This window comes from Marinobacter sediminum, from assembly GCF_016820575.1.
Taxonomy (GTDB): domain Bacteria; phylum Pseudomonadota; class Gammaproteobacteria; order Pseudomonadales; family Oleiphilaceae; genus Marinobacter; species Marinobacter sediminum.
In genome coordinates this window covers 1-55,815 of the sequence record NZ_JAEMQH010000002.1, presented here as the reverse complement: position 1 = coordinate 55,815, position 55,815 = coordinate 1, and the positions used below count along the sequence as shown (strand labels likewise).

The 55,815-nt window shown below is 58.6% G+C and carries 56 protein-coding genes; 29 read left to right on the top strand and 27 right to left on the bottom strand.

From position 1 onward, the window contains the following. Positions 1–144: 144 nt before the first annotated feature. Both FGO67_RS07075 and FGO67_RS07070 read left to right on the top strand, forming a co-directional pair. Entirely contained in the window at positions 145–1,734 is a 1,590-nt protein-coding gene (locus FGO67_RS07075; protein ID WP_203300050.1) for an ATP-binding protein, read from the top strand. After that, on the top strand, positions 1,731–2,432 hold the full coding sequence (locus tag FGO67_RS07070) for a response regulator (RefSeq protein WP_203300049.1): 702 nt from the start codon (positions 1,731–1,733) through the stop codon (positions 2,430–2,432). The genes FGO67_RS07075 and FGO67_RS07070 overlap by 4 nt, the downstream gene beginning before the upstream one ends. Here the strand turns inward: FGO67_RS07070 and mtgA are convergent. After that, positions 2,408–3,109, bottom strand: a complete 702-nt coding sequence (gene mtgA, locus FGO67_RS07065; protein WP_203300048.1) for a monofunctional biosynthetic peptidoglycan transglycosylase — start codon at positions 3,107–3,109, stop codon at positions 2,408–2,410. The two genes, FGO67_RS07070 and mtgA, sit on opposite strands and share 25 nt — an antisense overlap. Positions 3,110–3,265: 156 nt before the next feature. Here mtgA and FGO67_RS07060 point away from each other — a divergent pair, with 156 nt between their 5' ends. Beyond that, positions 3,266–3,781 (top strand): DUF2244 domain-containing protein, encoded by a 516-nt coding sequence (locus tag FGO67_RS07060; RefSeq protein WP_238942297.1) that lies wholly within the window; start codon positions 3,266–3,268, stop codon positions 3,779–3,781. Here FGO67_RS07060 and FGO67_RS07055 read toward each other — a convergent pair. Beyond that, entirely contained in the window at positions 3,778–4,680 is a 903-nt protein-coding gene (locus FGO67_RS07055; RefSeq protein ID WP_203300047.1) for an alpha/beta hydrolase, read from the bottom strand. The genes FGO67_RS07060 and FGO67_RS07055 overlap by 4 nt on opposite strands. 122 nt (positions 4,681–4,802) lie before the next feature. On the opposite strand from FGO67_RS07055, the gene FGO67_RS07050 reads away from it, so the two are divergent. Then, complete coding sequence (locus tag FGO67_RS07050; RefSeq protein WP_203300046.1) at positions 4,803–5,846, top strand: GlxA family transcriptional regulator; 1,044 nt, start codon at positions 4,803–4,805, stop codon at positions 5,844–5,846. Here FGO67_RS07050 and FGO67_RS07045 read toward each other — a convergent pair. Both FGO67_RS07045 and FGO67_RS07040 read right to left on the bottom strand, forming a co-directional pair. Further along, positions 5,840–6,625, bottom strand: coding sequence for a substrate-binding periplasmic protein (locus tag FGO67_RS07045; protein ID WP_203300045.1), 786 nt, complete (start codon positions 6,623–6,625; stop codon positions 5,840–5,842). The two genes, FGO67_RS07050 and FGO67_RS07045, sit on opposite strands and share 7 nt — an antisense overlap. 137 nt (positions 6,626–6,762) lie before the next feature. Next, positions 6,763–7,665, bottom strand: coding sequence for a diacylglycerol/lipid kinase family protein (locus FGO67_RS07040; RefSeq protein WP_203300044.1), 903 nt, complete (start codon positions 7,663–7,665; stop codon positions 6,763–6,765). A gap of 251 nt (positions 7,666–7,916) precedes the next feature. Between FGO67_RS07040 and FGO67_RS07035 the strand changes: the two genes are divergently transcribed. After that, entirely contained in the window at positions 7,917–8,807 is an 891-nt protein-coding gene (locus FGO67_RS07035) for a haloalkane dehalogenase (protein WP_203300043.1), read from the top strand. Between the two features lie 7 nt (positions 8,808–8,814). Here FGO67_RS07035 and rarD read toward each other — a convergent pair whose 3' ends face one another. From rarD to FGO67_RS07010, 5 genes are all read right to left on the bottom strand, one after another. Next, positions 8,815–9,705: an EamA family transporter RarD gene (gene rarD / locus FGO67_RS07030; RefSeq protein ID WP_203300042.1), complete on the bottom strand. Its 891-nt coding sequence runs from the start codon at positions 9,703–9,705 to the stop codon at positions 8,815–8,817. Continuing rightward, the gene (locus FGO67_RS07025; RefSeq protein WP_203300041.1) at positions 9,702–10,589 is read right to left on the bottom strand and encodes a DMT family transporter; all 888 of its coding nucleotides are present in this window, start codon (positions 10,587–10,589) and stop codon (positions 9,702–9,704) included. Before FGO67_RS07025 ends, rarD begins: the two co-directional genes overlap by 4 nt. A gap of 117 nt (positions 10,590–10,706) precedes the next feature. Continuing rightward, positions 10,707–12,902, bottom strand: a complete 2,196-nt coding sequence (locus tag FGO67_RS07020; RefSeq protein ID WP_203300040.1) for a hypothetical protein — start codon at positions 12,900–12,902, stop codon at positions 10,707–10,709. Then, complete coding sequence (locus FGO67_RS07015) at positions 12,903–13,634, bottom strand: TVP38/TMEM64 family protein (protein WP_203300039.1); 732 nt, start codon at positions 13,632–13,634, stop codon at positions 12,903–12,905. It abuts the gene before it with no gap. 64 nt (positions 13,635–13,698) lie between these two features. Then, complete coding sequence (locus tag FGO67_RS07010) at positions 13,699–13,935, bottom strand: TIGR02647 family protein (RefSeq protein WP_203300038.1); 237 nt, start codon at positions 13,933–13,935, stop codon at positions 13,699–13,701. Between the two features lie 66 nt (positions 13,936–14,001). Here FGO67_RS07010 and FGO67_RS07005 point away from each other — a divergent pair, with 66 nt between their 5' ends. The 4 genes from FGO67_RS07005 (at position 14,002) to FGO67_RS06990 (ending at position 17,119) form a co-directional block, all read left to right on the top strand. Further along, on the top strand, positions 14,002–14,718 hold the full coding sequence (locus FGO67_RS07005; RefSeq protein WP_203300037.1) for a pseudouridine synthase: 717 nt from the start codon (positions 14,002–14,004) through the stop codon (positions 14,716–14,718). Between the two features lie 98 nt (positions 14,719–14,816). Then, positions 14,817–16,157 (top strand): dicarboxylate/amino acid:cation symporter, encoded by a 1,341-nt coding sequence (locus FGO67_RS07000; RefSeq protein ID WP_203300036.1) that lies wholly within the window; start codon positions 14,817–14,819, stop codon positions 16,155–16,157. Positions 16,158–16,218: 61 nt separating this feature from the next. Further along, entirely contained in the window at positions 16,219–16,863 is a 645-nt protein-coding gene (locus FGO67_RS06995; RefSeq protein ID WP_203300035.1) for a DsbA family oxidoreductase, read from the top strand. Between the two features lie 82 nt (positions 16,864–16,945). Beyond that, a complete protein-coding gene (locus FGO67_RS06990; RefSeq protein ID WP_203300034.1) occupies positions 16,946–17,119 on the top strand; it encodes a DUF1328 domain-containing protein in 174 nt (57 codons plus the stop codon). Between the two features lie 43 nt (positions 17,120–17,162). Here FGO67_RS06990 and FGO67_RS06985 read toward each other — a convergent pair whose 3' ends face one another. Both FGO67_RS06985 and FGO67_RS06980 read right to left on the bottom strand, forming a co-directional pair. Next, the gene (locus tag FGO67_RS06985) at positions 17,163–18,725 is read right to left on the bottom strand and encodes a BCCT family transporter (RefSeq protein WP_203300033.1); all 1,563 of its coding nucleotides are present in this window, start codon (positions 18,723–18,725) and stop codon (positions 17,163–17,165) included. Positions 18,726–18,817: 92 nt separating this feature from the next. Then, the gene (locus FGO67_RS06980; RefSeq protein WP_203300032.1) at positions 18,818–19,357 is read right to left on the bottom strand and encodes a shikimate kinase; all 540 of its coding nucleotides are present in this window, start codon (positions 19,355–19,357) and stop codon (positions 18,818–18,820) included. 87 nt (positions 19,358–19,444) lie between these two features. On the opposite strand from FGO67_RS06980, the gene FGO67_RS06975 reads away from it, so the two are divergent. After that, a complete protein-coding gene (locus tag FGO67_RS06975; RefSeq protein WP_203300031.1) occupies positions 19,445–19,891 on the top strand; it encodes a YHS domain-containing (seleno)protein in 447 nt (148 codons plus the stop codon). A gap of 109 nt (positions 19,892–20,000) precedes the next feature. After that, on the top strand, positions 20,001–20,705 hold the full coding sequence (locus FGO67_RS06970) for a lytic transglycosylase domain-containing protein (RefSeq protein ID WP_203300030.1): 705 nt from the start codon (positions 20,001–20,003) through the stop codon (positions 20,703–20,705). A gap of 4 nt (positions 20,706–20,709) precedes the next feature. On the opposite strand, the gene FGO67_RS06965 is transcribed toward FGO67_RS06970, so the two are convergent. Together FGO67_RS06965 and FGO67_RS06960 are read right to left on the bottom strand one after the other, a co-directional pair. Beyond that, positions 20,710–21,342 (bottom strand): LysE family translocator, encoded by a 633-nt coding sequence (locus FGO67_RS06965; protein WP_338039540.1) that lies wholly within the window; start codon positions 21,340–21,342, stop codon positions 20,710–20,712. Between the two features lie 84 nt (positions 21,343–21,426). Further along, positions 21,427–22,122 (bottom strand): Crp/Fnr family transcriptional regulator, encoded by a 696-nt coding sequence (locus FGO67_RS06960; protein WP_203300028.1) that lies wholly within the window; start codon positions 22,120–22,122, stop codon positions 21,427–21,429. A 135-nt stretch (positions 22,123–22,257) separates the two neighbouring features. Between FGO67_RS06960 and FGO67_RS06955 the strand changes: the two genes are divergently transcribed. From FGO67_RS06955 to FGO67_RS06910, 10 genes are all read left to right on the top strand, one after another. Further along, complete coding sequence (locus FGO67_RS06955) at positions 22,258–23,028, top strand: class II aldolase/adducin family protein (protein WP_203300027.1); 771 nt, start codon at positions 22,258–22,260, stop codon at positions 23,026–23,028. A gap of 12 nt (positions 23,029–23,040) precedes the next feature. After that, positions 23,041–23,625 carry an HD domain-containing protein gene (locus tag FGO67_RS06950; protein WP_203300026.1) on the top strand — a complete coding sequence of 195 codons (585 nt, stop codon included), beginning with the start codon at positions 23,041–23,043 and terminating at the stop codon, positions 23,623–23,625. A gap of 208 nt (positions 23,626–23,833) precedes the next feature. Further along, positions 23,834–24,733, top strand: a complete 900-nt coding sequence (locus FGO67_RS06945; protein ID WP_203300025.1) for a LysR family transcriptional regulator — start codon at positions 23,834–23,836, stop codon at positions 24,731–24,733. 101 nt (positions 24,734–24,834) lie between these two features. Continuing rightward, complete coding sequence (locus FGO67_RS06940) at positions 24,835–25,650, top strand: putative hydro-lyase (RefSeq protein ID WP_203300024.1); 816 nt, start codon at positions 24,835–24,837, stop codon at positions 25,648–25,650. A gap of 53 nt (positions 25,651–25,703) precedes the next feature. Continuing rightward, a complete protein-coding gene (locus FGO67_RS06935) occupies positions 25,704–26,669 on the top strand; it encodes a TRAP transporter substrate-binding protein (protein ID WP_203300023.1) in 966 nt (321 codons plus the stop codon). 66 nt (positions 26,670–26,735) lie between these two features. After that, on the top strand, positions 26,736–27,254 hold the full coding sequence (locus tag FGO67_RS06930) for a TRAP transporter small permease (RefSeq protein ID WP_203300022.1): 519 nt from the start codon (positions 26,736–26,738) through the stop codon (positions 27,252–27,254). Further along, positions 27,254–28,561, top strand: a complete 1,308-nt coding sequence (locus FGO67_RS06925) for a TRAP transporter large permease (RefSeq protein ID WP_203300021.1) — start codon at positions 27,254–27,256, stop codon at positions 28,559–28,561. The genes FGO67_RS06930 and FGO67_RS06925 overlap by 1 nt, the downstream gene beginning before the upstream one ends. Positions 28,562–28,592: 31 nt before the next feature. Next, positions 28,593–29,327 carry a 5-oxoprolinase subunit PxpA gene (locus tag FGO67_RS06920; protein ID WP_203300020.1) on the top strand — a complete coding sequence of 245 codons (735 nt, stop codon included), beginning with the start codon at positions 28,593–28,595 and terminating at the stop codon, positions 29,325–29,327. Next, complete coding sequence (gene pxpB / locus FGO67_RS06915; RefSeq protein WP_203300019.1) at positions 29,324–30,016, top strand: 5-oxoprolinase subunit PxpB; 693 nt, start codon at positions 29,324–29,326, stop codon at positions 30,014–30,016. The genes FGO67_RS06920 and pxpB overlap by 4 nt, the downstream gene beginning before the upstream one ends. 16 nt (positions 30,017–30,032) lie before the next feature. Then, positions 30,033–30,947, top strand: a complete 915-nt coding sequence (locus tag FGO67_RS06910; RefSeq protein WP_238942296.1) for a 5-oxoprolinase subunit C family protein — start codon at positions 30,033–30,035, stop codon at positions 30,945–30,947. Positions 30,948–30,972: 25 nt separating this feature from the next. On the opposite strand, the gene putA is transcribed toward FGO67_RS06910, so the two are convergent. Further along, positions 30,973–34,602: a bifunctional proline dehydrogenase/L-glutamate gamma-semialdehyde dehydrogenase PutA gene (gene putA, locus FGO67_RS06905; RefSeq protein WP_203300017.1), complete on the bottom strand. Its 3,630-nt coding sequence runs from the start codon at positions 34,600–34,602 to the stop codon at positions 30,973–30,975. 395 nt (positions 34,603–34,997) lie between these two features. Here putA and FGO67_RS06900 point away from each other — a divergent pair, with 395 nt between their 5' ends. After that, positions 34,998–35,450: an Lrp/AsnC ligand binding domain-containing protein gene (locus FGO67_RS06900; protein ID WP_041339584.1), complete on the top strand. Its 453-nt coding sequence runs from the start codon at positions 34,998–35,000 to the stop codon at positions 35,448–35,450. Here the strand turns inward: FGO67_RS06900 and FGO67_RS06895 are convergent. The 9 genes from FGO67_RS06895 to FGO67_RS06855 all read right to left on the bottom strand — a co-directional run bounded on the left by FGO67_RS06895 (position 35,431) and on the right by FGO67_RS06855 (position 42,700). Then, positions 35,431–36,312, bottom strand: coding sequence for a hypothetical protein (locus FGO67_RS06895; protein WP_203300016.1), 882 nt, complete (start codon positions 36,310–36,312; stop codon positions 35,431–35,433). The two genes, FGO67_RS06900 and FGO67_RS06895, sit on opposite strands and share 20 nt — an antisense overlap. After that, positions 36,309–36,800, bottom strand: a complete 492-nt coding sequence (locus FGO67_RS06890; RefSeq protein ID WP_203300015.1) for an acyl-CoA thioesterase — start codon at positions 36,798–36,800, stop codon at positions 36,309–36,311. The genes FGO67_RS06895 and FGO67_RS06890 overlap by 4 nt, the downstream gene beginning before the upstream one ends. 97 nt (positions 36,801–36,897) lie before the next feature. Beyond that, the gene (locus tag FGO67_RS06885; protein WP_203300014.1) at positions 36,898–38,211 is read right to left on the bottom strand and encodes a short-chain fatty acid transporter; all 1,314 of its coding nucleotides are present in this window, start codon (positions 38,209–38,211) and stop codon (positions 36,898–36,900) included. Between the two features lie 141 nt (positions 38,212–38,352). Then, positions 38,353–38,721: a thiol-disulfide oxidoreductase DCC family protein gene (locus FGO67_RS06880; RefSeq protein WP_203300013.1), complete on the bottom strand. Its 369-nt coding sequence runs from the start codon at positions 38,719–38,721 to the stop codon at positions 38,353–38,355. Positions 38,722–38,740: 19 nt separating this feature from the next. Further along, positions 38,741–39,307, bottom strand: a complete 567-nt coding sequence (efpL, locus tag FGO67_RS06875; RefSeq protein ID WP_203300012.1) for an elongation factor P-like protein EfpL — start codon at positions 39,305–39,307, stop codon at positions 38,741–38,743. 132 nt (positions 39,308–39,439) lie between these two features. Further along, a complete protein-coding gene (locus FGO67_RS06870; RefSeq protein ID WP_203300011.1) occupies positions 39,440–40,120 on the bottom strand; it encodes a hypothetical protein in 681 nt (226 codons plus the stop codon). After that, positions 40,117–40,605 carry a hypothetical protein gene (locus FGO67_RS06865; RefSeq protein WP_203300010.1) on the bottom strand — a complete coding sequence of 163 codons (489 nt, stop codon included), beginning with the start codon at positions 40,603–40,605 and terminating at the stop codon, positions 40,117–40,119. Before FGO67_RS06865 ends, FGO67_RS06870 begins: the two co-directional genes overlap by 4 nt. 105 nt (positions 40,606–40,710) lie before the next feature. Then, positions 40,711–41,742, bottom strand: a complete 1,032-nt coding sequence (locus FGO67_RS06860) for a threonine aldolase family protein (RefSeq protein ID WP_203300009.1) — start codon at positions 41,740–41,742, stop codon at positions 40,711–40,713. Between the two features lie 55 nt (positions 41,743–41,797). After that, positions 41,798–42,700, bottom strand: a complete 903-nt coding sequence (locus FGO67_RS06855; protein WP_203300008.1) for a LysR family transcriptional regulator — start codon at positions 42,698–42,700, stop codon at positions 41,798–41,800. Between the two features lie 99 nt (positions 42,701–42,799). Here FGO67_RS06855 and FGO67_RS06850 point away from each other — a divergent pair, with 99 nt between their 5' ends. After that, positions 42,800–43,300: a lactoylglutathione lyase family protein gene (locus FGO67_RS06850; RefSeq protein WP_203300007.1), complete on the top strand. Its 501-nt coding sequence runs from the start codon at positions 42,800–42,802 to the stop codon at positions 43,298–43,300. 167 nt (positions 43,301–43,467) lie between these two features. After that, entirely contained in the window at positions 43,468–44,814 is a 1,347-nt protein-coding gene (gene gdhA, locus FGO67_RS06845) for an NADP-specific glutamate dehydrogenase (RefSeq protein ID WP_203300006.1), read from the top strand. Positions 44,815–44,931: 117 nt separating this feature from the next. On the opposite strand, the gene FGO67_RS06840 is transcribed toward gdhA, so the two are convergent. Beyond that, entirely contained in the window at positions 44,932–45,630 is a 699-nt protein-coding gene (locus tag FGO67_RS06840; RefSeq protein ID WP_203300005.1) for a crotonase/enoyl-CoA hydratase family protein, read from the bottom strand. 342 nt (positions 45,631–45,972) lie between these two features. On the opposite strand from FGO67_RS06840, the gene zapE reads away from it, so the two are divergent. Then, positions 45,973–47,442: a cell division protein ZapE gene (gene zapE / locus FGO67_RS06835; protein WP_238942295.1), complete on the top strand. Its 1,470-nt coding sequence runs from the start codon at positions 45,973–45,975 to the stop codon at positions 47,440–47,442. 421 nt (positions 47,443–47,863) lie between these two features. Here zapE and FGO67_RS06830 read toward each other — a convergent pair whose 3' ends face one another. Next, complete coding sequence (locus tag FGO67_RS06830; RefSeq protein WP_203300003.1) at positions 47,864–48,496, bottom strand: glutathione S-transferase family protein; 633 nt, start codon at positions 48,494–48,496, stop codon at positions 47,864–47,866. Between the two features lie 149 nt (positions 48,497–48,645). On the opposite strand from FGO67_RS06830, the gene FGO67_RS06825 reads away from it, so the two are divergent. From FGO67_RS06825 to FGO67_RS06810, 4 genes are all read left to right on the top strand, one after another. Further along, the gene (locus FGO67_RS06825) at positions 48,646–50,133 is read left to right on the top strand and encodes a M17 family metallopeptidase (RefSeq protein ID WP_203300002.1); all 1,488 of its coding nucleotides are present in this window, start codon (positions 48,646–48,648) and stop codon (positions 50,131–50,133) included. A gap of 126 nt (positions 50,134–50,259) precedes the next feature. Beyond that, entirely contained in the window at positions 50,260–51,267 is a 1,008-nt protein-coding gene (locus tag FGO67_RS06820) for a zinc-dependent alcohol dehydrogenase family protein (protein ID WP_203300001.1), read from the top strand. 432 nt (positions 51,268–51,699) lie between these two features. Further along, a complete protein-coding gene (locus FGO67_RS06815; RefSeq protein ID WP_203300000.1) occupies positions 51,700–52,842 on the top strand; it encodes an esterase/lipase family protein in 1,143 nt (380 codons plus the stop codon). A 105-nt stretch (positions 52,843–52,947) separates the two neighbouring features. Further along, positions 52,948–54,042: a hypothetical protein gene (locus tag FGO67_RS06810; protein WP_203299999.1), complete on the top strand. Its 1,095-nt coding sequence runs from the start codon at positions 52,948–52,950 to the stop codon at positions 54,040–54,042. 150 nt (positions 54,043–54,192) lie between these two features. Here the strand turns inward: FGO67_RS06810 and FGO67_RS06805 are convergent, their stop codons facing one another. After that, positions 54,193–55,158, bottom strand: coding sequence for a zinc-binding metallopeptidase family protein (locus tag FGO67_RS06805; protein ID WP_203299998.1), 966 nt, complete (start codon positions 55,156–55,158; stop codon positions 54,193–54,195). A gap of 45 nt (positions 55,159–55,203) precedes the next feature. Then, the gene (locus FGO67_RS06800; RefSeq protein WP_203299997.1) at positions 55,204–55,587 is read right to left on the bottom strand and encodes a DUF2750 domain-containing protein; all 384 of its coding nucleotides are present in this window, start codon (positions 55,585–55,587) and stop codon (positions 55,204–55,206) included. Positions 55,588–55,815 lie beyond the last annotated feature (228 nt).

Genomic DNA, 55,815 nt, shown 5'->3' with positions numbered 1-55,815 from the left:
CCTATAAAGAACCTAAAGGCTTTTTTGTGCATAAAGTTCACGGGCAAAAACCACGCCGGTGCTTTAACCTGAATCAAAACGACAACAACACTCCGGCAGCATTCCAACAACATCGTGTTTCGAAAAACCAAACTGAAAACCCGAATGATTCTGACCCTCGGCCTGGTCAGCGCCCTGCAGACAGCGCTGATCGGTGTCTTTGCCGGGTACTATCTGAGCGAATCCCTGTACGAGGAAATCGGCCAACGGGCATTGATGGTCGCCAAGACCGTGGCCGCCACGCCGGCAGTGATCGAGGGCGTAGAGCAACGCGACACTGGCAGCCTGAATCGGTTGGCCAACCGGCTGACCGAGACCAACGAGGCCCTGTTTATTGTTATTGGTGACGACCAGGCGGTGCGCCTCGCCCATCCGGATCCGTCACGCCTGGGTTATTCCATGGCGGATGATGACGGTGACACTGGTCGTCAGGCCCTGATCGACGGCCAGGCCTACATTGCCCGCGCCTTCGGCAGTCTCGGCGAATCCATGCGCGGCAAGGCACCGGTGATCAACCCGGCCAGTGGTGACATCGTCGGCATCGTGTCGGTCGGCTACGGCGTCGACCAGGTTGAAACCACCATCCAGCGCTACAATTTCGTGCTCTATGGTGTGGTCGGGGTGATGTTGCTGGTTAGCATCCTCGCCGCCATCATCATCGCCAGTCGCTTCAAACAGGCCATCTTCGGGCTGGAACCGGAGGAAATCGCCCGGCTGTTCCAGGAACGGGATGCCACCCTGCAATCGGTGCGTGAGGGCATCATTGCCATCAATCGTGACGGCATCATCACCACGGTGAACCGCACGGCCCTGAAGACCCTGGGCCTGGAACCGGACATGGCCCTGGCGGGAAAGCCGATCCTTGAAGTGCTGCCGGAAAGCGACTTGATGTCGGTTCTGAAAACCGGGGAGCCGGATTTTGACCGGGAAGTCTGGCTCAGGAACCGTCAGATGATCGTTAACCGACTGCCAGTGCGCGAGGGCGACGACATTACCGGCGTGGTGGCCAGTTTCCGGCTGCGGGACGAGGTGGACCAGGTTAGCCGCCAGCTCACCCGGATACAGCAATACGCCGATACCCTGCGCAGCCAGACCCACGAATACTCCAACAAGCTGCACACCATCGCCGGCCTGATCCAGATTGGCGCCACCGACGAGGCACTCAGCCTGATTGGTAGTGAAGTCAGCGATCACCAGGCACTGATTCAGTTGCTGCTGGAAGCGGTGCCCGATCCGGTCATCGCCGGGTGCCTGCTCGGCAAGTACAACCGGGCCCGGGAAATGGGCCTGGTGCTGAACATTGACCCCGGCAGCCAGATGGCCAACATGCCCGACGACCTTCCCAGGGAGCAGCTGGTAAGCGTGCTTGGCAACCTGATTGATAACGCCCTTGAGGCCACACGCCTGGCGACCGGCGAAGGCGGACAGGTCGCGCTGTCGATGACGGATCTTGGCGACGACCTGATTTTCGAGGTGGAAGATCAGGGCGCCGGCGTCCCGGAGGCGGACCGGGAGCGAATCTTTGAGAAAGGTGTCAGCACCAAAGCCGGCACCGCTCGTGGCTATGGCCTACACCTGGTCAGTCAATTCCTGACTCGGTGGGGTGGCTCGATCACGGTCGAGAATCTCACCACCGGCGGCAGCCGCTTTACTCTGTATCTACCCAAACGAGCCCACGGGGGGACCAGTCATTGACCACCATACGCCTGCTGATCATCGAAGATGACCGTAAAATTGCGGAAATTCAGCGACGTTTTGTTGAACGTCTGGACGACGTCGAGCTCTGCGGCATTGCGCACACGCTGGCCGATGCCCGGGATCTGATCGATGTACTAAGCCCCGACCTGATCCTGCTCGACGTCTACTTTCCCGATGGCAACGGCCTGGACCTGCTGCGGGAACTGCGGGCCTCGGACAGCGCCAGCGATGTCATTCTGATCACCGCCGCCAAAGAAGTGGACACCCTGCGCAGCGCGTTGCGCGGCGGGGTTTTCGACTACATCCTAAAGCCACTGGTGTTTGAACGTCTGGAGGACGCAGTAAACCGCTATCGGGACCACCTGAACCGGTTGTCCGGCCTGGACCAGGTCGCCCAGAAAGAAGTGGATGCGCTGTTACCCCGCAGCGGCGGGGACGAAGGCCATGCGGAAACAGCGGATACCGACAGGCTGCCAAAAGGCATTGATGGCATTACCCTGGACAAAATCCGTGAGGTGCTGACAACCGGAGACGAGTGGAGTGCCGAGGAAGTCGGCGCCGCCATGGGCGCCTCTCGCACCACGGCCCGGCGCTACCTGGAGTTTCTGGTGGGCCGTGGCGAAGCGGCGGCAGAGGTCAGCTACGGCAACGTCGGCCGACCGGAACGGCGCTATTGCAGCGTGTCGCGCAAATAATTCAGGCCCGACAACTGGGCCATCTGGCCGCGAATCCAGGATACCCGCTCCCAGACATACGCCGACGGCGATACCGCACTGAGAGTCTTGGGGTTAGGCAGCACGGCCGCCAGTCGCGCGGCCTGGATCGGCGATAGCTGGCTGGCTGAAACGCCGAAATAACGCCGGCTCGCCGCCTCCACGCCATAAATCCCGGGGCCAAACTCGGCGATATTGAGATAGACCTCCATAATCCGCCGCTTCGGCCACAACCCCTCAATTCCCAGCGCCAGCCCGGCCTCCAGAGCCTTGCGCACAAAGCTTCGGCCATTCCACAGAAACAGGTTCTTGGCGGTCTGCTGGGTGATGGTACTGGCGCCCCGCAGGCCCTCGCCCGCCTGGTACTCGGCCAGCGCCTTACGGATGGCAGCGAAATCCACGCCCCAATGCTCGGGGAACCGCTGATCCTCGCTGGCTACCACCGCCAGTGGCATCCACGGAGAAATCTCCGACAACGGCACCCAGTGCTGATGCAGGGCCTGGTCGGGCTGCGACAGCCGGTGGCCCAGCATGAAACTGGAGGTGGGCGGATTGACGAACCGCAGCAGCACAATCACGGCCAGCAGCAACAGCAGTGTTCCCGCCAGTACCCACGCCAGTTTGCTCAGAGATCTTCGGATGAGGGATTTTCGCGCCACAGATTCGCTACCAGGCCGTGTTGACTATCATTACTATCAGGCCGCCAGTATGTCGTGGTTTGCCCCCCATTTGAATTACCGATCCTTCAGACGCGGGCGATCATCGGAGTGGCACCACCCGTCGTATACCGAGAAGGTCGATTCCATAGGCATTGAATGATGGTCGAGCATCTCAACTCCCAGGACGGCGTTCGGCTTCTGCTGACGCCCAACCGCTCATTGAGCTGGCGTGGCAACGTCCAGATCTGGCTGGCACTGCTGGCTCTCTCCGCGCTGATTGCCACCGGCATGGCGTTAGCCGGCGCCTGGGTTATCGTGCCATTCGCCGGGCTGGAACTCGCTGCCCTGGCCGCCGGCATTTACCTGACCTCCCGGGCCTGCCAACGGCGGGAGGTATTGACCATTGGCGAGAGCAGCATCCACCTGGAAAAAGGCCGCACCCGGAAGCTTTCGGAGTGGACCCTGCCCCGGCCCTACGTGAGAGTTCACCTGGACGCTCCTGTCCACCCGTTTGCGCCACCGAAGCTGGCGCTGATTCATCGCGACACCGAGATCTCGCTGGGCAGTTTTCTCAATGTCGACGATACCGAGAGGCTGGTTCAGCTGCTCGAATCACGGGGTATTGTCATCGAACGAAAAACGCCCGATCCGGAGATCGGGCTGTGGTTCTAGGCCGCTGTTGCCATGAATTGCTGGATCCGTTCCAGCACGCTTGGGTGCCAGAGCAACTTGTTGTGCCCCAGCCCCTGGGTTTGCATCCGTTCAGATCCGGCCCACTGCAAATGAACCTGATCGCTATGACTGGCCGGCACCGACTTGTCATCCCGGTCGATCACCACCAGCCCCCGGGCTGTGATCTTGGGCGCCAGGGCGTCGAATGAGAACTGCTGCCACACTTGTGCCCCGAATGCCTGCTCCATGCGCCGACGATGCTCAGTTACCATGGCCTGCGAGAACCCAAGTTCAGCACCGAATCCGGCAACTACTGAATCGAGATCCTTCGGCGGGGCCAGCAACACCAGCCGCTGGGCCTGGACGCCATCCACCACCGCCCGGGCTGCTGCCAGGCTGCCCAGGGAATGGGCGATGATGGTGTCGATGGGACCAACACTGGCAGCCACCTTGGTGACAGCCTCGGTCATCTCGTACAGGCTCGACCGCCTGCCCTGGGCCCGGCCATGGCCCGGTGCATCAAACACCACCACCCGATAACCGGCACTAACCAGCGGCTTCACGAAAGCCCCAAATTGGATACCGCCGCTCGACCAACCGTGGACCATCAGCACCACCGGGCCATAGCCCCAGCTGTACACCGGAATCGTAACGGCACCGAGCTGAATCTGGCTGTAGCTGTCGGCCTCATCTAGCAGGGACTCGTACCGAATCGGTAACGGCAGCCGTCGCGGCGAGAAGAACAACCCCTCAGCAATATTGCCGGCCGTGTGCGGCGCTACCCGATAAAGCATTTGCAGAGCTTTCCCTACCGCGGCGACACCAGAGTTCCGGGCCGGAACGCGGTCAAGAGGAACACGTGTTGCAGAGCCTGTGTTGGTTGTGAATTGAGCAGTCATGACCCTTCCTCCTTCGCTGTCGGCCGAGGGGCCGACCTGATTGACAGTGTCAGATTACGGCTTGCCAACCCTGCGCCGGAGTGTCATATTTGACACTGCAGATGCCAAAAAGGACATTTGTCATGATCAGAATCGCCATTGTGGCCCTGCCCTTCTGCCACGGCAGTGGTGTTATAGGCGTGATGGATTTCTTTGCTGCCGCCAATTACTGCGACCGCTGGGTCAATCGTGATGAACCCCGGTTCGAGTGCCAGATTGTCACCGTGAATGGCGAGCCGGTACGCTCCTACAGCGGCGTCCCCATCGTGCCGACAGTGAACTGGCAGGACTATCCGGCGGATGTGATCATCATTGGCTCCGCCATGGAAGCGGTACTGGGCGACCGCCATATCGATGCGGCGCTAGACATGTCACGACCGCTCCACCCCTGGTTGCGCGTAGCCGTTGAAAGGGGTGCCATCGTAGCCAGCGTTTGCACCGGCAGTTTTGTGCTGGCGGAAGCCGGATTACTGGAGCAGCATGTGGCCACCACCCACTGGCGGGCAGCACCGGCCTTTCGCCGACGCTATCCTCAGTTACGGCTCGAGAGCGAGCAACTGCTGGTGGATAACGGGCAGATTCTGTGTGCCGGTGGCGCTACCTCGTTCATGGACCTGTGCCTGTATCTGGTTGAACGGCTGGGTTCACCCGCGCTGGCCATAGCTTGCAGCAAGCTGCTGATTCTCGATGCCCGGCGTTCGGAACAGACGCCCTACATGAGCTTTTATGGCAGCCGGGCCCATCAGGACGAGAAAATTGGCGAGGTACAGGGCTGGCTGGAACAGCACTACGCCGACGCCATCGTCATCGACGAGCTGGCGGAGCGCGCACACTTGGGGCCGCGCACCTTCAAGCGCCGGTTCAAGGAAGCCACAGGCGAGACCCCACTGAGCTACCTACAGCATTTGAGGATTGAAGCCGCCAAGCACGGCCTTGAATCGACCCGACGCCAGACCGCCCAGATCATCTGGGACGTCGGTTACGAGGACGCCAGCTCATTCCGGCGACTGTTCAAGCGCAATGTCGGGTGCACCATGGAAGAGTATCGCCGCCGGTTCAGCTATGTGACACCGAAGCGCAGCAAGCCACTCCAGGCTATTTCAGCAGACTCGACAAACACTCACTGATCGTACCGCGCTGCGATAGCCTTCAGTTCCCCATCCGCCCGGGCCGCGTCCAACGCCTGCTGGAGATCAGCGACAACGGCCGGCTCGGTATTTTTGCTGAGTGCCAGGTACATGGGCGTTTCGCGGAATACCAGCACCGGTTTGAGCCCGGTGATGCCATGTTCTTCCTCCGCTACCAGCGGGCCCACAAGGCCGTCGGTAACCCACAGATCGGCTTGCCCCAGCATCAACCGGCGCGTGTTCACATCACCCGACAGACTCATGACGACATTGAACCCCTTATCGGCCAGGAATTCTGACATGACATCGCCTTTATAACCGGCAATCTGAAGATCCCGGGCATCTTCCAGTGAGTTCAGAGCGATGTCAGAGTCGGGCGCGGCAAACAGGGTCCATTTGATGGAAGCCAGAGGACCAACCCATTGGAACAGATCCTCACGCTCATCGGTGCGGGCGGTACAGAACAGCCCGTGATTTTCGCGCCCTTGAACCCAGTCGTAGGCGTAGCTCCAGGCGCGCATTTTCATGACGTAGTCGTAGTCGACCCGGGCCAGCATGGCCTTTACCATATCGCTGCAGATGCCGGTGATGTCTTCCTCGCCGTGGGCAAAGCCCTTGCCCGACGCCGACGCGTTATAAGGAGGATAGTTCTCAGTGAAGATGTACAGCCGTTCTGCCGCTGACGCCACACTGCCCGCGACCATCAAGGCCAAGGCTCCCAGGATGATCTTGAGCTTGTGCAATGAGTTTTGCATAGCCGGGGCTGATTTTCTCGGCATTGTCATTCCTTAATGGCGGTACGGATGAATAAAGTTGGTTTTCCGGCCAGTCGAGTTGGTTCACCTGGCCAGCGCCGGCCATGATCACCTGATTCGCTCGAAAAATCAGTGACAAAACGTATCTGAGGGAAGTCTGTTCAACCGATGACTGTTTCCTCGGGGGCGGCATCGGCGGTACTGACAATGGTCGGTGCAATCACCGACAGGCACTGGGGCTGGCATTCCACCTCAAGGGGCGTTTGCCCCATCACATCGCCATCGGCAGTGATGGTTTTCGGCTTACCGGTGCGGACCGAACAGCGTGCGCCCTTCAGGTGAATAATGGTGCTGGTGCGCTGGGGCGAGCGCTTGTTGAGGCGAACCATCACAAAGGTCAGCAGTAACTGCAGCAACGGCCGTGGTTTGACCGCAATCACATCCAGCTGGCCATCGTTGGCAGAGGCCTCGGGAATCTCATTACCACCGCCAAAGAAGGCGCCGCTGGCAACGGCTATCGACAACCAACGGCCTTTGACCACTCCTTTGTCGCAGCGGATCTCGGCCTTGAACCCCCGGCTGGCACTGACCCGGCGCAACAACCCCAGGCCATAACTGAACCGACCAAAGAGTTTCTTATGAGTGCCCTCGGCTTCCCGCGCAGGCAGCGTTCCGAGGCCAACATGAGCGACATTCAAAAACAGCGTCTGCCCCACTTCGGCCACGTCCACCTGCTGGGTGGTGCCCTCGGCAATGAGCGCGCACAAGCGCTCCGGCTCTTCTGGCAAGCCCAGGTTGCGCGCAAAGTCGTTTGCGGTGCCGGATGGCAGCACCGCCAGGATCGCCTGCCTGCTCCGGCAAAGACGTGCGCCCATGTTCACCGAACCATCGCCCCCGGCCACCATCACCACATCGCCCGCCTGCACCTGATTTCCCCAGACATCGTCATTAAAATCTCGGCATTGCGGTTCCGGGACACCGGCGGCCAACAGCACCTCCAGCCAGAACTCCCGTCCTCGCTCACCGGTGCCGGCTTTGGGATTTGCAATCAGCCAATGGGTCATTCGAACCTGTCCATGTTGCTCTCTGTTCTGCGCGCAAAATGCACGGCAACAAATCTGAACTTACCATACCCCAAGAGCGCCGGAGCCGCCTTACGACATTGGTTAGGGAACGACGACCGTAGGACCGCCCCCGTTGCTTTCGAGGCCAGTGTCGGACTGGCAAATTGACGCCTCCCGAAGGACTCGGCAGACTCTCCGATTAGGCCTTCCGGCCTTCTCCAAGAAGCATAACCAACCACAAGGCGGCTGCCATGGATTTCGTCCGAACTCCCGAGAATCAATTCGACCGTTTGCTGGATTACCCCTTCGAGCCCCACTACGTCGATCTGGACGGGCTGCGCATGCACTACGTCGATGAGGGGCCGGCTGACGCCAAGCCGATTCTGATGATGCACGGCGAACCGTCGTGGTCGTACCTGTACCGCCACATGATCCCGGTTTGTGCCGCCGCCGGCCATCGGGTGCTGGCACCCGACCTGATTGGCTTTGGTAAATCCGACAAGCCCACAGCGATTGACGATTACAGCTACCAGCAGCACATGGATTGGATGCAAAGCTTCATCGACAAACTGGACCTGAACGACATCACCCTGGTCTGCCAGGACTGGGGTTCGCTGTTGGGGTTGCGGCTGGCGGCGGAGAATCCGGACCGATTCCGGGCCATCGTGGTGGGTAATGGCATGCTGCCAACCGGCGATCAGAAGGCACCGTCGGCGTTCAAGATCTGGAAGAATTTCGCCCTACACAGCCCGTGGTTTCCGATTGGCCGGATCATCAACACCGGCTCGTTCCGTAAACTCGGGCCGGACGAGCTACGCGCCTATGACGCACCCTTCCCCGGCAAGAAGTACAAGGCCGGCGCCCGCGCTTTCCCGCGCCTGGTGCCGATGACACCCAATGACCCAGCCACCGAAGCCAACCGCGCTGCGTGGAAGGTGTTGGAGCAGTGGGACAAACCGTTCCTGACCACGTTCAGCAATGGCGATCCCATTACCCGCGGCGGTGACCGCTACATGCAGGATCGAATTCCCGGCGCCAAGGGACAGCCCCATGTCACGCTCAAGGGTGGTCACTTCCTGCAGGAAGACTCGCCAGTGCCCTTTGCCCAGGCCATCAACAGCCTGCTGGCAGGCCTCGCCTGAACCGGGTTCAGTTCTGGCCTGCCGGCACCCGTGGCCGGTAGTGCCAGGACGACCAGCTGTACAGTCCCAGCGCCACCCAGATAACGATGAAGCTGGTCAGTTGCACCTGGCTCAATGGCTCGTCGAAGACCAGCAATGCAATGAAGAACTGCAAGGTGGGATTGATGTACATCAGGAAGCCCACCGTGGACAGTCGCAACCGCCGGGCCGCACCGGCAAACAGCAGCAGCGGGATGGCAGTCACGATGCCGCTGGCCATCAGCAAGGCGCTCACGGATACACTGTCCCCGTAATGGGACACACCGGCGTAGCCCAGCCAGCCAAAGGTCATCAACCCCACCGGTAGCAACAACAAGGTCTCGACAAACAGCCCCGACAAACCATCCAGCAGCACCTGCTTTCGCAGCAGGCCATAGGTACCGAAAGTCAGCGCGAGCACCAGCGTAATCCAGGGCACTTCCCCGAGCATGACCAGCTGGATCAGTATGCCGATGCCAGCAAGAACCACTGCCGCCAGCTGCCACGGCCCCATGCGCTCGCGCAGCACCAGCATACCCAGCGCCACATTCACCAGCGGAGTCAGGAAATAGCCAAGGCTGGCCTGCAACACGTGGCGGGTTTCCACCGAATAGATGTAAATGCCCCAGTTGGCCGCAATCAGCAACGCACAGCCCAGTACCCGCCACAGCTGGCGCGGATTACTAAGGGCAGAACGGACCGCAGGCCAGCGCCGCAAGCCGCTGATCACCAGCGCGAGGAAGACACAGGACCAGACAATCCGGTGCACCAGGATTTCAAACGCCGGCACGCCCTCGAACAGGGCGAAGAAAAGCGGAAAGCAGCCCCAAATGGTATAGGCAGACAGGCCAAACCAGACACCGCGGGTTACATCACTCATACGGCTTTCTTCTGGGTCACCACGAGTGCCACCCCGGTAATGGCGACCAGCCCCCCAACCATCGCCAGGCCACCCAGGCGTTCATCGAACAACAGGTAGGCTTCCAAGGCAGTCACCGGCGGCACCAGATAAAACAGGCTCGCCACCTGCGACGCGGCGCCCTGACGAATCAGCCACATCAACAGTAAAATAGCGCCGATGGACACGCCCAGTACCAGCCAGGCCATGGACAGCTGCAACTGCAAACTCCACTCAACCTCGCGGGATTCCAGCGTGAAAGCGCCGATGGCAAACAGGGTTGCAGCGGCGGCATACTGGATGATGGTACCGGCAACCAGATCGGCGCCGGTGCCGTGGCGTTTCTGATACACCGTGCCCATGGAAATACCCGCCAGCGCCACCAAGGTCCAGGCGAGTGCCCAGGGCGAGATGCCCGATTCAACGCCGGCACCCCCGAACTTCTCGACCAATACCAACGACACGCCGATCAAGCCCAGGGCGAGGCCCAGCCACTGCCGGCCACTGACCGCTTCTTTCAGGAACACCACCGCCGCAGCCGCGGTAACCAGGGGCTGGAGCCCGACAATCAGCGACACGATGCCAGAAGCCATACCGTCCTGAATGGCGTAATACACCCCACCGAGATAACAGCCGTGCACCAGAATACCGGTGACCGCCAGGTGCCCGGCGCCACGCCATCCGGGCCAGCGGGTTTTCATCAACCAGGCCAGGCCGACCAGCAACACCAGGGTCAGCAGCATGCGGATCAGCAGGAGCGTAAAAGGCTCGGCAAATGGCAGACCGTATTTGGCGCCAATGAAGCCCGTGCTCCAGAGCCAGACAAACAGGGCGGGAACAAAAAACGAGAAAAAGAATGAACGCATATGTCGCAGCCGGATTACGTGAATTATTCGGTCACAGTACTCTAGACACCGTACTCTAGAAGTTAGCAGGCAAACAAAACAGATACAGAAAACTGCTTTAGAAACCGGTACAGATGATCAGTGTTTCCAGCCCGGCAACCGCACCTCAATGGTGGGTTCGTCGCGGTGCCAACGGCCCGTCCAGGTCACCTCCGGCGTTGCACCGGGGCGCGGCTGGATTGTGACGGTAACCGTCCCGAACCCGGTCGGTGCCGGCCCGAACCGTATCGGCGCTTCCTGCTCGAGCCAACGTTCGGGCACACCCGCACAGAGAATCAGCCGATCGCCCTCCTCCCGGACGAAACAGTTGCGCACCATTAACACCCACTCGGCGGACGCCCAGACGTGGTGACCATCGCCCATGCAGCCACCGCCAGTGCCCGGATGAATCGCCTCTGGCCACTGCCCGGTTGGTGATGCCAGCTCCGCCACCGCATCCATCAGCGCCAGAAACCGCGAGTCACCGGCGCGCAAAAGCACCTGGGCCACGTGCAGGGTCAGGTAGGCGTTCAGGCCCGAGTGAATCATGTCCTGATAGAAGGCGCCGTTCACGAAACAGTTCTCAAGCAAGAACTCGACGCTGTCCAATAGGCGCGGATCATCTGGTTCGCACAGCTGGGTGGGATAGCCCACGGCCAGCGAACCGATGGCACCGGCATCCAGCCGCCGATAGGGCGAGGCTGGCATGGCCCGGCGCTTGAGCCGCCGCGCGCAGCTGGCCAGACTCCGGTCCACGGTTCGGGAAAACTCCTCAGCACCGGCGGCAAACGCCTCGCTGGCTTCAGGATCGTCTTTGGCCAGCAGTGTGGCAGCGGCTTTCAGGCCGGCGATGCCCCAGAAATCATCCCAGTAATAGAAGTCATTTGGCCCCAGGTGCTCGGCACTGAAACCGGCGGGCAGGAGCCCGGCATGGGGTTTGTCGATATTCCCGCTGACCCGCTTTTTCTGTATCCAGTGCGCGCCCTTGCTGACCGGTTCAAACCAGTCCATGGCCAGTTTACGGCCGGTGATGGCATAGAACCGCTGCATGATCCACAGCACCTCACCGTTGGCATCCCATTCCCCTTCCTGAGAACGGAAATAACCGTTCTTCAACTGCCGTTCCGGAAACTGGCTCAGGGCCCGCTCGGCTCGCTGGGTCATTCCTGCACACAGGAGCGCATGTACGATAAACGCCGCATCGCGAAACCAGAACCGTTTGTAGGTGTAAGGGCCCGGGTAAACGTCATCCGGAGAGTGCAACACCAATGAGCGCAATGCTGCTTCATACAGGAATTGCCAGGTCGGATCCGGGCACTCCAGGCGCGCGTGCCCATCCAATGCTTCAGACCAGGGCTCAGGTGTGTCGCTGGCCGCGTGTTCTTTACCCAAGGGCACCGTGATGGTGAGCGCCGTGGCCTTGCCGGCCCTGACCGGAAACAGTGCCGCCGCAGTCACCAGCCCAACGTCACAGCGGCCTTCGCTCTGATCGGCAATGTCGGCCAGGTGGATGTGGACATCGCCCTGGCGATAATCCGACACATGATGACTTTGCGCCGGTCGGCTGAACAGCACCGAGTGCCGGCCATCCACTTTCCAGGCATCCCGTTGGGGCGACAATTTCACCCGCCGGATAAACGACACACCCTCGGGATTGGCCGGGCGCAGCGACACCACCAGTGACCCCGGCACGTCCGAATGACCCTGCAGCTCCAGCCGACAAACCGGCCGGCCCTGCTCCAGCACCACCTGTGCGCGGCTGATCAGCCGCAAACCGTCCATCTCAGACTCGGTCACCACGCAGGGGGTATCCTCCAATTCGAGCCATTGCCGACTGGTTTTGCAACGTGATGGCAGCAGGCAGCGGCCGTCGTCTGCCAGCAACCAGCCGTCCAGTGACCAGCCATCGTATAACGGCGTCACCAGACCTCTGGGGTCGACCACCGGCAGGTCATCCACATCGGGCAGGCCAATCGCCGTCCAGTTGCGGTTACTCAAGTTGACGTGAGTGATGGAGAAGGCCCGGGGAATGAAGGCCGGGTCATTAGGGTCGAATTGGCGCTCCACCCAGTAAGGCCAGACCCAGTCCAGATTATGCTGGATAACGCGGCTGTTGATCAGGCCACGGGCGTGAAACACCACACCAGCGCGCAACAATTCAATCGGCTCACCCACTTCCGACGGCTGGGCAAAGCTGTGCAACTTGCCCAGCAGCGTGATCGGATCCAGAAAGCCGTGCTGATGCGCCATGCGCTTGACCAGATAGCGCCAAGGTAACCATTTCATCCAGCTCATTCACTTCTCCCTCAGGTCGGTTGCCTGGGCCGCCACCCGATAGCGCGCCAAAGCCCGGCGGGCGAGCCGGTTAAAAAACAGCACTGCTGCCACCGTGCCGACAAAGCCTGCGCCGTAGATGCCCCATTCAAGTGGCGTCCTGGCGGTTTCGCGGGCACCAAGAGTCGACAGGTCCGCCGTCAGCGACCCCAGGTACACGTTGTGCAGCGAAAACGGCATCACGCCAATGAAGGTCCCGGCAACAAAGCCGCCAAAGGAAAAGTTGGTCAGTCCGAACAGGAAATTGGAAAGCTTGCCGGGAAAGAAAGGAATCAGCCGCGTCAGCAGCACGACCTTCCAACCGTGGGGAGCCATCTCACGGCTGACCGCCAGAAGCCCGACGCGGCTCTGGATATAAATGTGGGCCCGTTCACCAAGAAAGTACCGGGCAATCAGAAAGGCGATGGCAGCTCCAAGGGTTGTGCCGACCACCACATAAGTGGTGCCCTCCACCACCCCGAATACAAAGCCCGCGCCGGTGGTAAGCAGCACCCCCGGCAGCAGGAGCACCATCGCCAGTGCCATGATGGCGATGAACATGATCGCCGCCCAGGCACCCTGACGGTCCACCCAGTGCAGCAGATCCAGCACCTGACGATGGATGCCCAGGGCGTAAAGCACACCAACGATGGCAACAACGCTGGTTATACTCAGTGCCATCCAGAGAATGGGAGAGCTCTTGTAGCTGCCCATCGACACCACCTTTGGTTGGCGCAGGCCCGAGCTTTTTAACTCGCGGCCCGTCGCCTGGCTCGGGTCAGCTGCTGAGAATGGATTGGAGTTTCTGGGTCAGATCCACCGCCTCGGCACCCAGGGGCGTCAGGTAGCCGCCGTCCTTCTGGCTGATCAGGCCCCGGGCAAACAGGCTTTCCGCCGCCCTGACGGTTTCCGGGGCTGCCGAATGAGCATGAACCTTGATCCCCTCCTGACTGGAGGTGGACTCAAACTGAGTCAGGAGATTGAGTTCGGCAAGGTGATCAGCGGAGAATGGCATGGCAGTTCCTCGTATTATTGTCGTCAGTTTCTTTTAATCTTTATCTCAGCATAGTCGATTCACACCATGAAGCTTTCCCGAATTCTGAGCAACCAGGACGGCATTAGTCGCAAGCGGGCCAACGCCCTGATCGCCGCGGGCCGGGTGACGGTGGATGGCACGCCATGCCGGAGCTCTGCCCGGGAAGTCGATCGCTTCTCCAGCGTCGCTCTGGATGGTGAAATCATTCAGGCCGCTGACACGCCGCACTATTTGATGCTGCACAAACCGGCGGGTTACCTCAGCGCCACGGTGGACACCGTGCACCCCACTGCCCTGGATCTGATCGCCCCCGCCCTGCGGCCAGAGCTGCACATTGCCGGCCGGCTGGATCGGGCGAGCACCGGTCTGCTTATTCTCACCAATGATGGCCAGTGGTCCCGTCAGCTCACTGAACCCAAGGTCAAGATACCCAAGGTCTATCACGTCATCACCGAGCAGCCAATCAGCGCGGAAACCTCGAAACGGTTTGCCGAGGGACTCTGGTTTGAGTATGAACAGCTCCGCACCTCACCTGCTCAACTGGAGCAACTGGGGCCACGGGAAGCGAGGGTGACTATCTATGAAGGCCGCTACCATCAAATCAAGCGCATGTTCCATGCGGTAGGCAATCGGGTGACCGCACTGCATCGCGAGAGGATGGGGCAACTCATGCTTGAAGCAGACCTGAACCCCGGTGCTTACCGGTCTTTGACCGCACGGGAAATTGACTCAGTCAGACAAACCGGACCCGCCGGATTCTGATAAAGAATTGACCCAGCTCACGGTCACCCAGCTGGGCCTGATGTGTAATGAGTGCTCCAGTGGAAGGACCTCTACTCACAGTCGGACGACGCCCAAACATGGCCGAAAACAACAGCTACTACCCATCCCAGTTGCGCCACCTGAACACCTACCTCTCGGGTCTCGTCAAGGGCCGTCTGTGGCTCAAGGTTTTGATCGGTATGTTCTTGGGGCTCGTCGTGGGGACTCTGCTGGGCCCCTCAGTCGGCCTCGTAGAGCCGGACACCGGCACCCTGATCGGCAACTGGCTGGCGTTTCCCGGGCAGCTGTTCCTGGCCACCATCCAGATGATCGTCATCCCGTTAGTCATAGCCTCAGTCGTTCGCGGCCTGGCCGCCAGCGAGAACCTGGAACAATTGCGTAAACTGGGCCTGCGGGTGACCAGTTTCTTCGTAATAACCACCGCCCTCGCTGCCGCCATAGGCCTCTGGATCGGTGGTCTGATGAACCCCGGTAGTATGATGAAAGGCTTGGCCACCACCGTCCCTGCAACGGACGTCACAACCGGCGCCGCCATGCCCAGTGTCACTGAGCTGCCTCAAACCCTGATCGGTCTCCTACCCGGAAACCCCCTGGATGCCATGGTCGAAGGGCAAATGCTCCAGGTGGTTATCTTCTCCGTCATTGTGGGCATCGCGCTGGTGACCATGGAGCCTAAAAGCTCTCGGCCCATGCTCGACCTGCTGGATTCCCTGCAACAAATCTGTATGACCGTGGTGCGCTGGGCCATGCGTTTGGCGCCCCTTGCTGTCTTCGGTCTGATGGCTCAGCTCACAGCCACGATCGGTTTTACCGCCATGCTGGGCATGGCCTCTTACGTTGCTACGGTCGTTGTCGGTTTGCTGATCATGCTTGGCGTCTATCTGCTCATTCTCAAACTGGTGGCCGGCCAGCCGCCCCTGCGGTTCCTCAAAGACAGTCGCGATGTTTTGCTGCTGGCTTTTTCAACCTCCAGCTCGGCGGCTGTCATGCCGCTATCGATCAAAACCGCTGAAGACAAGCTCGGGGTTCGGCCTTCGGTCTCCCAGTTCGTTATCCCCCTCGGGGCCACCATCAACATGAATGGCACGGCTCTGTATCAAGCGGTTGCCACTATTTTCCTGGCCCAGGTCTACGGCATCGATCTGAGTACCGGCAGCATGGCTCTGGTGGTTGCCATGGCTGTGGGTGCCTCGATTGGCTCCCCGGCAACGCCCGGGGTGGGCATTGTGATTCTGGCGATGGTTCTGCAAACCGTCGGGATCCCCCCCAGCGGCATAGCACTGATCATGGGCGTCGATCGGATTCTCGATATGTGTCGTACCGCCATCAATGTTACCGGAGATCTCGTGACCTGCCGCCTGATGGAGAACTGGTCTGGCAAACGTCTGGATTCCGAGCCAGTAGCTCAAGGTGCCTGATCACGACACCACCGCACATTTTCCGGTAACCTGAGCACACTACATCCGACCGGGAGCCCCCATGACCACACTGCAGATTGATATCGTTTCCGACATTGCCTGTCCCTGGTGCGCCATCGGCTATGCCCGCCTTGAAAAGGCCATGGCCAAACTGAAAGGCGAGCTGGACGTTCATGTCGAGTGGCACGCCTTTGAGCTGAATCCGGATCCAACTGGGGATGGTGAACCTATCCTTCCGGCGCTGGCGCGCAAGTACGGCCGCAGCGAGGAGGAGATGCGAGCCAACCAGGCCCAGATGATGGAGATTGCCAAAGACCTCGGCCTGAACTTCGAGAAGCTGCAGGAGCGTTACACCCGCAATACCTTCGATGGCCACCGGCTGGTGAAGTGGGCCGGTGAGTACGGCAAGCAAACCGAGATGAAGATGGCCCTGTTCGAGGCCTATTTTGGCCGCGCGGAGAACGTGACGGACACAGAGGTCCTCGCGCACTGCGTTACCTCGGTGGGTCTGGACGCAGAGGAAGCCCGTGCCGTACTCAGCTCCGACCGTTATGCCGACGCCGTGCGCGCAGATGAGGCCCAGTACCAACAGGCTGGAGTCTCGGCGGTGCCCGCCTATATCGTGAATCAGAAATACCTGATATCAGGAGCCCAGGAACCCGACACGCTGGTCAGTGCCTTGCGAGAAATTGCGCAGGAGGCCTAGGGGCTGGAATGCCCTGTGCTTACCCTGTGCTAGAGTGAAGAGTGAAGAGTGAAGAGCGAAGACCAAATAAGGAGGAAAGGACATGCTCTATTGGGCGATTGTTTGTCTCATTATTGCGGTAGTCGCGGGCGTGCTGGGATTCGGCGGCATTGCCGGTGCGGCAACGGAGTTCGCACAAATTCTGTTTTTCATCTTTCTCGTGTTGCTGGTGATCTCCGTCGTCGTCAATGTGCTTCGCGGCCGGGGTCCCAAGTAGGGCCCCCAGCCGGAAGTACAATGTCGTACTGAGGACTTAACAGTTACAGCGCGACACCCTGTGACCGGGCCATGGCATAGGCCGCTTTCGGCCCGGTCCACAGCGAAGGCAGGATGATCAGCGACACGGGAATCGCCGTGATCACGATGAACTGCTGCAGTACACCGATCTGCCCCGCCCCCATGTACAGAAGAATCGCGGCCATTAGTGCCATCGCACCACCCCAGAACGCACGTACCAGGTAGTGTGGCTCATCGTGCCCAGCACCCACGGTGGCAATGGCGTAACTCATGGAATCACCCGTAGTGGCAACGAAAATGGTGGTCAGCAACAGGATTGCCGCCGCCATAAGCGTGCCGCCCGGCAATGCCTCAGCTACGGTCAAAGTGGCCACGTCAAAGGAGAAGTTGTTCAGCGCCGAAGTCAGATCAAAGGCGCCGGTAAGCTGGTAATAGATACCCGAGCCACCTAGCAGCGTGAACCAGATCGACGTGGCAATAGGCGCCAGAACGGCAACTGCCAGAATAGTCTGACGAATGCTGCGACCACGGGAAATGCGCGCCACGAAGATCGACATCAGGGGCGTGTAACCGATGAACCAGGCGAAAAAGAACACCGTCCACCATTTCATCCACCAGTCTGGTGCCGTTTCTGAGGTCAGTGTCGACATCGCAAAGAACGACGACACGTACTCGCCCATCGACGCCAGATAAGTGTTGGTCAAGAACAGCGTGGGCCCGAACACGAAGATCACGGCCGCGATAACCAGCGCCAGGATTACGTTGAAACGGCTGAGGATCTGAATACCCTTATGAACCCCAGTAATCGCTGAGGTCATGTAAACACCGGCCAGCAGGGTCAGGATCACGAGCTGAGTGGTGAAGGTATCGGCCACGCCGAACAGTTCATGCAGACCAAAGCTCATCTGAGTTGCCAGGAACCCGATAGGGCCAACAGTGCCTGCCACTACGGCAATGACACACAGGGCGTCGACAACACCACCGAACCAGCCTTGCATGACTCGCTCGCCAAGTACCGGGTAAAGCAGCGTGCGCGGCTGCAGAGGCTTGCCCTTAACGTAGTGGGCATGCGCCAGCACCAGGGCGGTCAGCGAGCCCAGAACGGCCCAGGCGAGAAAGCCCCAATGCATAAACGATTGCGCCATGGCAGGCGCAACAGCTTCAGCGGTACCCGCCTCAGCGGTGGACACCGGCGGCGCGACCACAAAGTGATAGACCGGCTCGCCCGCGGCGAAGAACACACCGCCACCGGCCAGCAGGGTGCAGAGAATCATCGACATCCAGCGGAACGTGCTGATCTCCGGCTTCTCAAGACCACCCAGGCGTGCAACGCCGGCACGGCCAAAGGCAACCACCAGGGCAATGAAGAACGTAGCCAGCAGCAGAAGCTGGAAAAACGAACCCAGGTATTTTGCGGTCCAGGTGAAGCCGGTATTGATGACGGCAGACAGGCCTTCTGCGTCAGTCACGGACCAACCCACGAACAGAAAAATAAAGCCCATGGTCAGGGCAAGAACAAGAGGATCGCCAATACGTCGAACACCAGAGGTATCGGCGGTAGGTATTGCAGTATCTATGGAAGACATTCACACAACCAGTTTGGAAATTGGGCGCGTGATGCTATAGACGGCACATCCACCTGGCCATAGTTAATTCTACGATATTGTCCCGATCTACTTTACTTCCCCGTCCTTTGGGTGGCGTCGCACGCTAGAGCGTCGACGACAGCGGTACAGGTGGATTCCTGATCCTGGCCTGCTCCATCAATAACGATGTCCGCGTAGCCGTGGTACAACGCGAACCGCTCCTCGAACAGGGCTTCCAGCGACTGATCCGGTCTCCGGGAAATACCCCGGGCACTGTGATCACCGATGCGTTTGATCACCAGCTCCAGCGGAATATCCAGAAACACCATCACACCGTAAGCCTTGAGATGTTGCATCGCCCGGTCACTGTATACAGCACTGCCACCGGTGCTGATGACTTTGGCGCTGACATCCAGATCCAGCAGTACCTGCTCTTCCACGTGCCGAAGCGCCTGGTAACCGTCTTCATCCACAATTGCCTGCAGAGTGCGACCGGCCTGCTCCTGGATCAGCAAGTCAGTATCCACAAACCCCATGCCCAGTCGCTTGGCCAACAGCACGCCCACGGTACTCTTGCCACTGCCCGGCATACCAATGAGAACAATGTTGCGATGTGAATCAGGTTGAGCCATTTCTACTCCGGAAAAATGACGCGCGGCTGTAACAACCGCGCAGGCTTTTGGTCTAAGGACTATACCGTCCCTTGAGAGGAAACCGCCATGTTTCGCGCTTTAACACTGTCGTTCCTGCTAGTCATGCTCACCGGTCCCGCAACTGCCGCAGAAGATCCGGTGTACACGGGCTTGCTCTCCAACACCGGGGCCGGCGGCTACGATGTGGTCAGCTATTTTGATACCGAGCAGGCGGTAAAGGGCTCATCCAACCACACCGCCGAGTATCTGGGTGTCACCTGGCGATTTACCAGTGCCGAGAACCGGGCCAAGTTTGAGTCCAATCCGGAAGCCTATGCACCGGTGTACGGCGGGTATTGCGCCTGGGCGGTCAGCCAGGGCTACCTTGCCAAGGGTGACCCCAAGCATTGGACCGTCCGGGATGGCAAGTTGTACCTGAACTACAGCCAGGACATTCAGGATCGCTGGTTGGCAGATACCGAGAACTTTATCCGCCTCGGCAATGAGAACTGGCCAGCAGTACTGGAACGGTAACGATTAACAAACAATTCGTGCGGTTTTATCGTGGCGATAAAGCCGTATACTTTCGGTAGCAGGGGCCGGGATCGGCCCCGGATACCGGACAAAACCGCACGGATATTGAATGAGCCCAGGCCAGACTCCAGCCGCCCTATTCGTCCTGCTCGCCATTGCGACATCGCTGTGTGCCGTTCCGGCACATGCCGATAGCGTCAAACGCATTGTGCATCCGGACGGCACGGTCGAATTCACCAACGTTAAAGCAACCGAGGCGCGCCCCTCCAGCGGCAACGATACCGTGTATCGCTACGAGGATGAGAACGGGGTGGTGGCGTACAGCAGCATCCGCCCGGCCACGGCTGAGTTCGATGTCATTCGCTTCCACTGCTACGCCTGTGACCCCGATTCCAGCGTCGACTGGCGCAAGACACCGCTCTTCACCAGCCCCTATCGCAACGAAATCAAAACCGCGGCCCGGGAATTCGGGGTTGATCCGGCTCTGGTCCGGGCAGTGATTCACGCCGAGTCGGCGTTCAACGAGAAAGCCCTGTCACCAGTCGGTGCCCAGGGGCTGATGCAGCTGATGCCGGGAACTGCGAAGGAACTGGGCGTGGTCAATGCCCTGGTGGCCGAACAGAACATTCGTGGCGGGGTGAATTACCTGGCCAAGATGCTTCAGCGCTTCAACGGCGATATTCGGTTAGCGACGGCAGCGTATAATGCCGGCCCAGGTGCGGTCAGCCGCTATCAAGGCGTGCCGCCCTACGCCGAAACCAAAGCTTACGTGCATCGGGTCAGCATTCTGCACGAGCGTTACGGGGCTAATTGACCCGCTAGCCAAAGGCCAGCCAGCCTCCTACCAACAACATCAGGCTACCGGCTACCCGGTTCACCGTCCGCACGCCTCCGCCTTGGCGCAGCAGCTTGCGCAAACCGCGGCCGCCATGGGCATAAAGCTGCAGGCACAGGAATTCCAGCGCCAGAATGATCAGGATCAGCGCCGTTAACTGGGGCGCCATTGGCAGTTCGCTGTCAATGAACGGCGGCAACAGGGCCACGAAGAACGCCCAGCCTTTCGGATTGGCGATGGCGGTCACGAAACCCTGCGTGGCAAGCTGGCCACGGGTGGCCTTAACCGCCTCCTCATCCTCGGATTCCGGCATGGCCATCTTGCCCCGCGAACGCCACATCTGAATGCCCAACCACGCCAGGTAGGCCCCCCCAGCGTATTTGAATACGGTAAATGCAGTCGGGTATTTCAACATGAAGGTGGCCACACCAATAGCCGCAGACGTTGCCACCACCGCCACACCAACCAACTCTCCAGCCATCATCCACAGGGCCCGACGCACACCAATGGTGATGCCCATGGACAGCGCCAGGGTCATGCACATGCCTGGGGTAATCGAAACCACAAAGAAGGTAGGGATAAAGACTGACAGTAACGACCAGTTCAGTGACAGCACAACGGAATTCCTTCTCGAAAATCGGTGATAACAGGAGCCCGGAGCAGCCTCGCTTTCCTCATCCAGCCAGCGGGACATTCAGGCCTAATCAGGCAACCCGCTCAGATATGCCTGCAACGCGCTTGGGTTGGTGACGGTGATTCGGCCATACTCCAGTTTCAGCAAGCCCTCTCGCTCAAACCTCTTGATCACCCGATGCACACCTTGGCGGGTCATGCCCATCATATTGCCGATGTGTTCCCGGGTGAGACGAAAGGTTACCGGCTGGGAATAACGGTCGCCGTGGCCCTGAATCTGAGCCAGGAACAGTAATCGGCGACCAACGCGCGCGTCAATTCCCCTTAAGGCGTCATCGGCGATGATCGACATCGCCGACCACAGCCGCCGGCTCACCAGATCCAAGGCCCGCGGGTAAGCCTCGGGATAGCGGGCCAACAGTTGGCGAAAGCCCTCGCCGGGCAACTCGACCACGCGGGCAGCTTCGTGGGCGGTGGCGCCATAGACCCTTGGGGTGCCCGGTGAAAATACCGTGTCACCGAACCAGGCCGACGGGCCAAAAATGATCAGGGTTGCCTCCCGCCCCTCCGAGTTGACCGAACTGATGCGCACGGTGCCCTCGGCAATCACACACAGCGACGATTGCATGGAGCCCTCGTCGTAGATTGATTCACCGGCCCGAAACTGACGCCAGCGAGCCAGGGCTTCCGCCTCTTTGAACCCTGCAGCCGGCAGCCCCCCTAACAAAGGGCAGGCTTGCAACACCGATTTCAGATCAGACATACCCGGATTCCCACATCGACATGCCTTCAAATGTAAATGATTTGACAGTGTTGTGCTCGCGCTACTGCCTACACTGAGGTCAGCACTTCAACAAAAAACACAACAACAAGCCGACAACAAAAAGAGAGGCCAGTGATGTCTGAACGTATTGCCGTCCCGTCCAAGAAGGGCGAAGTCAGTGCCGAGGAATGGCAGCTTCGCGTCGATCTGGCTGCAGCCTATCGCCTGATAGCACTGTACGGCTGGGACGACCTGATTTTCACCCACGTATCAGCCCGCATACCCGGGGATGAGCATCATTTCCTGATCAATCCCTACGGCATGATGTTCGAGGAAATTACCGCCTCCAGTCTGGTGCGTGTCGATCAGGAAGGTAACAAGATCGACCCGGACGATTTCGACATCAACCCGGCCGGATTCACCATTCACAGCGCCATCCATGCGGTTCGTGACGACGCCACCTGCGTCATGCACACCCACACTACCGCCGGTGTTGCGGTGTCGGCCCAGAAAGACGGGCTGCTGCCACTGTCACAGCAGAGCCTGTTCCCACTCTCCAACCTGGCTTACCACGATTACGAGGGCGTAGCCCTGCGTGAAGATGAAAAGGCGAGGCTGCAGAAAGACCTGGGCAACAACAGCTTCATGATCCTGCGTAACCATGGCCTGCTCACCACTGGCACCAGCATCGCCGATGCGTTTCTGGGCATGTACATACTGCAGCGGGCCTGTGAGGTGCAGATTCAGGCGTTGTCCGGCAACCGCGAAATGACCCCGATTCCGGCCGGCATTGTCGACACCATCCGCCAACAGGCCGAGCAGGTTACCCGCGGCATGGGCGGCCAACTGGCCTGGCCAGGCCTGCTACGTAAACTCGACCGTATCGACACCGGTTTCCGCGATTAAGGAGCATTCCCGATGACCGAAACAACCGCCCCTCAGGCCAGCTTTACCCACATGAAGGACGGCACCGCCGAGGACTGGCAGACCATCGCCCGATCCTTTGGCAGCTTCGCCAAGGGCCTGCCGGACCGAATTATGGACCACTTGATGCTGTTGGAAGGCGATTTTGGCGGCTTCCCCATTGACCGGCTGACCCATTGCCTGCAAACCGCCACCCTGGCCCACCGGGATGGCAAGGACGACGAATACGTGGTGTGCGCCCTGCTGCACGACATCGGGGATACCCTGGGCTCTTACAACCATGCCGATGTGGCGGCGGTCTTGCTGGAACCGTTCGTCAGCGAAGCGAACCATTGGATGGTGAAACACCACGCCATATTCCAGGGCTACTACTTCTTCCACTACCTGGGCATGGATCGCAACCTGCGGGACAACTACAAGGACCACCCGCACTTCATGCGCACCATTGAGTTTGTCAGCAAGTACGATTCGCCCGCGTTCGATCCGAACGGCGAAACCCTTCCGCTGTCGTACTTCGAACCCATGGTCCGTCAGGTGTTTGCCAAACCCGTCCGCTCGCTCTACAAAGACGCTGTGTAACATCGGCGGGCCTTAGCCGGCCCGCTCCTTCCTTTACTGCTTGCCAGGGTGCAGCCCCCGCAATAGGGCTCCTGGCGCCAGTCTGCGCTATCCTGTAAATACCAATGTGCCCAGCGTCTTACCGGGCACTATTCACTCGCGCATCGATCACCCGCGCAGCCATCACCCGAGAACCTATCACCCGAGAACCCAGGCCATCAGAGAGCCCATGAATTTCAAACGACTGGAAACCTTTATCTGGGTAGCCACCCTTGGCAGCTTCCGCAAGGCCGCCGAAAGGCTGTACACCACCCAACCGGCCATCTCCACCCGGATTGCGGCACTGGAAGAAGAACTCGGCGTTCAACTGTTTGAACGGGAATCCGGCAAGACCCTGCTAACCAGCAAGGGCCAGGAATTGCTGCCCTTTGCCGAAAAGATCGTGTTCATGTCCGAGCAGCTGCGCAAGCGGGCGGACCGGGTGGCGCTGCTGTCGGGCATCCTCAGGCTGGGTGTATCCGAAACCATCGTCCACTCCTGGCTGCCACAGTTTTTCCGCGAGCTGCACAAGGCGGTGCCGAATCTTGATGTGGAAATCACCGTCGACGTTACCAGCAATCTCCGGAGCGGCCTGATGGACCGTTCCCTGGATCTGGCTTTCCTGATGGGGCCGGTGTCGGAGCCAAAAATGGAAAACCGCGAGCTGTGCAGTTTTCCATTGATGTGGGTAGCGAGCCCAGACCTGAAATTGCCGAATCGACGGCTGGATCTGGAAGAACTGGCAGAATGGCCCATTGTGACATACGCCCGCAACACCAAGCCCTTTGCCGAGATCAGCCAGAAGTTCAGCCAGCTTGATGAACTCCCCGCCCGCTTCTACTCCTCCAGCTCGCTGGCCGCCTGTCGCCGCCTGACCATCGACGGCATTGGCGTGTCGACGCTGCCCCTGAGTGTTATCGCCGATGAGCTGAAAAGCGGCCAACTGGTTCGGCTGGATACCGCGTGGACACCGTCCCAGCTGGAATTCACTGCGTCCTATCCAAATGTGCCCTTCAACCCGGTCGCAGAGCTGGCTGCCAATCTGGCCGTGGGCATCTCCAAGGCCTATTCAGAACCACCCGATAACTAATTTTTATAGCTAAACCCAAAAAACCATAATTAGATTTTTTCAGCAGGAGGCATAACCTGTAAACAACAACTAAATTAATAATTCAATCGGGAGTTGCCGTTATGCCCATAGGTGATTATTCGGAGTTCAAGATCAACCTGCTTGATCAGGCTGCCCCGTTGCGCGCCAGCATCCGTTCCGGAACACACACCGGTACAACCAGCGGCATGGCGCCCAGCCTGGTGCAAGGCAACGTGGTCATCCTGCCCGCAGACTGGGCGGCCGATTTCCTGATGTATTGCCAGAGCAATCCGGTGGCCCTGCCCCTGATCGCAGTATCGGAACCTGGCAACCCAGCGTTGCCAGACCTCGGCCATGATCTGGATATTCGTACCGACATCCCCGAATACCAGGTGTTCCGGGACGGCGAGCGCGCCGAAACCGTGACCGACATTCGGGATCTCTGGCAAGGCGACTTCGTCACTTTCGTGCTCGGCTGTTCCTTTTCCTTTGAAGACGCCCTGACCCGTGCCGGCCTGTCGATCCGGAATGTAGAGCAGGAAGCCAACGTTTCCATGTATCGCTCCAACATCGCCACCCGGCCAGCCGGTCGGTTCCATGGCGATATGGTGGTGTCCATGCGCCCCTTCAACGCCGCCGATGCCATACGCGCCATCCAGGTCACCACACGACTACCCAAAGCCCATGGCGCACCCGTGCACATGGGCGATCCGCGCCTGATCGGCATCAGCGACATCAGCGCTCCGGATTTTGGCGACCCGGTGACGGTCAAAGACGATGAATTGCCACTGTTCTGGGCCTGCGGCGTGACCCCTCAGGTAGCCCTGGAAAACGCTCGCCCCCCGATTGCGATCACCCACGTACCGGGCAAGATGCTGCTCACTGAGCGGTTAAACGAAGAATTGGCGGTGCTCTAGCAGCCGCCCATCCACGACCAAAGTTACAAGAACGAAAGAACGGGAGAATTACTATGTTCAAGCAACTTGCAACAGCCACACTCCTGACCGGGGCGTTCTTTACCTCGGCAGTCAGCGCTGATCAATGGCACATGCCGACCCCTTATGGTGATGCCAACCTGCCTACCAAGATCGCCTATGAGTTCGCCGAGAACATCAAGGAAGGCACCAATGGCGACATCGAAGTCACCGTCCACTCCGGCGCCTCACTGGTCAAGCACCCCGAGATTCCTCGCGCGGTTCGGACCGGTCAGGTTCAAATGGGCGAGATCTTTATCGGCATCATGGGCAACACCCACCCGGTGTTCAAACACGACAACATCCCCTTCCTGGCGACCAACTTTGACGACGCCCGGAGACTGTGGGAAGCGGCCAAGCCCGAAGTTGAGAAGCAACTCGATAAGGAAGGCATGGTGCTGCTGTACTCCGTACCCTGGCCGGCTCAGAGCCTGTACACCAAGGCTCCGGTCAACAGCATGAGCGACCTTGAAGGTTTGAAGATGCGCGCCTACAGCCCATCCACTTCACGCCTTGCCGACCTGATGAACACCACACCAACTACGGTGCAGGTACCGGAAATCCCGCAGGCATTCAGCACCGGCATCATCGACGCGATGATCACCTCGCCCTCCACCGGCGCCAATGGCCAGGCTTGGGACTACCTGTCTCACTACACCGACATCAAGGCCTGGATTCCCAAAAACGTTGTGGTGGCCAACAAGCGCGCCTTCCGTCGTCTCAGCGACGAGCAGCGCCAGGTGATCCTGAAGGCTGCCGCCGAGGCTGAAGATCGGGGTTGGACCGGCGTGCGCGTCACGGCCGCAGAAGACACTGCAATTCTGGCGGAAAACGGCATCACGGTGTCCGAGCCTTCTGAGGAGCTGATGCAAGAGTTCCAGAAGATTGGCGACATCATGATCAAGGAATGGGAAGAGGAAGCGCCGAAAGAAGTAGGCGCCATTCTCGAAAACTACCGCTAACGCTGGACGTACAAGACGCCCTCCACCGGCATGCTCCGGGGAGGGCCGACTTGGGAGGCACCTTACATGAGCTCTATTCGCGACAAGTTTTATCTGGCATCCGGTTACGCCGCCGGCTTCTGCATCGCACTGATCATGGTGGTCATACTGCTGCAGATCGTTGGCCGGATTTTCGGCTTTATCATTCCGTCTGCCGAGGACGTGTCCGGGTACGCGCTCGCCGCCTCCACCTTCTTCGGCCTGGCCTATACCTTCCACGAGGGCGGCCACATCCGGGTCACCCTGGTGATCCAGAAGTGGCCGGCCAAGGCCCGTTTCATCCAGGAACTGATAGTGCTTCTGTTCGGTCTCGGCCTGGCCTGCTACATGACGTATTACTGCTGGCACATGGTGTACGAATCCTACATTTTCGAGGAAGTATCCCACGGCTATATTCCGATCCCGATCTGGATCCCTCAGATCCCTATGGGGCTGGGTATGTTGGCGCTTAACCTCGCGATTCTGGACGATCTGGTTGCTGTCCTTCGCAAGCAGACACCGTCCTACCAGCAGCACGAAAATGACATCAATCTGGAGGAAATCTGATGGATACCACGCTACTTTCCATCATCCTCGCCGCATCAATGATCCTGATGCTCGCCGTGGGCGTCTGGGTCTCCCTGACTCTGGTTGGCATCGGTGTTCTGGGCCTGTTACTGGCCGGCAACGACCAGATCGGCCTGCTCTTTGCCACCTCCAGCTGGGGCGCCAGTACTGGCTGGTCACTGACCGCGTTGCCCATGTTTATCTGGATGGGTGAGGTGCTGTTCCGCACCCGCCTGTCTGAAGATCTGTTCAAGGGGCTGTCCCCGTGGATGGGTGGCTTGCCGGGCAAACTCCTGCACGTAAACATTTTAAGCTGCGGCATTTTTGCCGCGGTATCCGGCTCATCGGCAGCCACCGCCGCCACCATCGGCCGCATGACTCTCCCGGAGCTGAAAGCCCAGGGTTACAGCGACCGCATGGCGGTGGGCACCCTGGCCGGCTCAGGCACCTTGGGGCTGCTGATTCCGCCGTCCATCATTCTGATCGTCTACGGGGTTGCTGCCGAGGTGTCCATTGGCCGCCTGTTCATCGCCGGCGCCCTGCCCGGGCTGATGCTGGTGGCCATGTTCATGGGCTACACCATGATCTGGGCCAAGCTCAATAAAGACGAGATGCCCGTGCACAAGAAGGAACACATCTCCTTCGCCGCCAAGATCAAAGCCCTGCGCATGCTGCTGCCAATTGTGGGCCTGATCGTATTCGTACTGGGTTCTATCTACGGCGGATTTACCACCCCAACAGAGGCGGCCGCCCTGGGTGTCTTTGGTGCTTTGCTGTTGGCCTTGGCCACGGGTTCCCTGAACCCGTCCAGCTTCAAGGAAAGCCTGCTCGGTGCGGTGAAAAGCTCCTGCATGATCGGGCTCATCCTGGTGGGCGCGCACTTCCTGACTCTCGCCATGGGCTTCCTGGGCATCCCCCGGGAACTGGCCCAGTGGATCGGCGGCATGTCGCTGTCTTCGTTTGAGCTGCTGGTGTGCCTGACCGCCCTGTTCGTTCTGCTGGGCTGCTTCCTGGATGGTATTTCCGTGGTGGTTCTGACCGTAGCCGTGGTCATGCCGATGGTGCAGCAGGCCGGTATCGACATGCTCTGGTTCGGTATCTTCATCGTTCTGGTGGTGGAAATGGCGCAGATCACACCGCCGGTCGGCTTCAACCTGTTTGTCATCCAGGCTCTGACCGGCAAGGACATTCTGTACGTCGCCCGTGCAGCTCTGCCCTTCTTCCTGCTGATTATGGCGGCGCTGTTCCTGATCGGCTGGTTCCCGGAAATTGTCACCTACCTGCCTCAAACCATGAGTCAGGGCTAGGGTACGACACGCACATTTCAGGAGGACTCCAATGAAACTCAACTGTGACATGGGCGAAAGCTTCGGTAGCTGGACCAAAGGTATGGATGCCGACGTCATGCCCTTCATCGACATGGCCAACATTGCCTGCGGCTTTCACGCATCTGATCCGCTTACCATGGACCAGACCGTGCGCATGGCCATCGCGGAAAATGTGACCATCGGTGCCCACCCGGGCTACCCGGATCTGCTCGGCTTTGGCCGACGCGATATCGACCTGCGCCCAGACGAACTCAAAGCCATTCTGGTGTACCAGATGGCGGCCCTGGATGGCATCTGCCGCACCCACGGCACGGCTATCCAACACGTCAAACCCCACGGTGCGCTCTACAACAAGATGGCAGTGGATCACACCACCCTGTCCGTGGTGATGGCGGCCGTCAGAGACTATGCACCTCATTGCCCGCTGGTGGTCATGGCCACCCCCGACGCCGATGACGTGCTCGACCGAGCCAGGGAATTCGGTATCGATGTCTGGTTTGAGGCCTTCTCTGATCGTGCCTACAGCGACGAAGGCCGGCTGGTGAAACGCTCGGTGCCGGGCGCGGTGCACGAGTCCACCGAGGCCATCGAAAACCAGGTCACGCAGATCATCAAGGAGGGAACGGTCACCTCCATTTCCGGCAAGCGTATCCCGATCCGGGCCGACACCATCTGCATCCACGGTGACAGCACCCACGCCGTCGAGGCCGCCCGTCACATGCGCCAGGTCATGCAGGCGTTATGAGAATCGAGGGCATCAACGAAAGCACCTGCATCGTCTACTTCGGGGATACCATCTGCGATGAGACTGCGGGACGGGTGAAACAGGCGACCGACAACATCCGGGCGGCGCTGTCGGATGTCATCACCGACCTGGTGCCCTCTTACACCTCGGTGATGGTCTGTTATGACCTGGAACGCATTGATCGGTTTGGCATCCACACCCGTCTGCGCCAGGCCCTGGAAGGCGGAGCGACCGGTACGCAGGACGACGCCCAGGCCCAGACCCTCGAACTGCCGGTCTACTATGGCCCCGAGGTTGCCCTGGATCTCAAGGATGTCTGCGAGTTCTCCGGCCTGTCCCCCGACGAAGTCATTCGCATTCACAGCGAGCAGACCTATCGGGTTTATGCCATTGGCTTTAGCCCGGGCTTTGCCTTTCTCGGCAGTACCGACCAGCGCATTGCCATGCCCCGCAAATCAACACCACGACTGAAAGTGCCGGTGGGCAGCGTGGGTATTGCCGGGGCACAAACCGCCATTTACCCAAGCGCGACACCGGGCGGCTGGCAAATTGTCGGGCGCACCCCCAGCAAAATGGTGGATTGGGACAGCGAGTCGCTGGCCCTGGCCCAGATCGGCGACCGGATCAAATTCCGCTCTATCGACCGGGAAGAATTCATCAGCCTCGGGGGCCAGTTCGATGAGCTTTGAAGTATTGGATCCGGGCATGCTGACGCAGGTCCAGGATATGGGCCGGCTTGGTTACCAGCACATCGGTGTCACCACCGGTGGTCCCATGGATGAGCACGCCTTCCTGTGGGCCAACCGCCTGCTGAACAATCCCTTGAACGCGCCACAGCTGGAAATCACCTTCGGCCGTTTGAGCCTGCTGGCCCACAGCGACACCAGCATTGCCCTGACCGGCGCGGACCTGGGGGCACGCCTTAACGACCGCCCGATCGAACCGTGGCAAACCTACGAAATCAGCAAGGGTGACCGGCTCAGTTTTAGTATGCCAGTGGCGGGCTTAAGAGCCTACCTGGCGGTGAGCGGTGGCTTGGACATACCGGCCAGACTGGGTAGCGCGGCTACCGTCACCCGTGAACAACTCGGTGGCCTGGATGGCACCGGCGCCAAACTGGCCAAGGGTGACCGTATTCCGCTGGCGCCGCCATCGGCTGTCGCCAAGGCGAGCGTGCCCTACAGTGAAATTCCGGATTACCGGAAGCCATTACGGGTGGGGGTGATTCCAGGCTACCAGTACCAACATTTTCCTCGCTCGGCCCGGGCCCGTTTTTTCACCTCGGAATATCAGGTCAGTCAGAACATCGACCGCATGGGGTATCGACTGTCGGGAGAAGCCATCCACGGCGATCTGGACGGCATTATCTCGGAAGGTATCGCCTACGGCGCTATCCAGATCCCCACCGATGGCCAGCCCATCGTGCTGATGAAGGATCGGCAGACCATTGGTGGTTATCCGAAAATCGGATCATTGAGCGCCCTGGGGGCGGGCCAACTGGCCCAGCGGGCACCCGGTGCGTCGGTGAGCTTCTACCTCAGCGATGTGGCAGACGCGGAAGCCCGACGCATGATTTTCAATCACCGGTTACGGCAGGGAGCACCCGGCACCACGGGCTGATGAGCCCGCGGTGCCGGATCAGGCGTCACTCAGACGCCGCAATCAGGCTTGCGTTACCACCCGCTGCAGTAGTGTCCACACACAGGTGACGCTCGATCACGAAACGCTGGTCCAGGGTGTGCTCGGTGATCAGCGGCAGCAGTGCGCCTTCGCGCTTGGCCAGGGCCAGGCGATAATCACGCAACAACTCCTGCTGGGCACAACTGACCACGGCTTCAAAGCCATTGGCGGTTGCCAGCGCTTCTGACTCCAGCTGGCCGTCGATACCCACGATCGGCAAACCGGCTTTAGCCGCCTCGCTGACCTTGGCCTCAACACCCGGTGCAACCACGACCACCTTGTTACCCTGAGACAGCGCCACACCAGCCTGCTCCAGTGCCGTGGCCTGATCCGGTCCGAGACACAGCACCACGCCACGGGCATGGTTGGTCAGGCGGTTAAGCTCACCGGTTGGCCCCGGCATTTCCTCAGCGTGGGCGTCCAGCGGCGCCGGCAGCTCACCGAAGATCGGCTTGAGCAGGGCCATGCGGTCGTTCGGCTTCTGGGTTTTCAGTGAATCCAGCTTGCCGATCAGGCTCTGCAGCTTCTTGGCATCCACCGACTTACCACCGGATTGCGCCGGCACTTCTACGGTATTGCCTTTCATGAAGCGACGCACGTACTGCGGACCACCGGCCTTCGGACCAGTACCCGACAACCCTTCACCGCCAAACGGCTGGGAGCCGACAATGGCGCCAATCTGGTTTCGGTTCACGTAGGTGTTACCCACCTTGATCCGACTGGCGATCCGATCGACCCGGCGATCAACCCGGCTGTGGATACCGAAGGTCAGGCCGTAGCCCTTGGCGTTAACGCTATCCACCACCTTGTCGATGTCCTTGGCTTCAAACGTCGCCACGTGCAGCACCGGGCCGAAGATTTCCTCTTCCATTTCCTCAATGCCAGACACCTTCAGTACCGCCGGAGAAACGAACAGGCCCTTATCGGGAACCGGCAGCTTCTTCAGCAACTTGCCATTGCGCTCGAAGTTGTCGCAGTGATCGACAATCTTCTTGCGGGCGGTTTCATCAATCACCGGACCGACATCGGTGGACAACAACCAGGGGTCACCAATGCCCAGCTCTTCCATGGCGCCGTAGAGCATTTCCAGCAGCTGATCGGCGATGTCCTTCTGCACATACAGCATGCGCAGGGCGGAACAACGCTGACCGGCGCTCTGGAACGACGACGCCAGTACATCCCGGACGACCTGTTCCGGCAGGGCCGTTGAATCCACAATCATGGCGTTCATGCCACCGGTTTCCGCCACCAGCGGCGCGTCCGGTGCCATGTTCTCGGTCATCACCTTGTTGATCCGCTGTGCGGTCGCGGTGGAACCGGTGAAGCAGACACCGGAAACCCTGGAGTCAGAAGTCAGTGCGGCACCGACAGTGGCACCGGTACCCGGCAGCAGCTGAATCGCGTCTTTCGGAATACCCGCCTCGTACATCAGTTCCACGGCGCGGATCGCCAGCAGGGAAGTCTGCTCCGCCGGCTTGGCCAGCACGGTGTTACCGGCGGCCAGGTTCGCCAGGATCTGGCCGGTGAAGATGGCCAATGGGAAGTTCCACGGCGAGATGCAGCACATGACGCCACGGGCATCGCCGGCGCCTTTGTACCGGACCGCTTCGTTGGCGTAGAACTCGGCAAAGTCCACCGCCTCACGGATCTCAGCGATCGCGTCCAGCAGCGACTTGCCCGCCTCACGGGTGGTCAGTGCGAACAGCTCGTAGGCATGCTCCTCATAGAGCTCGCCCACCCGGCGCACGCGGGCCGCCCGCTCTTCCACCGGCAAGGCAGACCAGCTATTGAAGCCTTCCTGAGCCGCCGATACAGCGGTATCAACGTCAGCATCGGTTGCCTGGGTAACGTGGCCCACCAGATCTTCCGGATCGGCAGGATTGCGTACCACCTGAACCTCAGTACCGGAGACGTCACCGGCGATCAGCGGGCCGCCTTTCCAGCGATAGGCCTTGAAGGCGTTACGCCCCTCGTCAATCTCCGCCACGGTAACCGGATCGGTGATATCCCAGCCCTTGGAGTTGCGACGCTGGTCACCAAACAGCTTGAACGGATGCACAATGGCTTTGCTGGAAATGTTGTCACCCATTTCCTTGACGGCATCGATCGGGTCTTTGGCGATCTCTTCCGGGGTAATGCTCTTGTCCACAATCTGGTTCACAAACGAGCTGTTCGCCCCGTTCTCCAGCAGACGACGCACCAGATACGCCAGCAGATCTTTATGCGGACCAACCGGAGCATAGATCCGGCAGGGCACGCCGCTCGCTTTCAGAACCTCGTTGTGCAGGGATTCGCCCATACCATGCAGACGCTGGAACTCATAGTTGTCGACACCCTTGAGCTTGGCCAGCTCCAGAATTGAGGACACCGAGTGGGCGTTGTGCGTGGCAAACTGCGGGTAAATCCGGTCCGTCATGTTGATCAGCTTGGTCGCGCAGGAGACGAACGACACGTCGCTGCAGGCCTTGCGGGTAAACACCGGGAACCCATTGAGGCCCATCACCTGGGCACGCTTGATCTCAGCATCCCAGTATGCGCCTTTAACCAGGCGCACCATGAACTTGCGGTCGTACTTCTCGGCCAGACCATAGAGCCAGTCCAGGACAAAAGAAGAGCGCTTGCCGTAAGCCTGAACCACCACGCCAAAGCCATCCCAGCCGGCCAGCTCAGGATCGGCCACCAGCTCTTCAATGACGTCGAGGGACAAATCCAGGCGGTCCTGCTCCTCGGCATCGATATTGAAGCCCATGTTCGCAGCCGCGGCTTTCTTGACCAGAGTACGGGCACGGGGCACCAGTTCGTTCATCACCCGCTCTTTGTTACCGTACTCGTAACGGGCCAGCAACGCGGACAGCTTGACGGAAATGCCCGGGTTCTTGCGCACATCGCCTTTGCACGCCTTGGCAAGGCTGTCGATGGCGTTGGAGTAGGAGTCAAAATAACGCTTGGCGTCGTCGTCGGTACGCGCGGCTTCACCCAGCATGTCGTAGGAATAGGTGTAGCCTTTGGCCATGTACTCTTTGGCTTCGTCCTGGGCTTCATCGATATCGCGCCCGAGCACGAACTGACGGCCCATTTCCTTCATGGCCTGGCCAGCAACGGTACGGATGACCGGCTCACCAAAACGCTTGAGCAGCTTACGCAGGGTATCGCCGATGCTGTTGCGCTCGGATTCTTTCAACAGGTTGCTGGTCATCAGCAGCGCGATGGTGGCGGTATTGATCAACTGGGATGAGGCTTTACCCAGGTGTGTGCCCCAGGCGCCGGAGGTGATCTTGTCCTCGATCAGGTCATTGATGGTCATGCTGTCCGGCACCCGCAACAGGGCCTCGGCCAGACACATCAGTGCCACGCCTTCTTTGGTGGTCAGCCCATACTCGGCGAGGAATTTTTCCATGATGGTGGGCTTGGCGTTTTTACGCACGCTACGCACCAGATCGGCGGCGCGAGCCGAAATGGCTTCGCGCTCGCTCGGTGACAACTGAGCGCCCGCAATCATCTCATGGACGACCTTATGCTCGTCGGCAAGGTAGTAATCACGAATGGCCAGCCGGCTGTCGACTAGTGTCGGCGTCTCTGATTGCTGCGGTCTCATAGCTACACCCTCTTCATTAGTTGTCTTACCGGCATTCTACCGAGAACGACAAAGACATTTTCTCTTTAAAAACCAAACCCACGAGGCGTTCTGTCTTTTTTTCGAGAGAAAAATTTATGAATTTTCTGTAAAATTTCGATGCTCTAGCCAAAACTCCTTCGCTTAAGCGTTTCTGACCAGCGCAGGATGGTGTCACGTTCGCAACGGCTTGGGACTTAAGGCCGCTTCCGAGGCCCCTTTTCACGGCCTTATCACCGCCTACGTCCTGAGACCGCCAGAGGATCAACTCGTCTGCATAGCCAGACAGCCAGATTGGCTAGCAAGTTTCCAAAAATAGGCTTTTTGATTAAATTCAGGCTAAAAACACGCTATTCACACACTCAGGAACGGACCCTATGGTCGAATTGGACAGAATCGATCACTCCATTATTCGCGAATTGCAGAAAAACTCCCGGATTACGGTGACCGAACTGGCATCCCGAGTGGGCCTGTCCAAGACACCGTGCCAGGTGCGCATGCGGCGGTTAGAGGAGCAAGGCTACATCACCGGCTACACGGCTCTGGTCAATCAGACCAAACTTGGCCTGTCCCACATCGCCTTTGCCCAGGTCACCCTCGACGACACCAGCAGCAATGCCCTCGCCGCCTTCAACCATTCAGTTAAGCAGATATCCGCAGTGGAGCAATGTCACATGATCGCCGGCAACTTCGATTACCTGCTGAAAGTGCGCACCCGAAACATGGCGGAGTATCGGCAGGTACTGGGTGAACAGATCTCTGCCCTGCCCCATGTGCTGCAGACCAGTACCTTTGTGGTGATGGAGAACGTTAAGGATGCGGAGCTTTAACCTGGGTAAAGCGCAGGCCCAATTCCCTGCGGTACAGCGCGTTACCGATACCCAGCACGATATTGTCCACGGTGAAGTCAGCCGGAATGGCCGCCTGCGCCGAGGGCGAGGTTTCAAGCACGTGCACCAGGCGCAGCAGATCCAGTAACCGAACCACCAGGTCCAATAACCCGAAGTCCTCCGGTGCGTCCGCCTGGGCCTGCTCGACATAGGCTTTTGCGGCTTCAACAATGCAGGCCGAATGGGCATCCAGATGGGCGGTGGAGAGCCCCCTGACGGACTCTATCCGCTGCTCGCGCTCCAGCCGTATTGCCTCCATGCACAGCTCCCGGGAATGATCTGGCGAGCTGTCCTGTCGCAACACTCCCGCCAGGTGCAAGTCCACGGCGCCTTCCCGACACTGATCCTGATACTCTTTCTCCACCGTCTGCCGAGCATGGGGCAGGAACTTCCGAATGGCCTGTTCCCGGGCCTGAGCCAGCCCCTCCATGGAGGCAGAATTCACCATTTCAGTCATCACCTGCACACAATAAATCAGATGCGGCCACAGCCCAGGCGCTATGTGCTCGGGCTCGGTCGGTAGCACCCGGTTTATGGAAACGAACTCGAAGTAGAGGGTAGTGACTTCCCGCTCGGTAAAGCTGGAAGTCCGAATGATGTGCGGCAACCCCAGCTCCTCAATGTCCCGGATTAGCCTCGGGATCAGCATGAGGATGTAGTGCTGGGCGCCTATGGGCAGAGGCTTGATCTGATCCAAACTGAAACCTGCTGGCTGCTCATAACTGCGACTCCAGTTGTCAGTGTAGTCCGCATTCCATAAGCTGGAAATGTTCGACTGGCCGTCGGGCTCAGTCCGGATCACCGGCTGGCCAGTTTCTCGCGCGTCTTCAACCGCCCGTCGCGGCGAACCTGAGCATTCGCGAACCGGCGCGCCTGCTCATCCGTCTCTGGCACCACCTCGGGCACATCCACCGGCTTGTCGTTTTCATCCAGGGCCACAAAGGTGAAGAACGCTGACAGGATATGACGGGTATCGCCGGTGTAGCTGTTCTCGGCCTCCACCCGCGCACCAATTTCCATGGACGAACCCCAGCTGCGGTTCAGCGACAAGCTAAACAGCAGGGTGTCATTGCCTTTGGCCGGCGCCCGAAAATGAATGGAATCCACCGCGGCGGTCACGCACACATGGGCGGAATGTCGTTCGGCAACCACAAGAGCCAGACGATCACATTTGGCCATGATCATGCCGCCGAACACCGTGTTGTGGGCGTTCATATCGTTCGGGAACACTTTGTAGACGTGCTGTTCGATGGCCGAGGCCGATACGGGCTTGGAGGGCTTAGCGGTCATTCAGGTGCTTCCTTCTTGATGGGACGTTCGCACACTTTACCGCATCTACGGGCAACCGGGCGCGTCAACGCCCGGCTGCCCGTTCTGACGATCGTGATCAGGGCAGGAGCATCAGCCCGAAACCCAGCACCACACCGGTAACCAGCAACACGATCAGGCAGTAGCCCATGACATCCTTGGCAGACAGGCCGGCAATCGCCAGGGCCGGCAACGCCCAGAACGGCTGAATCATGTTGGTCCAGGCATCACCCCAGGCCACCGCCATGGCGGTGCGGGCAGGCTCGACACCCAGTGCGGCGCCGGCTTCGAGCATGATCGGTGCCTGCACCGCCCATTGCCCACCACCAGACGGCACGAAGATATTAACAATACCGGCACTCAGGAAGGTAAACAGCGGGAAAGTGGTCGGGTTGGCAACACTGGCAAACCAGTTGGACAGGCTGCTGGCCAGGCCGGAATCCACCATCATCGCCATGATGCCGGCGTAAAACGGAAACTGGATGATGATACCGGTAGAGCCTTTAACCGCCTCGGTAGCACTGGCGATGAAGCGGGACGGCCGACCGTGCAGGATGATACCCAGAATCAGGAACATGAAATTGACGATGTTCAGGTTCAGCGAACCACTGCGCGCCAGGAAGTAGTAACCAGCAAAAATCACCCCCATTACCCCGATGGCCTGGGCCAGGATGAGGCTGTTTTCCAGCTTCTCAGCCGGGCGATCGTTCTGCAGCGGTGGCAGTGGAGCTTCGTCACCCAGCTTGGTGGCGTCAACGTGCTTGCCATCGTTCCCCATCATCAGCCGGTTCACCACCGGTATAACAATGAACATCGCCAGCACCAGCAGCAGGTTAAACGGCGCGAAAATAGTCTCGCTGGTGGGAATCACGCCAATCATGTCGGCGGTAAAGTGACCTTCGGTGGCGATCACCAGCGGCACCGAGCCGGCCAGACCGCCGTGCCACACCATGAAACCACTGTAGGCACTCGCAATCAGCAACGGGTAGTTCACGCTGGGCACTTCCCGCGCCACCTGGCGGGCGAACAGCGCCCCGATTACCAGGCCAAAGCCCCAGTTAATCCAGGCTGCCGCCAGCGACACCAGCGTGACCAGGATAACCGCCTGGCCAGGTGATTTAGCCAGCCGAGCCAGGGCTTTGAGGATGGTGCGGAAAAACGGGGTGCTGGCCAGTACGAAACCGGTCACCAGAACCAGGACCATTTGCATGGCGAACGTCAGAAGGTTCCAGAAGCCATCGCCCCAGTACTGCACCATTTGCAGCGGCGATTGGCCTTCAAAGGCGATAGCGGCCACAAACACCACTAGTGATAGCAGCAGGACCAGTACGTAGGGATCGGGCAGATAACGCTCGACCAGTTTCACTGAACCGTTGGTCAGTCTCTGCAACATAGTATGTCCTCGCGGTATTGTTCTTAGTGTTAACGCAAAAACGCCAACCGATCCCAACCCCGACTGCCGGGGCGGATGAGCTGGCGTTCTCTAATTTTCACTCTAACAATAGTGCCTTAAGCACCCTCGCGGGATTAGATCTTAGTCGGCACCGGCATCAAGCCGCCGGCTGACCCAGGCGTGGTAGAGCCGGGCGAGGCCCGGCCGTATCAAAGGCAGACCGATCAGCCAGGCCAAGGGTTTCAGCACCGGCACGCGAGACATCAGGAGGATGTAAGCATCCATTTCGCGATGGATTCGGCCCTGAGTATCTTTCACGTGCAACTCTCTCAGGGCCCGGTAGGGATCAATACCTTCACTGCGCAGTTCGTCATCACGGCCGGTAATATCCAGCCACTCAACCGATTCGCAGGTTTTACCCGCCAGCTTTTCGTACCAGCGCCGGTCCTTGATACACGTCGGGCAAGAACCATCGTAAAACACCACCAGTTTTGCCTTCGAATCGGTCACTCAGCCTCCCAGGACAAGCTCAGGCACGGCTCAGGAACTTGCGCTCCTCCACATTCACCTTGATCCGGTCACCCGTGGAGATGTGCTCTGGCACCTGCACCACCAACCCGGTAGACAGGGTGGCCGGTTTGGTGCGCGCGGTTGCGGAGCCGCCCTTGATCGAAGGATCGGTCTCGCTGATATCCAGCTCCACCGTCGGCGGCAAGGCCAGGGATACCGGAGCGTCGCTGACCAGAACCACCATCAAACCCTGGGTGTCCTCACTGATGAACAGCAGCTCATCGGCGATGGCTTCACGATTCAGGCTGTACTGAGTGAAGTCCTCGCTGTCCATGAACACCACTTCTTCACCATCGGCGTAGGAGAAGGTGGCCGGCCGGCGCGTAAGATCCGCCAGATTCAGCATATCTGAATCCTTGAAGGTCTCGTCAATCTTGCTGCCGGTTACAACGTCGTACATGCGCATGCGATACAGGCTGCCGCCAGCCCGTCCCTGAGGCACCGAGCGCTCGATATCCTTGACGAAATACACCCGGCCATCGTAATCCACTGCAGAATTCTTTTTGATTTCACTTGCTCTTGGCATTGCTAGGTTCCCAAAAATGTTGAGCTAAACAGGTTAGCTGATATACCACGAAGAACGAAAACTAGCGACTGCAACTTGCAGATGAAATAGGGGTAAACGAATCAAGCAGGGCAAAAATCTGAGTAGCGCGGGCTAGATAGGCCAACTGGCAATCGCATCTCCAAACAACAGCAGTACCATTGGGATCGGCGAAATAGCCACCGCAACAAGAAGCACAAAAGCGAAGGGCGAAAAGAGCCGACTCATACCAGCCATCATCGCCAGCCCTCCTCCGCCGCCCACAACCATATTGCCGGGCAGATTGATTGCCACCAGCAAAGTGATGTACCGATGCCGAATCAGCCAGGGCAGCCACTTTTGGGGCGTGTGCTCCGTCAACCTGACAATACGCTGCTCGGGCGTGAGCCCCTCAAACCCGGCAAAAAAATTCGCTGCCCTTACCAACCGCACTTCCCGAAGAAATTGAGCAATGCTCGACTCCGGTACCAGCCGACCAATCAAGTAAGCCAGACATAACGACGTGAGTGTGCAAAAAAACACCAGGGGCACAACTTTTGGGCCAAGAATCATCATCAAGGCCAGACCCACCTCGACCCCAGGTACAAAGGGAATCGCCATCAAAAGGATATAAGCCGCCATGGATATCATGATGATACGGTGCAACGCAGGCTCGGTGGATGGTCGAATCACAAGATCGAGCCCATCCATGACGCCACGTGTCATCAGATTGCCAACCACAACGATGGCGACGAACAGACCGAGCTTCAGAAAACCTGCCAAACGCCTGTTTTCAGGTAACGTCGGCAGCATCATGGCTGCTGTGCCTTGACTAGCCGACCCTTGAACCACAGCTCTTTTTCAAAGGTCCAGTACCAGCGTTTATTGACCCAGATAATCGACCCTTCGATTTCGTCTCCCCTGACAGTGCCACGCCAATACATAACCGCACCAGACTCCGTACAAGGAACATCGGCCCGCATCTGGACGGCATCACCCTCCGCTCTGACCCAGTACTCCACCTTGGCGTAGCCGCACCTGCGCTCACATTCCTCCGAAACAAACTCTCCATCATCGAACACCAGCAGGTCGTCAATGTCCCCAGGGCCGCCTTTAACACCCAGCTGACTTTGGAACGTTTTTCCATCTAAAACCGCATGGAGATCTGTGGACGAGTCGGCGAGAACGGGCTGGGCAAAAGGCGCCAGCAGAAAAGCGACGCACAAGGACAGGAGACAACAAAGGCGTTGCAGCAGAGGCTCAACACTGGGTTGATGGGCGCAGTCTGGGTCGGTTTCCATGGGCAAAGCCCCTGAGCCAAAAACCTAACTAAAGTTTAGTTCAGACACCAGCAAAAGAAAGAACCGCGCTGCCCGGCCCCGAGGTCATCGCGGCCGGATTTGGCGTTAACGCACCAGCTCACGCACATCGGCCACAAACTGATCCACGCGTTCGGTTGTGGTTGCCCAGGAGCACATCAGCCGGGCCGAGCCGCCGATGAAATTGTAAAACCGCCAGCCCTTGGCTCGCAGCGCAGCTTGCACCGGTTCGGGCATTTCCACGAACACGCCATTCACCTGTCGGGGATAGCGAAGGGCAACACCGGGCAAGCCTTCCAACCCGCCAGCCAGCCGTGCTGCACAGGCATTGGCATGTCGGGCATTGTGCAACCAGACATCGTTATCCAGCAGCCCACACCAGGGCGCTGAAATGTAGCGCATCTTGGACGCCAGTTGCCCGGCCTGCTTGCAGCGCCACTCGAAATCCTCCGCCAGCTGCCGATTGAAGAACACCACCGCCTCGCCCAGGGCCAGGCCGTTCTTGGTGCCGGAGAAACACAGCACATCCACGCCAGCTTTCCAGGTGATCTCCGACGGGTGCACATCCAGCGCCGCCACCGCGTTGGCAAACCGGGCACCATCCATATGGATGCTAAGGTTGTACTTATCCGCCATGGCCCGGATAGCGCGCAATTCCTCGGGGGTGTAGAGGGTGCCCACTTCCGTGGCCTGGGTCAGGCTCAGCGCCTTGGGCTTTGGGTAATGGATATCCGTGCGCTTGGTGACCAGGTGCTCGATGCTCTCGGGTGTAAGCTTGCCATCCGGCCCCTGCCCCAGCAGCAATTTTGCGCCGTTGGAGGCGTATTCCGGCCCGCCGCATTCGTCGGTCTCGATGTGCGCCAGCTCGTGGCAGATGACACTGTGAAAGGATTGCCCAATAGAGGCCAGGGCCAGGGAGTTGGCCGCGGTGCCGTTAAACACAAAAAAGACATCGCAGTCAGTATCGAACAGCGTCCGGATGGCATCAGCGGCCCGCTGGGTCCAGCTGTCTTCGCCGTAGGCGGCTTCGTCCATGCGGTTTGCTGCGGCCATCGCCTCCCAGGCTTCGGGGCACACACCGCTGTAGTTGTCACTGGCAAACTGCTCGTGCTGGGACACGCTCGACCTCCGGATTCTGTGATGAAAAACTGACTATTTTCTGAATTCTCCCAAACTACACTAATCCGAGCGAATCGGCAGCGCCCAATCCCAACCCTTCGCGCATGGCATCGATAACGGTGCTGACCCGGTTGGGCAGAGGCTGATTGCGACGAAAACTCAGAAACAGGGTTTCGCTGGCTGGTGTTGCCAACCGGTGAGTCTGCACTTTCTCTGGCTGCTGGAACGCTTCGATGGCGTAGGCCGGCAACACGGTAAACCCCAAACCCCGGCTGACCGGCTCAAGAATCAGGCTGATCTGATTGGAAAACCCCGCAGACGGGAACTGGTTACTGTGATGGAACTCGCTGTAGTTAGCCCCAAGCAGCAATCCAGCATGGTGAGCGCCATCAGGATGATCAATGAATCCGAGCGCCATCAACTCCCCCCAGCTCGGCTCCTCCATCCCCTCCGGTGTCACCAGCAACAAAGCCTCTTCGCCTACCGGTTTGAAGCCGACTTCATCCCGGGATGCGGGCTTGGTCATGATGCCCACATCCACCCGGTATTCGGCGATAGCACGCTCGACATCGGAATTGGGCGCGAACCGGTAATCTATGACCAGGCCCGGATGCTGTTGTTGCAACGTCAGCAGATGCGGGTACAGCTTCAGCCCGACACTGCCCGGCGACATGATCGTTACCACGCCTTCGAACGCGGGATCGGCCCCCACCCTGCGCTCAAGATCGGACAGTGACTCAACAATGACATTGGCCTCGCGGTACAGCCGCTCACCGGCATCGGTCAGGGTGAATTGCTTGCCCTGACGCATCAGCAAAGAAAGCTCCAACTGTTCTTCCAGCTTGCGCACATGCTGACTGACACCGGATTGCGTCATGTGCAAACGCTCGGCGGTGCGCGTGAAATGCCCAACCTCAACCAGAGTGCAGAAACTGCGTAACCAGACAGGATTTATCATTACATTTCGTACTCGAAAATATCAAAAATGATAATTTTACGTGATCATACAAGGTTTGTAATCTGCTCGCACAGTCACAGAGGCAAGAGGCAACAGCAGATGAGCAACGTTTACCCAAGAAACTTTTCACACATTGGCATTTCCGTACCCGACCTGGAAGCAGCGGTGAAGTTTTACACCGAAGTCATGGGCTGGTACCTGATCATGAAACCGACCGACGTCGAAGAAGACGATAGCCCCATTGGTCAAATGTGCACCGACGTGTTTGGCGAGGGCTGGGGCAGCTTCCGCATCGCTCACATGTCCACCGGCGATCGCATCGGCGTTGAACTGTTCCAGTTCAAGGGCCAGGAAAACCCGGAAAACAACTTCGAGTACTGGAAGACTGGAGTATTCCACTTCTGCGTTCAGGATCCGGACGTTGAAGGGCTGGCAGAGCGCATCGTCGCGGCTGGTGGTAAGAAGCGTATGGAAAAACCGCGCTACTACTACCCGGGTGAGAAGCCGTACCGCATGATCTACATGGAAGATCCGTTCGGCAACATCCTCGAGATCTACAGCCACAGTTACGAGCTGATCTACAGCGAAGGCGCGTACTAAGGCCCGCTTCTCGGACGCCGCCGCACGGCGGCGTCCGCTTTCTCCACTCCTGCACGGCTGATCCCTCCCACAAGCTCCGCCGTATCTTCCTGGCGCACTTGTACTGATTCCTGCTGCCCACCCCGAGTCACGCTGAATGGGCACGTCGCACGACCGAGGGAGGCCCCATGAGCAAGAAACAATCGCTGGAAGAACTTCGCCAATACATTATCGACCGCAACCCCGACGAGCCCGAGTTCCACCAAGCAGTCACCGAGGTGCTTTCATCGCTCGAGCCAGTGGTGGCCGAACACCCGGAGTACACCGACGCCAAGCTGATTGAGCGGATCTGCGAGCCCGAGCGACAGCTGATGTTTCGCGTGCCGTGGCTTGATGACGACGGCGAGGTGCAGATCAACCGCGGTTTCCGGGTTGAGTTCAATTCGGCCCTGGGTCCTTACAAGGGCGGTATGCGCTTCGACCCATCGGTCAATCTGGGCGTGGTCAAGTTTCTCGGCTTCGAACAGATTTTCAAGAATGCCCTGACCGGGATGCCCATTGGCGGCGGCAAAGGTGGATCGGACTTTGATCCCAAGGGTAAGTCCGACAACGAGGTCATGCGCTTTTGCCAATCATTCATGACCGAGCTGTATCGGTATATCGGCGCGGACACCGACGTGCCAGCGGGCGACATTGGCGTCGGCCAACGGGAAATCGGCTTCCTGTTCGGACAGTACAAACGCATCACCAACCGCTATGAAACCGGCATTCTTACCGGTAAGGAACTTGGCTGGGGCGGTGCCCGCGGCCGCAAGGAAGCCACCGGATACGGCGCCGTTTACTTTCTGCAGGACATGCTGAGTGCCAACGACCAGGAGCTCAAAGGCAAGAAGGTGGTGGTCTCCGGTACCGGCAATGTCGCCATCTATGCCATGGAAAAGGCTACCGAACTGGGCGCTACGGTTGTTGCCTGCTCCGATTCCGATGGCTACGTGTACGACTCCGAAGGGCTGGACGTGGAACTGGTCAAGCAGATCAAGCAGGTGGATCAGGGCCGTATCAGTGACTACCCGGAACGCAGCAAGGGCAACGCCGAGTACGAGTCTGACGGGTCCATCTGGCAGGTTTCCTGCGATGTCGCCATGCCCTGCGCGACCCAGAACGAATTGGACGAAGACGACGCCAAAGCGTTGATCGACAACAAGGTGATTGCGGTGGTGGAAGGTGCCAACATGCCCAGCACTCCGGACGCCATCCAGGCGTTTACCGGCGCCAAGGTACTGTTCGCACCTGGGAAAGCCGCCAACGCCGGCGGTGTGGCGATGAGCGCCATGGAAATGCAGCAGAACGCGGCGCGGGAGTCCTGGTCATTCGACTACAGCGTTGATCAGCTCAAAACCGTGATGTGTGAGATCCACCGCTCCTGCTTTGACACGGCCAAGCAGTATGACCGCAAAGGGGACTACGTGTTCGGCGCCAACGCCGCAGGTTTCAAGCGCGTGGCCGACGCTATGCTGGCGTTCGGGGTTATCTGAACGGTTATCTGAACAGATACGATCATTTTTCAATCATTATTCGTTGAGCCCCCGGCACGGGGGCTCAACGGTGCTTTTCCTTAGCCTACTAACACAGTTATCCACAGCTTATGTGGATTAACCCGCCAGCCCGAGGTGCTCGGAATCCTGCTCGATGCAGCGATCCAGCAGCGCCAGATATTCGGCCTTGGCTTTGCGCTTGGTTTCCTTATGCGCCCGCATGTTCAGCTTTTTGAACTGTTGTGCCAGCTCATTGGCGCGAGTACTGAGTTCCGACGGGGCCACAACTTCGTCCAGGAAACCTGCCTCCACCGCGCCCTGGGGCCCATATATTTCCGCATTCACCACAGAACGCTGGAAGTGAGCTGGCGTCAAACGGTGCCGGGCAATTTCGATGCCCGCTCGGTGCATGGTCATGCCAATGGCCACTTCATTGAGGCCCAGCTTGAAGTCTCCCTCAACGCCGATGCGGTGATCCACTGACAACAGGATGAACGCACCCTTGGCAATGGCGTGGCCGCTGCAGGCGCCAATCACCGGAAACGGGAATGCCGACAGTCGACGGGTCAGTTTGGAACCCACCGTCACCAGCGCAGAGGCCTCGTTAGCGCCCTTCTGCATTTCCTTCAGGTCGTACCCGCCGGAGAAAATGCCCGGCTGACCGGTCAGGATAACCACGGCCTCGTCCGATTCCGCCCGGTCCAGGGCTGAGTTCAGCGCTTCAAACACCTCATGGCTCAGCGCATTGGCCTTGCCATTGGCGATGGTAATGGTCGCAACGCCGTCATTCAGTTGGTAGTCGACAGGATCTGTCACCGGTTATTCCTCTTACTGTGATTGTTCGATAGGTGTGGTGAACTGTGCCAGTTTCCGGGGCGCGAGACCACTCCCCGAGGAGGACGTGGCACCATATTGTGGCCGGGGGTTGTCAGCATTTATTGGCCGCTCGGGTCGCAAAGCGAACATTCAAGCGGCTGGAGCAATACTCTCCCCCCGCTGTATTAAGCCTCTTTTTTAGGAATGTTCGCAGCGACAGGGCAGAACCCGGGGCTTGCCGAATAGAGGAGGTGTGTCAGGGTTAATTTGATACCCATACAGAAATCTAGCGTACCAAACCACCATGTTAATAAACTCATCAGCTCCATGATGAATACTGTGATGAAGAATATGACAGCACAACATCGCGTCGCTTGGCGGTCCTTCCCGACAGGCCCCGTGACAGCAGCGTATAAACGCATGGTGGATGCGGGGGAGGTGCGACGAGATGACGCGCAGGTCGCTCTGGCGGCAAAATTCGATGCCCTGCACGAGTCTCTTACTTCGCTCCCACCAGTACCAGTGCGAAGCGACGAACCGACAGAGGGCAGCTTTAAAAACAGCAGTCCGCTGTTACAATTACTGGCGCGATCCTTGGCACACGCTCAGTCTTTTCTTCGAAAGAAGTTCCATTTGTTGTCTTTTGGTCCACCTCCGCGAGGCATGTACATTCATGGACCGGTCGGGGTCGGCAAGAGCTTTCTAATGGATCTCTTTTACGCGTCGGTTTCTGTTCCTGATGATAATTCTTGCTGTACTAATGACAGCCACAAACGCATAAACATAACCAAACGTCGCGTCCACTTTCACGAATTCATGCTAGACGTCCATCATCGAATCTTTGTCTACAAACAGGAGTACCCACGAGGCGATGCGATTCCCATCATCGCGCAACAATTGGCACAAGAAGCCCAACTCCTCTGTTTCGATGAATTTCAAGTGACAGACGTTGCCGATGCCATGATTTTGAAGCGACTGTTTTCATTATTATTGGATTTGAATGTGGTGGTAGTGGCTACCTCGAATCGCTCTCCCGATGCCTTGTATGAGGGAGGCATTAACCGCTCCCTCTTTTTGCCATTCATAGACATGTTAAAACACACATTCGACATTATTTCCATGGAGGATTCCAGCAAGGATTATCGACTTGAAAATCGAGCGGATGGTCAATCCTATTTTTGGTCAAACAAGAAAGTTCATAGTGATAATAATAGTAAAAACAACATGCAAGCGCAGTTGGAAAAAATATTTGGTAGCACTGCATCCGGAACTGAGGCCGAGATCATTCCCGTCCTCTTTGGTCGCACCGTCCAGGTGACCCGATTGAATGACCGGTGCGCCTGGTTTGACTTTTCCGAGTTGTGCTACCAACCGCTCGGGGCGGCCGATTATATTTCTCTCTGCCGCCGATTTCCGGTCATCATCATGGAGCGCGTCCCCCAACTGGACGCCAATCACCTCAACGAAGCACGACGATTCGTGACCCTCATTGACGCGTGTTATGAATCTCGCACCCGCTTGGTGCTGGCGGCACAAGTCCCGCTCGACGAGTTGTTTGTTGATTTTGAAGCGCAAGTCGAAAGCAGCGACGGAGATGAAGAATTGATTGTCAATGAAAAGGGAGGAAACTCAAGTTCCTTTGCGACCACCATGATTCGCACCAAAGAGGGAGAATATTATGAGTGGTCGGCGACGGGTCGAATTGGCGTGTCGCTGGCACAATTATCGTCTGCCAATGATCTCGCCTTTTCCTTTCGACGAGCCGCTTCTCGGTTGGTTGAAATGGGAGGAAATGAATGGGGACGGCAATGACTAAAGGTCGCAAAGCGAACATTGAGTTTCAAGAATAAAGTAGAACAAAACGGCATTTCCCGACGACGATATAGAAGGCCTCCAGGCTCAATTGCACCGCTATATCTTTAGGCCATTCAGCATGTCCTTTACCATTCCGTCCAATTCTTGGTGGGCCTGACGAACGTCCGGCAGGCTATTCAGGTTCATCGCAGCATGAACGAGAAGGCCATAGATCATATTAACCACCAGTTCTCGCGAATAAGGCTTCATTAGTCCGCTGTCCTGTTTAGAACCGAGAGTCCGCACGGAGACTTTTTCAACAGAGCCATGATTACCCACAAAAACTGTGGATAACTGTGTTAGCAGAGCAAGGACAGAGCGCCCCAGCCCACGAGAACAGGGCGCTGACGCATCTTGAACACTAAATGACCGTACTCAGTCACTGGGGGATAAGACCGTCGTCCACAGCCTTTGCCGCGGCCAATGCAGGCCGGCTTTCCAGCTTTTCCACATAGGCCTCGAACTCCGGTCGCTTCGGAATCGAACCGAACTCCATACCCCACATGATGTGGGAGCCAACGTAGACGTCGGCCGCGGTGAACCGCGGGCCGGCAATGTAGGGGGTATCTGATACCGCCCGCACCAGGGTATCAATGGTGCGGTCGTAAGTGCCGTAGCCGACCATTTTCTCAAGGTCACTGGTGACCTCGGCCTTGAGTACCCGATCCATCACCGCCGCCTCCAACGGGCCGGCGGCGAAGAACAGCCACCGGTAATAGGCTGCCCGATCAGTCAGGTCGGGCGCGAGGCCCGCATCCGGGAAGGCATCGGCAAGATAGGCACAAATAGCGGCAGATTCGGTGACCACCTGGCCACGGTGCACCAAGGCGGGCACTTTGCCCATGGAGTTGATGGCGAGATACTCATCGGCCTTCATGTCGGTTTCATAGGCGAGCAGAACCTGGCGATAGTCGGCGCCGACCTCTTCCAGTATCCAGCGCACAATGCGCCCTCGAGACATGGGGTTGGTGTAGAAAATGAGATCGCAGTCTGCAGAATCGGTGATAGCCATAACGGGATACTCCGGGGCAACGAGGAACTTTAAAGACTAGCCCAATCCACAGCCTGCTCAAGGGTTCTTTACCGGGTGCTGAGGTATTCCCGGGGAATACAACTATCCTTAAACCAGGCTGCACTCGAAACCGTTTGGAGCACCCCGCCATGAAACCAGAACTCCCCAAATTACCGGACCTGAAATTGGATGTGGACCACCGCATTCCTGCCTCCTGGGACTTCGATACCGGCGTGGGGCTGATACTGCTGGTACCCGATCTTCACAAGAAAGTAATGGAAAAGTCCCCATGGGCGGATTACCTGAAACTGCGCCTGGCCGATTTCCCGAAATCCGCCAATCCAGTACTGATTTCTGGACCCCGAGGTACGCGCACCAGCATCGGCTTCGTGTCGGCAGATGCCCGGGGCTTCAAGGCCCTGAGCCAGGCCCGGGCCCTGCTCGCGCCATTGATGGCAGAGCGCTGCCGAAAGATTAATGTGATCTCACTGCTGGATCACCCCGGGACAGCCTGCACCATGGCCGAAGCCCTGGTTTCGGCCGCCTATGCCGCCCTCTTCCAGCTGCCAAGACTCTCGGACAAGCCCGAAGACAAGCCTCTGCTGGCCGTTATGAACTTCTATGGTGAGTTTGAAGCTGCCGACTTTCGCTACGCCAAGGCAACCGCCGAGGGGAACAACCTTGCACGCTGGCTGACTCAGTTGCCGGGCAATTACCTGACACCAAGCATTTACCGGGAGTACGCCCAGGCACTGGCGCATCAGGAGGGCTGGGAGGCGGAATTCTACGATTGCGACCAGTTGGAACAAATGAAAGCGGGTGCCTTTTTATCCGTGGTCCAGGCCAGCCCCAATCGAGATGCCGGCATTCTGCGGCTGAGGTACCGCCTGAAAGGCGGCGAAGACCGGCCCCTGGCCTTGGTCGGTAAGGGTATCTGTTTCGACACCGGCGGCAGCAACCTCAAAACCGGCGGAAGTATGCTGGGAATGCACGGCGACATGCAGGGCAGCGCGGTCGCGCTGGGTACTCTGCTAGCCCTCACCCGCCTTAATTTCCCGGCGCCGGTGGACTGCTGGCTGGCGCTGGCCGAGAACCACATCGGCTCACGGGGCGTGAAATGCAACGATGTAGTAACCGCCCTTAATGGCACCACCATTGAATTGATCAATACCGATGCCGAAGGCCGCATGGTTCTGGCCGACACCCTGGCCCTGGCCTGCCGGAAACCCCCGCGTGCCATTCTCGATTACGCCACCCTCACCGGGGCTGTGGTCTCAAGCCTTGGCAACCGCATAGCAGGCGCCCTCACCAATCGGCGCCACTGGGTGGAACCCATCATCCAGGCCGGTGAACATTGCGGTGAGCGGGTGTGGCCGTTTCCATACGAGGACGATTACGACGATGACCTGAAGTCCGAGGTCGCCGACACCCTTCAATGCCGGACCGCCGGTGCGGGCGATCACATATACGCCGCTCGCTTCCTCGGGCGATTTGTGGATAAAGACGTGGGCTGGCTCCACGTCGACATGGCGTCCACCGGCACGCACAAGGGCGGGCTGGCGCACATCCCCTCGGACATCCAGGGCTTTGGGGTTCGGTTCGGCGTGGAGTGGTTCAACCGGGTCATCGCGGAATGACCTGCTCCCGGTAAAGATGTCAGTCGAGCAGCAGGGTTGAATGATCCAGTTACCCCCACAATCTGTAGTCATGGAGTTAGCAACTCATAAACCGACATCAAACCGACCAAACGGGAGCACCTTGGAATGAAACGCATAACCCTGAGCAAACCGGGCGGACTGGACCAACTTCAGCTGAGTGAGGCTCCGGAACCGGGCCAACCCGGACCGGGCGAGATTCGCGTTCGCATCCGTGCCAGCTCACTTAACTTCCACGATTACGCCGTGGTGGTCGGTGCGATCCCAACCGAAGACGATCGCATTCCGATGGCCGATGGCGCCGGTACGGTTGAGGCCGTGGGCGAAGGCGTCACCGAATTCAAAGCGGGCGATAACGTGGTATCAACCTTTTTCCCCCAGTGGCTGGATGGCCCAGCGCCTATTGATAACTTCTCCACCACACCTGGGGATGGTGAGGACGGCTATGCCCGCGAACTGGTTGTCCGTCCCGCCAACTGGTTTACCCACGCGCCCAAAGGCTACAGCCACGCCGAAGCGGCGACTCTGACGACTGCCGGCTTGACCGCCTGGCGCGCACTGGTGGTGAACGGTGGCCTGAAAGCCGGTGATACGGTGCTGACCCTGGGTACCGGCGGCGTTTCCATCTTTGCCTTGCAGTTCGCCAAGATGATGGGCGCCACGGTGATCTCGACGTCGTCGTCGGACGACAAGCTGGCTCGTCTGCGGGAGCTGGGGGCGGACCACACCATCAACTATAAAACCACTCCAGCCTGGGGTGAAAAAGTGCAGGAACTCACCGGCGGTAAGGGTGTAGACCACGTCATCGAGGTCGGCGGCCCGGGCACGCTGCCGGAATCCATCGATGCCGTAAGCATTGGCGGGCACATCTCGCTGATCGGTGTGCTGACCGGGCGTGAAGGCGAAGTGCCCACCGCCAAGCTGATGGCCAAACAGGCACGCCTGCACGGACTGATCGTGGGCAGCCGCGCCCATCAACAGGAGATGATCCGGGCGATCGAGGCTAATGGCATGCATCCGATCCTGGACCGCTCCTTCAACCTTGAAGACATTGCCGACGCTTTCCGGCACGAAGAATCCGGGCGTCACTTTGGCAAAATTTGTCTTGAGTTCTGACGAAAAACAAGGGTGGCCGGCAGCTTTGCCAACACCGGTCAATTAACGGTCACATTTCCAGAGCGCCTGGTATCAGGCGCTCTAGGCTACCTATCCTTGCGTTGCCAACATAGTTATCCACAGTTTTTGTGGGCAAGTTTCTGGCCCGCCTCTCACTTTAACCATCCACACCGAAGAGTTCGGAAGTTACACTTCGTTACAATTTAAATTTTGTGATTTTTACGACCTTGGTCTTACCTCAATCTGCTTAATGTCAACGATTAAGTGCTCCAAATAACAATAAGCAGCACGCCAGAAACATCGCAATGATGCTCAGCGTGCATTCATTGAGGTATCGCATACACACCCTGTCCGCTAAGGAAGAAGGACTGTAAAGCCAGGAAGCGAAGGTTTATTTAATAGTGTGTGCGATTCAGATCTTGGAACCGCAACATGAAAAACAATACCAACCCTCGAACGACCAAGAACGTTAAAACTTTCCTGATTGCAGCCGCCCTCTCCTCAGGCGCATTGATGGCAGCCAGTCCGGCTCTGGCCGGTGCCGACAAAACCAATCACCCGGTGGTGATGGTGCACGGCATGGCGGGTTTTGACGACATACTTGGCTATCACTACTTCAGTGACACTTACGGGCGAAAGCTCTACACCAACTGCTACTGGTACAGCAGCTGCAACAAGTATCTGGACTGGGGCCAGATTGGTGCCGCAGCCGAGATGTCACCATTCCATTCTTCCGACCATCGGGGCCTGCAGTTGGCCGATGCGGTGGAGGCCTGGATGATCGCCAACGACTTCACCCACGTAAACTTTGTCGGCCACTCCCAGGGCGGCATGGACCTTCGAAAAGCGGCCAAGATTCTCCACGACCGCTTTGGCTACCAGGTGGTAAAAGTCGCCTACAGCATCTCCTCACCGCACCGCGGCTCTCCCATTGCCAAGCACGTGCTGGATTTGGGCGAAGGCGTCAGTAACATTGTTGAGGCTCTGGCAGACACCTACGGCGACATTGTCTATGGCGCCGAAAACGACGCGAACGCAGCGTTGAAGCAGCTGATCTACGACGACTACGATCCCAACGATGGGGTTCTGACCGGGGCCAAGCAGTTCAACCAGAACTATCCGGTCAGCTCGACGTACGCAAAGCGCTACGCCTCGACGGTGAACTCCCAGCAAGGTGGCAACGTCAATCCGGCCTTGTGGATTACCCAGGATGATTACTTCAATGTCGACGGCGACGGCTATTGCATTGATGATTGCAGCGGCGATGGTGCGGCGGGTCAGGGCAACGGTGAACAGTACGATACCGACGACGACGGCCTCGTGGGAATCAACTCCCAGCAAATGGGCTGGCGTACGGAGTTCCACTACAACGCTTGGGGTATGGACTACCTGACCACTTACAGCGATACCGACTACGTAAGCAACATCAACCAACCCACGCCGACCCAGATGACCTCACGCGGTGCAGTGATCAACCAGGACCACCTGGATATGATCGGCATTCCCAATACCACCTTCCGCATCCGGAATTTCTACGGGGCGATCTTCCACTACATCGCCCAGTACGATAACTAAGGATCGAACAGAAGGATTTTGTTCAATGGCCTGCCCCTGCCCAGGCAGCGGCAGGCCTGAATTGACCTTTGACACCCCTACTAACAAGAAACGATCGAAGCGATTATGATCCTGAGTAAACACCTGACCCCAAAAACCCTTTGCCTTAGTCTTTCGCTGGGGGTGCTGGTGCCCATTGGCTACTGGTTGACCCAGGCCACGGCGACTGCCAGCGCTGAGACACCGCCACCGCCGCAACAGGCACCGATGTCACCCCCGCTAGCGCCGCCCGTCGAGCAATCTGTGCAAAAGCCAGTCGCACTGGAAACCATCGACTATCAGTCAATGCTGGAAGGCGCGACCGTCATCAACGGATCGCTGACCTTCGAGCAAGTCGTTGCGCTTATGCAGAAACACCACGGCCAGGAACTCGACACTAAGCTGGGACAAATTGATCTCATAACCGCCCTGCTGGATTACCTGCGTCAGACCCAGCCAGAACACTGGCGTGTTGCCATGCAGGCGCTGCTGGAAGCGGCGTTTCCGGGCATGGCAGCGGAACTCATGCGCCTTGCCGAGAACCACCTTGAGTACCAGGCCTGGTACGCTGCAGGCGCGGAGGATATTCAGCAACTCGATCCGGATACCCGAATGGAGGTGCTGATGAAACACCGGTCAGACATCTTTGGGAAAGAGGTCGCGGAGGAGCTCTGGCAGCATCAGATTCGAGACTACGAAATGGCAAAAGCCATGGGGCGCATCACCTCCGACAAGGAGCGCCCACTCAACGAGCGGCTTGAAGAACTCAGTGAGCTGGTCCGCAAGACCTACCCAGAAGAAGCCATCTCAAACCAGAGCCTGGCTATGGGCGATTCTTTTGCCAACAAATTCCTCAAGGCCAGCCAGGAAGAACTCCGGGACATGCCAACCTATCAACGTCGGGAAACGATTGCTGAGATCCGGCGAAGCCTCGGTTACAGCGACCGAGCGGTGGAAAACCTGGCCCGCCTGGATAGAAAAAGGGATCAGCGTTGGAGCGCAGGTGATCAATACATGTCACAACGGCAGGAAATAAAGGCCAGGTACGATGGTGAAGAGCGCCAGCGCCGCCTGCACGAAGCGCGACAGACGTTTCTAGGCGCGGAAGCTGACACGATCCGGAAAGAAGAGGAAGCCGGCTACTTCCGCTTTGAGCATGAGCGAACCTACGGCATCCATTAAGTCCACCGAACAAAATACATGCACACAGGGAGGTTGGTCACTTTACCGTCACATTTCCGGAGCGCCTGAATTCAAGGGCTCCGGGACACCTGTCCTTGCGTTGCCAACAAAGTTATCCACAGTTTTTGTGGGCAAGTTCTTGTCCACACCTCACCGCCCCTGAGCGCCTCTACGTAACCAGTTATGCACAAACGCCAGTTTTCGCTGGGCCGCATGCGACAGCACGAAGGGATAAAGATCCGACAACCCCATGGAGCGATTGATGTGATTAACGCGCATGGCAAGCGACGCGGCCACGTTGATCAATCGCGCAGTGTCCGGTTCCGAATACGGATCCCAGTGCGAAGCAGGCATCTCCTCGGATGACAGGCCCGAGGCAACGGCACTGTCGGTAATGTCGGTGAGGTGCAGCAGATGCGCTGCGGTTTCAGCCCAATCTTCGTGCGGATGGGCAGAGGCATAGGAGGTCAGGTAAGACGTCCGCCAATCTGGCGGCGGTCCATCGTGGTAGTGACGCTGAAGTGCTGCCGTATAGTCAGCACGTTCATCGCCGAACTCCTCGCGGAATGCCTCCAGGAAGTCTTCCCGCAGACTAAGTCGCCACCAGAGCATGTGCGAAATCTCGTGACGCATATGGCCCACCATGGTTCGATAGGGCTCCTGCAGAGCTTCCCTCCGGCTGGTTCGCACCACCGGGTCCGCCTCGGCAACGCCGATGGTCACCACGCCATTGGCGTGCCCCATAGCCACGGGCGTCAGGCCTTCGGCCAGCAGGTGAAAAATCGGGCGGGTACCCGGGTCTTCCGGGCGAAACCAATGCCAGCGGCCCAGGTTGTCGAGCACCCAGCGTTTGGCCGCTTCAGTTTCAGCCCAGTTGTGTATGGCGTTGGGAATGCTCGGATCCGGCGCCAGCGCTGTCATGGCACAGGAGCGGCAGAAGGCACCCTCTTGCGGTGCAATCCAGTTACAGCCAATGACCTCCCGGTTCGCACAAAATGGCCGTACCGGCAGGAAGGCCCTGGCCTGGGGATCGTAGCCGACAGGCGTGCCCTCGGCCGTGGCCAGATTATCGAACCAGAGTGAGCCGGAGCCCACGGGATTGGAGAAAACCAGCATGCTGCCATTACTCCTGACTAGGGACTGCTCCCAGTGTAGGCGGCTTTAGAAGTTCGACAACTCTTCCTGGAGATCACGCTTCAACTCTTCAGGCTCGGTGATCCACAGGGTGTCATCAGCGCCAGGGAACACGCCGATTTCCAGACCGTCTTTGGTCAGGCCCGGCACCCACTTCTTGAAGAAGTCCGGCAGGGAAATGCTTTTCGGCGATAGGTCGTCGGAATCATTGCCGTACGCCGCCGCAAATACCGCGCTGGGCCAAACCGGCAAATACGCCACTCCCTCGTCCTCTGACTCCAGCTTCAGGAAATGGTTCTCACCATTGACGAGAATCCAGATCTCGCGCTCTTCGAGCACTTCATTCAGGAAGTAGTCGTAGCGTTCTTCGCCATTCATTTCGAGAACTTGTTCTAACGGGTCGCTGCTCATAATGCTATTAACGCTCCAGTGGATTGATCAGGATCACTCAGAATTGGGAGCCTAGCACGGTTAATTGACATAACCATTGAGTGCTTTCCATTACAACAAAACGCGCTTCTTTTTGAGCATGCGACAGAAGGCCCGCTCTACGTCGGCTTGATCAAAAAAACGGCCGCGAGCGGAAGCACACCTGCCTGGTGTTGCCAGACCGGCTCAGCCCGGTGATGACCCGGGAGC

What these genes read in the sequence shown, in the direction of transcription:
- FGO67_RS07075 (WP_203300050.1), top strand. Translation starts at nt 145, where the DNA reads ATGATTCTGACCCTCGGCCTGGTCAGCGCCCTGCAGACAGCGCTGATC.
- FGO67_RS07060 (WP_238942297.1), top strand. Translation starts at nt 3,266, where the DNA reads ATGATGGTCGAGCATCTCAACTCCCAGGACGGCGTTCGGCTTCTGCTG.
- FGO67_RS07055 (WP_203300047.1), bottom strand. Translation starts at nt 4,680, where the DNA reads ATGACTGCTCAATTCACAACCAACACAGGCTCTGCAACACGTGTTCCT.
- FGO67_RS07050 (WP_203300046.1), top strand. Translation starts at nt 4,803, where the DNA reads ATGATCAGAATCGCCATTGTGGCCCTGCCCTTCTGCCACGGCAGTGGT.
- FGO67_RS07045 (WP_203300045.1), bottom strand. Translation starts at nt 6,625, where the DNA reads ATGCCGAGAAAATCAGCCCCGGCTATGCAAAACTCATTGCACAAGCTC.
- FGO67_RS07040 (WP_203300044.1), bottom strand. Translation starts at nt 7,665, where the DNA reads ATGACCCATTGGCTGATTGCAAATCCCAAAGCCGGCACCGGTGAGCGA.
- FGO67_RS07035 (WP_203300043.1), top strand. Translation starts at nt 7,917, where the DNA reads ATGGATTTCGTCCGAACTCCCGAGAATCAATTCGACCGTTTGCTGGAT.
- rarD (WP_203300042.1), bottom strand. Translation starts at nt 9,705, where the DNA reads ATGAGTGATGTAACCCGCGGTGTCTGGTTTGGCCTGTCTGCCTATACC.
- FGO67_RS07025 (WP_203300041.1), bottom strand. Translation starts at nt 10,589, where the DNA reads ATGCGTTCATTCTTTTTCTCGTTTTTTGTTCCCGCCCTGTTTGTCTGG.
- FGO67_RS07020 (WP_203300040.1), bottom strand. Translation starts at nt 12,902, where the DNA reads ATGAGCTGGATGAAATGGTTACCTTGGCGCTATCTGGTCAAGCGCATG.
- FGO67_RS07015 (WP_203300039.1), bottom strand. Translation starts at nt 13,634, where the DNA reads ATGGGCAGCTACAAGAGCTCTCCCATTCTCTGGATGGCACTGAGTATA.
- FGO67_RS07010 (WP_203300038.1), bottom strand. Translation starts at nt 13,935, where the DNA reads ATGCCATTCTCCGCTGATCACCTTGCCGAACTCAATCTCCTGACTCAG.
- FGO67_RS07005 (WP_203300037.1), top strand. Translation starts at nt 14,002, where the DNA reads ATGAAGCTTTCCCGAATTCTGAGCAACCAGGACGGCATTAGTCGCAAG.
- FGO67_RS07000 (WP_203300036.1), top strand. Translation starts at nt 14,817, where the DNA reads ATGGCCGAAAACAACAGCTACTACCCATCCCAGTTGCGCCACCTGAAC.
- FGO67_RS06995 (WP_203300035.1), top strand. Translation starts at nt 16,219, where the DNA reads ATGACCACACTGCAGATTGATATCGTTTCCGACATTGCCTGTCCCTGG.
- FGO67_RS06990 (WP_203300034.1), top strand. Translation starts at nt 16,946, where the DNA reads ATGCTCTATTGGGCGATTGTTTGTCTCATTATTGCGGTAGTCGCGGGC.
- FGO67_RS06985 (WP_203300033.1), bottom strand. Translation starts at nt 18,725, where the DNA reads ATGTCTTCCATAGATACTGCAATACCTACCGCCGATACCTCTGGTGTT.
- FGO67_RS06980 (WP_203300032.1), bottom strand. Translation starts at nt 19,357, where the DNA reads ATGGCTCAACCTGATTCACATCGCAACATTGTTCTCATTGGTATGCCG.
- FGO67_RS06975 (WP_203300031.1), top strand. Translation starts at nt 19,445, where the DNA reads ATGTTTCGCGCTTTAACACTGTCGTTCCTGCTAGTCATGCTCACCGGT.
- FGO67_RS06970 (WP_203300030.1), top strand. Translation starts at nt 20,001, where the DNA reads ATGAGCCCAGGCCAGACTCCAGCCGCCCTATTCGTCCTGCTCGCCATT.
- FGO67_RS06960 (WP_203300028.1), bottom strand. Translation starts at nt 22,122, where the DNA reads ATGTCTGATCTGAAATCGGTGTTGCAAGCCTGCCCTTTGTTAGGGGGG.
- FGO67_RS06955 (WP_203300027.1), top strand. Translation starts at nt 22,258, where the DNA reads ATGTCTGAACGTATTGCCGTCCCGTCCAAGAAGGGCGAAGTCAGTGCC.
- FGO67_RS06950 (WP_203300026.1), top strand. Translation starts at nt 23,041, where the DNA reads ATGACCGAAACAACCGCCCCTCAGGCCAGCTTTACCCACATGAAGGAC.
- FGO67_RS06945 (WP_203300025.1), top strand. Translation starts at nt 23,834, where the DNA reads ATGAATTTCAAACGACTGGAAACCTTTATCTGGGTAGCCACCCTTGGC.
- FGO67_RS06940 (WP_203300024.1), top strand. Translation starts at nt 24,835, where the DNA reads ATGCCCATAGGTGATTATTCGGAGTTCAAGATCAACCTGCTTGATCAG.
- FGO67_RS06935 (WP_203300023.1), top strand. Translation starts at nt 25,704, where the DNA reads ATGTTCAAGCAACTTGCAACAGCCACACTCCTGACCGGGGCGTTCTTT.
- FGO67_RS06930 (WP_203300022.1), top strand. Translation starts at nt 26,736, where the DNA reads ATGAGCTCTATTCGCGACAAGTTTTATCTGGCATCCGGTTACGCCGCC.
- FGO67_RS06925 (WP_203300021.1), top strand. Translation starts at nt 27,254, where the DNA reads ATGGATACCACGCTACTTTCCATCATCCTCGCCGCATCAATGATCCTG.
- FGO67_RS06920 (WP_203300020.1), top strand. Translation starts at nt 28,593, where the DNA reads ATGAAACTCAACTGTGACATGGGCGAAAGCTTCGGTAGCTGGACCAAA.
- pxpB (WP_203300019.1), top strand. Translation starts at nt 29,324, where the DNA reads ATGAGAATCGAGGGCATCAACGAAAGCACCTGCATCGTCTACTTCGGG.
- FGO67_RS06910 (WP_238942296.1), top strand. Translation starts at nt 30,033, where the DNA reads ATGCTGACGCAGGTCCAGGATATGGGCCGGCTTGGTTACCAGCACATC.
- putA (WP_203300017.1), bottom strand. Translation starts at nt 34,602, where the DNA reads ATGAGACCGCAGCAATCAGAGACGCCGACACTAGTCGACAGCCGGCTG.
- FGO67_RS06900 (WP_041339584.1), top strand. Translation starts at nt 34,998, where the DNA reads ATGGTCGAATTGGACAGAATCGATCACTCCATTATTCGCGAATTGCAG.
- FGO67_RS06890 (WP_203300015.1), bottom strand. Translation starts at nt 36,800, where the DNA reads ATGACCGCTAAGCCCTCCAAGCCCGTATCGGCCTCGGCCATCGAACAG.
- FGO67_RS06885 (WP_203300014.1), bottom strand. Translation starts at nt 38,211, where the DNA reads ATGTTGCAGAGACTGACCAACGGTTCAGTGAAACTGGTCGAGCGTTAT.
- efpL (WP_203300012.1), bottom strand. Translation starts at nt 39,307, where the DNA reads ATGCCAAGAGCAAGTGAAATCAAAAAGAATTCTGCAGTGGATTACGAT.
- FGO67_RS06870 (WP_203300011.1), bottom strand. Translation starts at nt 40,120, where the DNA reads ATGATGCTGCCGACGTTACCTGAAAACAGGCGTTTGGCAGGTTTTCTG.
- FGO67_RS06865 (WP_203300010.1), bottom strand. Translation starts at nt 40,605, where the DNA reads ATGGAAACCGACCCAGACTGCGCCCATCAACCCAGTGTTGAGCCTCTG.
- FGO67_RS06855 (WP_203300008.1), bottom strand. Translation starts at nt 42,700, where the DNA reads ATGATAAATCCTGTCTGGTTACGCAGTTTCTGCACTCTGGTTGAGGTT.
- FGO67_RS06850 (WP_203300007.1), top strand. Translation starts at nt 42,800, where the DNA reads ATGAGCAACGTTTACCCAAGAAACTTTTCACACATTGGCATTTCCGTA.
- gdhA (WP_203300006.1), top strand. Translation starts at nt 43,468, where the DNA reads ATGAGCAAGAAACAATCGCTGGAAGAACTTCGCCAATACATTATCGAC.
- zapE (WP_238942295.1), top strand. Translation starts at nt 45,973, where the DNA reads ATGAAGAATATGACAGCACAACATCGCGTCGCTTGGCGGTCCTTCCCG.
- FGO67_RS06830 (WP_203300003.1), bottom strand. Translation starts at nt 48,496, where the DNA reads ATGGCTATCACCGATTCTGCAGACTGCGATCTCATTTTCTACACCAAC.
- FGO67_RS06825 (WP_203300002.1), top strand. Translation starts at nt 48,646, where the DNA reads ATGAAACCAGAACTCCCCAAATTACCGGACCTGAAATTGGATGTGGAC.
- FGO67_RS06820 (WP_203300001.1), top strand. Translation starts at nt 50,260, where the DNA reads ATGAAACGCATAACCCTGAGCAAACCGGGCGGACTGGACCAACTTCAG.
- FGO67_RS06815 (WP_203300000.1), top strand. Translation starts at nt 51,700, where the DNA reads ATGAAAAACAATACCAACCCTCGAACGACCAAGAACGTTAAAACTTTC.
- FGO67_RS06810 (WP_203299999.1), top strand. Translation starts at nt 52,948, where the DNA reads ATGATCCTGAGTAAACACCTGACCCCAAAAACCCTTTGCCTTAGTCTT.
- FGO67_RS06805 (WP_203299998.1), bottom strand. Translation starts at nt 55,158, where the DNA reads ATGCTGGTTTTCTCCAATCCCGTGGGCTCCGGCTCACTCTGGTTCGAT.
- FGO67_RS06800 (WP_203299997.1), bottom strand. Translation starts at nt 55,587, where the DNA reads ATGAGCAGCGACCCGTTAGAACAAGTTCTCGAAATGAATGGCGAAGAA.